The organism is Streptomyces sp. NPDC030143 (assembly GCF_055573695.1).
In genome coordinates this window covers 1-57,671 of record NZ_JBVIAY010000033.1, presented here as the reverse complement: position 1 = coordinate 57,671, position 57,671 = coordinate 1, and the positions used below count along the sequence as shown (strand labels likewise).

Genomic DNA, 57,671 nt, shown 5'->3' with positions numbered 1-57,671 from the left:
GAGGGCGGAGCCGGGGTCCTGGCCGACGTAGGCGAGGCGGTGGCGGCGCAGTGTGCGCAGGGCCGGTGCCGGAAGGGCGAGGGGGTCCTGGCCGAGGACGGTGACGCTGCCCGTGGTGCGTTCGGTGTCTGGGGGCAGGGTGCCTGTCACGGCTCGCAGCAGTGTGGTCTTGCCGCAGCCGGAGGGTCCGACGACGGCGGTGATGCGGCCGGGGGCCAGTTCGAGGTCGGCCCGGTCGAGCAGGAGCCGGCCGTTCGGGGCGGTGATCGTCAGGTCGGAGACCCGGACCGCGCTCTCCCCGTCCGTCGCCTGGCTGTCGGAGTACCAGTCGGGCATGTGGTTCACAGTGTGGGCACCGCCTTCCGGCCGGTCGCGGGGACAAGGGCGGCGGCCGCCAGGTTGACGCTCATGGCGAGCAGGCCGATGGCGATGCTGGGGGCGAGGACGCCCCAGGGGTTGAGGACGATGCCGCCGGAGTTCTCGCGGATCATCAACGCCCAGTCGGCGGCGGGCGGTTGGGGGCCGACCTGGAGGAATCCGGCAGTGGCGACGAGGTAGACGGCGGCGACGAAGCGCAGTCCGAACAGGGCGAGCAGGGTGGCGCGCAGGTTGGGCAGCACCTCCCGAACCACGAGGTAGCCCAGTCGCTCGCCGCCGACGGCCGCCGCCTCCACGTACCCGGAGGCCGCCACGGGCGCGGCGGCGCCGGCGACCAGGCGCACGGCGTACGGGACGCCGAGGACGACGGACGCGGTGACGACGGCGAGTCGTCCGCCGTCCGGCCAGGACAGGGTGACCAGGAGGATGCCGAGCACGGCGGGCAGCAGCATCAGCACGTCGGCAGTGCGCTCGACGATCCGCCCGACGACCGGGCGCAGGGCGCTGACCGCGCCGAGGACGGCGGCCACCGCGGTGACCAGGACGGCGACGAGGAGGGAGGTGACGACGAGTTCGCGTCCTCCGGCGAGGAGCCGGCTGAGCACATCGCGGCCCAGTTGGTCGCCGCCGAGCGGGGCGCCGCCGCCGGGTTCCGCGTACGGCGCCGTGACCGGGGCGTCGATGGCGTGCGGGGCGAGCCAGGGTCCGGCCAGGGCGAGGGTGGTGAGCAGTACGGCCGGGAGCACGCGCAGGGCTGTCCGACGACGGTTACGACGCGGAGGCGGGGCCGGCTTCGCGGCGGCGGTGGTCGCGGTCATGTCCGGCCTCCCGAGGCCCAGGCGCGTATGAGGTCGGCGAACAGCAGGACTCCGGTGATGACGGCTCCGGTAACGACGACGACTCCGGCGATCACGGGGCTGTCCCGGTCGGCGACCGCTCCGGCGAGGACGGAGCCGATGCCGGGGTAGTTGAAAATGGTCTCGACCACGACCGCGCCGCCCAGGAGCATGCCGGTGGAGGTGGCGATGCCGGCTGCGATGGTGGGCAGGGCGCCGGGCAGCAGGTGGTGGGTGAGGAGCCGGTGCCGGGGCAGTCCGTCGAGGACGGCGGTGTCGATGTGCGGGGCCGTGGCCTCATCGGCGAGGGCTGCCCGGACGATCCTGGTGTTCCAGCCGATCTGCGGGATGGCCAGGGCGAGGACGGGCAGGACGAGCATCCGCCAGGAGGCGGGCGAGCCATCGGCGTCGGTCAGGGTGACGGCGGGCAGCCAGTCGGTCCACAGCGCGAAGACGAGGACGAGGGCGACCGCGACGACGAACTCGGGCAGCGCGAGGATGCCAGTGGCGCTCGCCGACACCGCCCGGTCGAGCGGACCGCCCGGCTGGGCCGCCGCCCAGCAGCCGAGGGCGACCGAGGCGATGAGGGTGGCCAGCAGCGCGAGCCCGCCGAGCAGCAGGGTGTTGGGGAACGGGTGGGCGAGCAGGTCCGCGACTGGCTCGCCACGGGCGGAGGTGCCCAGGTCGCCGGCGGGCAGGCCGGTCATCCAGTCCCAGAACCGTTCCGCCACCGGCCGGTCCAGCCCCAGCAGATGGCGTCGCGCGGCGAGGTCGGCCGCGCTCTCGCCGCGTTCGGAGGTGGCGTCGGCCGCGTCACCCGGAAGCAGCTCGACGGCGGCGAAGACGGCGGCGAGCAGCACGGCCAGCAGCAGGATCCGGCGTGCGAGGACACCGGCCGCGTACAGGACCGTACGTATCACGGCAGGAACCGGCCGGGGCACGATGGTGCCCTCGGCCGGTTCGTCCCGGGTCAGCGAGCGAGCCATGCCTGCTCGAGCTGGACGCGGCCGTAGCCGGGCAGGGTCGGCAGGTTGCGCACGGCGGCACCCGCGAGGTCGATGCCGTCGGCCATGCCCCACAGCAGGTAGCCGGACTCGTCGTACTCGATCTGCTGGAACTCGTGGAGAACCTTGGTGCGGGCCGCCGCGTCCTTGGTGGCCATGGCCTTCTTGTACGCGGCGTCGAACTCGGCGTTCTTCCAACCCGCCTCGTTCTGAGCGGAGTCGGACACCATGGTCTTGCTGGCGAAGAACACCACGGAGTCGTTCGTGCCCCAGTACGTGGTGTACAGGTCGCCCTTCAGCCACGTCTTGTCCCAGAACGTGGCCGACTCCTGCTTGACCACCTCGACCTTGACCCCGGCCTCGCGGACCTGGGCGGCGAACAGGGTGGCGGACTCGGCGAGGCCCGCGATGTCCTCGGTGGTGAGCAGCTTGTACGTCTTCGACGTGTCGAAGCCGGCTTCCTTCAGCAGTTGCTTGGCCTTGGCCAGGTCGCGCTTCCGCTGCGGGATGTCCTTGGCAAAGGCGGGGTCGCCGGTGCCGAGGATGTCGTTGGCGACGGTGCCGTAGCCGGACAGCACCTGCTTGACCATGGCCTCGCGGTCCACGGCAAGCCGCAGCGCCTCGCGTACCTTCGCGTCCGCGAACGGTCCGCTGGCGGTGCGCATGACGATGGGCATCGCCATGTCGTTGGGGCGGCGCACGATCTGGATGTCGTCGCGCTTCTCGGCCGTGCGGGCCGCGACCGCGCCCACATTGGAGGCGACGTCGATCTGCCCGGCCAGCAGCGCGTTGGCCATCGCCTGCGGACTTTCGAAGATCTTCACCTCGATGGCGTCGAGGTACACATCGCCGCCGTACCAGTCCTCGTTGCGCACCAGGCGGGCGTTGCCGGAGCGGAACCAGTCCAGCTTGAACGGGCCCGTGCCCGGCGCCTTGCCGAGGTCCTTTTCCGCCGTGTCCTTCTTCAGAACGAACGTCGTCAGGCGGGTCAACAGGGGCAGTTCGGCGTTGGCGTAGTCGGAGACCAGGACGACGGTGTCGTCGCCCTCGGCCTTGATGTTCTCGGCCTTGATGCCGGGCAGCCGGGAGGCGCCGGCGGGGGTGTTGCGCAGCCGCTTCAGCGACCACACGACGTCATCAACGGTGACCGGCGTGCCGTCGTGGAACTTCGCGCCCTTGGCGAGAGTGAAGCGCCAGGTCTTCAGGTCGTCCGACGCCTGCCAACTCGCGGCGAGGCGGGGGACGGTGTTCGGCTTGGTGCCGGGAACGGTGAGGGTGTCGTAGACCAGCGAGATGATCAGGTAGTCGCTCTCGTTGGCCTGCGTGCCGTGCGGATCGCGGGTGATGGCCGAGGCGCGGCCCAGGGCTCCGACTCGGAGGGTGCCGCCGGGCCGGGGCTTCTCACTGGCCTTCGCAGGCGACTTGGACGAGGTCTCGTCACCGCCGCCGCAGGCGGCAAGCAGTACAGCCGCGCCTATTCCGCCGCCGGCCCACAGCACTTGTCGTCTGTTCAGGTTCACGTCGTACGACCTCGTTCCACTCACTTGGGCACATTGCTTAGGTGTGCCTACCCTAAGAGATCCCTGTACGCAAGGCCTGCCGAGGACTTTCCCGATCGCTGTCGGGGCGTCAGATCGGCGCACGGGAGCATGAAGTGGCGTACGTGGGGCGGGTGGCACCCAGGAGGAGCATAAGGGTCCAGTAAGGCTTGCCTTGCCTAACCGCCGCTGATACGTTTCGGCAGTGATCGCCGAGCCGGCCCACAGAAAACTCACAGGTCGGCGCTCAGAGCTCCACTGCACCCGCACCCCGCACCCACCCCCGAAAGGGATGTCTGCGCCATGCCTACGGGAGCCGCACCCGTCCGACAGCTCGACTCGCACGCCGTCGAGGAGCTGACCGAGACCGCCCACAAGATCCTTGCCGACTTCGGCAGTTCGGCCGCCCGGCCGGAGCTGCTCCGCCGGGTTGCGATGTCCGCCACCCGACTTGGGGAAACGATTCACCAGGCGTGCCGTCCGGTCGACACCGACGACGGCCTGTACGTCCTGCGCGGCCTGTCCGTCGACGACGGCGGAATCGGCCCTACGCCCGGCAGTTGGGCCACGGCCGGTGACAGCGCCGCCGCCTGGGACGTGATGCTGCTGCTGCTCGCCACGGCCATGGGCCACCCGATCGCCTGGGAGGGGCAGCAGGAGGGCCGCTTCGTGCACAACATCGTGCCCTCGCCCGGCCACGAGGACGAGCAGACCGGCGCGAGCAGCACCGTACTGCTCAGCCCGCACACCGAGGACGCCTTCCACCCCGGCCGCGCCCACCTGCTGCTGCTCGCCTGCATGCGCAACCACGACGCCGTCGCCACCACCGCCGCCAGCATCCGCAACGTCCGCCTCAGCGCGGACGACATCGCGTTGCTGTCCCGCCCGGTCCTGCCGATCCTCCCCGACGACGCCTACGCCGAGGCGCAGTCCTTCACGGGGCAGGAGCCGCCGAAGGTCCCTGCCTTGTGGCAGACCGAAGCCGGCCCGACCCTGCGGTACGACCCCGCCTACACCCCGCTCGACGAGGCACCCGCCGACTACCGGGCCGCCTACGACCGGCTGACCGCCGAACTGGAACGCGTCTCGGTCGCCGTCGCCCTGGAGCCCGGCGACGTCCTGGTCGTCGACAACGACGTGGTCGTGCACGGCCGGGTGCCGTTCAAAGCCCGCTACGACGGCACCGACCGCTGGCTCAAGCGCGCCTCGGTCCGCGTGCCCGGCCGCCGCAGCCGCCCACTCGCCGAGGCCGACGAACACGGCTACGGGCAGGCCGCGCTCGTGGCCCTGATCTGACCTCCCAGCAACAGCCGTCGGCCGAACCCCCTGGCCCCGAAATCCCCTGGTCCGAACCCCTGGTACGAAAGGGAACAGCCGTGACCGGCACCTCCGCACGCACGGGCGACACCCCGTCCGACACATCCGCGGACGACAAGACCCTGCGCATCCTCAGCACCAGCGACCTCGCGGGCATCGACATCTCCCTCGCCGACGTGGTCGACGTGGTCGAGCAGGCGTACCGCACCCTCGCCGACGGCAAGTCCGCCAACCCGCGCAAGCTCACCGTCAAGCCCGATGACGGCCACTCGGTCTCCTACGCCATGCTCGGCCGTGACGGTGTCCGCGAGGTCGTCGCGATCAAGACGTCGTACAAGCACGGTCTGGACAAGTCCCGTGACCGGCAGCACTACTACACGACCCTCACCGTCTACGACGACACCACCGGCCTGCCCGTCGCGATGATGGACTGCGGCCGCATCGGCTCCCTGCGCACTCCCGCCGTATCCGCGCTGCTCGCCCGCGAGTGCGCGCCGTCCGGCAGCCGCAGCGCCCTCGTCATCGGAACCGGAACCCAAGGCCGCCTCGCCCTGCCCTTCCTGCTCACCACGCTGCCGGACCTGGACCGCCTCATGGTCTACGGCACCCACCCCGACGGCCTCGCCGCCGTCCGCGAACGGCTTCACCACTACTTCCCGGACCGGGAGGTGGAGGTCGTCGACGACGTACGGGCCGCCGCGGCGGACGCCGACGTCGTGGTCGCCACCGCGGGCCAGCACACGCCGGCCGCCGTGGAGTCCGACGACCTCAAACCCGGCGCCCTGTCGATCCTGGTCGGCCACGGCATCGCGCCCTCCACTCTCCAGCGGGCGGACCGGGTCATCGCGACCAGCGAGGCGCAGATGAAGGTCACCGGCACCGACATGGCCGACGCGGACGGCAACTTCCCCGCCGTGGACGCCGAGTTCCCCGACGTCGTGGCGGGACGCGCGCGTGGTCGGCAGTCGCCGGACGAGCGGATCTTCGCGTACAACAGCGGGCTCGTCGTCACCGACATCGCGCTCGGCCACCGTTTCGCGCAGCTGGCCATCGAGCAGGGGCTGGGGACGCGGGTGTCGCTGTGGCAGTGACCGACCCGACGGCGGCCCCGCCGCTGCCGGCCCACCCGGATCCGCAGCTCGACGCGGTCCTTGCCGGCCGGCTGCCGCACGAGCTGTCGTACGCGATCGGTGGCCCCTTCCATCTGCTGCTGCCCGACCGCTTCGACGCCAACGCGGCCTCCTTCACGGCGGTGCTCGACGAGTTCGGCGTCGAGGGGTACGTGTACTACGCGAAGAAGGCGAACAAGGCCGCCGTATGGATCGAGCGGTGTGCCCTGTCCGGGACGGGTGTCGACATCGCCAGCGCCGGTGAGCTGCAGGACGCGCTCGGGCACGGGGTGCGCGGCGAGCACATCGTGGTCACCGGGCCCGCCAAGGCGGACGCCCTGCTGCGTGTCGCCGTGCTGCAGGGCTGTCTGATCGCCGTGGACGCCCTCGATGAACTGGACCGGGTCATCGCGCAGGCGCGGTCGGCCGGACGTCCGGCGCGGGTGCTGCTGCGGCGACTTCCGCCCGCCCAGCCGCACAGCCGATTCGGCCTGGACGACGACGAGTTGGAGACGGCGCTCGTACGGTGCCGGGAAGCCGAAGTCACGATGGAGGGCTTCTCCTTCCACCTCTCCGGCTACGACCCGCTGATGCGTGCCCAACTCGCCGCCGAACTGGTCGACCTGTGCCTCAAGGCGAGGACGCTGGGCCTGCGTGCCGACCGGATCAGCATCGGCGGCGGGTTCGCCGTCGACTACACCGGCGCCGAGCACTGGGAACGCTTCCTGCGCGACCAGCGGCCCGAGCACTATCACGCGGGCAAGTCCTTCGGCCCGGCCGACTTCTACCCGTACCATTCGCCGGTTGCGGGCCCCGACGCCCTGCGCGCCATCCTCACCACGGGCGGTCTCGCCGGGCGCCTGCGCGAGGCGGGCGTGATGCTCCTGATGGAGCCGGGGCGGGCGCTGCTGGACGGGGCCGGATGCACGGCGTTCCGCGTGCAGGGCGTCAAGGACCGGCCCGGGTACGGCATCGTCACCGTGGACGGGAGCAGCCTCAGCCTGTCCGAGCAGTGGTTCAACAGCGAGTACCTGCCGGATCCGGTGCTGCTGCCCGCCCAGGTATCCGCAGGTGAGCCGTACGCCGCCTGCGTCGGCGGGGCCACCTGCCTGGAGTCCGACATGGTCACCTGGCGCAAGGTGCGGTTCCCCACCCGCCCCGCCATCGGTGACCTGCTCGTCTACCCCAACACCGCCGGATACCAGATGGACTCCAACGAGTCCCCCTTCCACGAGCTTCCGCTCCCCCCGAAGGTCATCCTCGACACCGCCGGCGGCACGTCCCGCTGGCGGTTCGACCGCCATCCACTCGCCTGACTCTCTCCCCGAAACCTGGAGCCATCCGATGGACAAGGCGCTCTCGCGTCCCGCCGTGGTCAGCCGTGTCTCCGACCTCATAGGCCACACCCCGCTCTTCGAGCTGTGCCGCACCGACACCGGCAGCCGGCTCCTGCTCAAACTCGAACAGTTCAACCCGACCGGCACCGCGAAGATCCGCATGGCCCGGCAGATGGTCCTGGACGCCGAGGAACGCGGACTGCTGCGCCCCGGCGGCCGGATCGTCGAGTCCACCTCGGGCAACACCGGCCTCGGCCTCGCCGTGGTCGCGGCCGAGCGCGGCTACACCTTCACGGCGGTCGTCGACCATCACGCCGCCGCCGACAAACTGCGCGGCATGAAGGCACTCGGCGCCGAACTCATCTACGTCGCCGAGGGCGGAGACGAGGAACTGGCCACGGCCGCCCGCGAGGAGTTCGCCGAGAAGCTGGCGGCCGAGAGCGACAACGCCTACTTCACCGAACAGCACAACAACCCGGCCAACGGGGACGGTTACCGGCCGGTGGCCCATGAACTCGACGCCGCACTGGACGGCCGTATCGACATCCTCATAGGCGCCGTGGGAACCGGCGGAGGACTCTTCGGAACCGGCGGGGAACTACGCAAGACCGTGCCAGGGCTGCGGATCGTCGGCGTCGAGCCGAAGGGGTCGATCGCCTTCGGACCGCCCGCCCACGACTACTACCAGTCCGGCACGGGCACCCCCGAGGGCGCCACCATCGGCGCCATGGTCGACTACGACCTGCTGGACGAGGGCGCCAAAGTCGGCGACATCGAGGCGTTCGCCACCGCGCGCGTGCTGGCCCGCCGTATCGGACTCCTCATCGGCGGCTCCGCGGGCGGGGTAGTGTACGACGCGCTGACCCGGATGTCCTCGCTCGCGCCGGGCACGACTATGGTCGCGCTGGTCAACGACGGAGGCGAGAAGTACATGGACACCGTCTTCAACGACGACTGGATGGAAGCCCGCCATCTCATCGACCCGGCCGTCGAGCGCGAAATCGACGAGCTGCTGACCAAACTCCGCGAGAACTGACACCGATGCCGACACCGCTCACCACCCTGCTCCGCGACAGCCGCGCCCTGGCGACCCTGGCCGTACCGCTCGCCCTGACCCAACTCGCCCAGGTCGCCCTCACCACCACCGACACCGTGATGATGGGCCTGATGGGCGCCGAGGCGCTGGCCGGCGGCGGCCTGGCGATGGTCATCTTCAACCAGCTGCGCACCATGGGCGTCGGTCTGGTCACCGCCGTCGGCAACCAGGTGTCCGCCGCCTCCGCCCGCGCCGACGAGGACGAGGAACTCTCCGAGGCGGCGACAGAGGAAGTCAGGGACGTCGTCCGCGCCGCCCTGGCTCTGGCCATCCTGGCCGGCATCGTCGGCGCGGTTGTCATCCTGCTGATCGGCCGGGCTGTCGCCTACCTCGGCCAGGACCCCGAGGTCGTGGACACGGCCTGGCCAGTACTGCTCGCACTCGCGCCCGGTCTGATCCCCTGCCTGTGGTTCCAGGCGATCCGACAGTTCACCGTCGGCATGCGCCGCCCCCAGGCCCTGCTGCAGATCACGATCGCTTCAGTCGCGGTCAACGCGGGCCTCAACTGGGTGCTCATACACGGCACTTGGGTGTTCCCCGAGTGGGGCCTGCCGGGCATCGGCATCTCCACCTCGCTTGTCTACCTGCTGACCTGCGTCGCCCTGCACGCCTCCGCCCGCCGCGACCCCCGGCTTGCCCCGCTGCTCGACGTCCGGATCTGGAAGGCCCGCCCGGCCACCCTGCGCCGGCTGACCGGCCTGGGCGTGCCCATCGCCGCCACCTACGGCTCCGAGGCAGGCTTCTTCTCCGTCGTCGCCCTGCTGATCGGCACCTTCGGCAGCGCCGCGCTCGCCGCGCACACCGCCGTCAACCAGCTGATCTACATCGTCTTCCAGATCGCCGTCGGCCTCTCCCACGCCGCGTCCCTCAACGTCAGCCGAGAACTCGCCCTGGACCGCATTGACGCCGCCCGCCGTATCAAGAACACGGCGCTGGCGTGCGCGGCGGCCGTGATGGCCGTGGTCGGCGTCGTCTACCTCACTGTGCCGGGCCTGGTGCTGCGCCCGTTCCTCGACCCGGCGTCCGCCGACGGGCACAGCGCGACCGACATCGCCACGAACTTGTTGCTGGTTGCGGCCGTCCTGCAGTTCTTCGACTGCACCCAGAACATCGGCGTGGGCCTGCTGCGCGGCCTGGACGACACCAAGAGCGGCTTCCGCATCACCCTCGTCGGCTACTGGCTGATCGGCCTGCCCGCCGCCTGGCTCTTCGGGAACCTCGCCGGACTGGAGACCGTCGGCGTCTGGCTCGGCCTCCTCACCGGCCTCGCCGCCACCGCCCTGCTCCTGCTGCGCCGCTACCACCAGGCGCTGTCCCTACGCGCGGCCGGACAGCTGGCCGTCGCCTGAAGCACACGCACGCTCACGCAACTCCAGCGGGTACTTCCTCGGTGCAGGCTTCGTCCTGGCTCCTCTCATGACACCCATCTGACCCTCTGTCACGTCTTCCCGCATCTCGGGGGAACCTCACCGTGCAGGATGTGCTCGACGGGTGTGGGCCGGCGGTCGGTGAGGCGGGTGATCAGCCGTCGTATCCCGGCGAGGCTGAGGTGGACAGTGGAGGGGGAGTCCCGCGCCCAGTCCCGCAGCGCGGACAGCAGCACGCACCCGACCTCGGCCAGCGCGAAGGAGTCCGCACACGGGTCGGCCTCCCCGTCCACGGCCGTGACAGGCCGGACGATGTCCTCGGCCAGCCGCAGCAGGACGAACGCCGGCTCCGGGTCCGCTCCCGCCCGCCCGCCCGGTGACAGCGGCGCCGCCGCCCATCCGGAGCGCCAGGAGGTAGTCGAAGCCCCGCTCCACCTGCTCCGGCGTCAGCGGCGTGCGGGCGGGATCAGGTACGGAATGAGGTCTGGGGGCTCCCAGCCCTGCTGGGAGCCCCCGTGCTCAACGGATGGGTCAGCGCATGCCCTGGAGCCGCCAGATCTGGTTCTTCTTGGTGCTGAGGGTGCCGCCGGAGTCGCAGGTCCACTGGTGGACCACGGCGCGCGGCCGGGTGGAGACGCCGGAGACGTCGACGCACTTGCCGCTGTGGACGGCGACGAGCTGGTAGTCCTTGCTGTTGCCGAGCGCGGTGACGGGGCGGAGGGTGAACATCTGGTTGGTGGTGCCGCTGCAGGTCCACTGGATGACGGCGGCGCCGTCGGCGGTGGAGGCGCCGGAGACGTCCAGGCACTTGCCGCTGTGCTGGTTGACCACCGTGTAGGTGTCGGGGCGTCCGGCGACCGGCTTGAAGTCGAACATCTGCTGGTAGCCGCCCTCGCAGGAGTACTGCTGGTACTGCGTGCCGTCGGCCTGGCTGAGGTTGGTGTCGTCCAGGCACTGCCCGCTGTTCTGGCTGACGGCGACCGTGGAGACGGTGGTGTTGGACGGCGGGAGCAGGGTGATGGTGTAGCCGTCCTGGGCGTTTGCGTAGGGGACCGTCAGGGTGGCGGCGTTGTTGCCGACGGTCAGGGTGGTGTCGGAAACGGTCGTCGGGCCGGTCACGGCGGTGCCGTTGTCGTACGGGACACGCTGGACGACGGCGCGGACCCGGCCGTTCTCCACGACCGAGGTGGTGTCGAGGCGGTTGAGGTTGACGGTGACGTTGCCGGTGTTGCCGTTGCTGCCGATGAGGATCTTGGCGTTGCGCGCGGAGTTGTCCTTCGTCGCCAGCCCGTCGGTGTTCGTACCGGCGGTGAGGTTCACGACGTTGCCGGTCTGCGAGCCGTAGTAGCGGTACATGAACCACTCACCGAGCGGCAGGTACTGGCCGGAGCTGTTCTTGGTGAGCAGGCTGGCCGCGTAGTCGTGCAGGCTGGGGCCCCCTCCCCAGTTGGCGCGCATGCCGTCGGCGCCGGCCCGCTCCAGGCGGCCGATGAACCAGGCGCCGCCACCGGGGTGCTGCTGCTCGCGCCCGGCGTACTCGTTGATCTGGTACGGGCGGGTGTTGGCCAGGCCCGCCGCGGCGAGGGTCGAGTTGGCGTTGCTGACGGCCGTGACGGGGTCGTGGGGTATGGCATGCCAGCTGTAGATGTCGGGGGCGACGTTGTTGGTTTTGACGTGGTTCAGGAAGGTGGTCCACCAGGTGTTGGAGGAGCTGGGCGGGTTCGCCGTGCTGGGGCCGACGATGAGCTGCCCGGGCAGGTCGGCCCGCACGGCGGCGTGGAACCGCGACCACATCTGCAGGTACTGGCTCTGGGACCGGCCCCAGAAGCCTCTGAGGTCCGGCTCGTTCCACAGGTCCCACTCCACCGTCATGTTGTTGGCCTTGACGTCGGAGATGAGCTGCCTGACGAAGTTGTCGAACAGCGTCCAGTTGCCGTTGTCACCGGGAAAGCCCTGGTTGGTGGTGCCGTCGGCGCCCCACAGGTCGTGCGGCAGGATGACGAACGTGCCGCCGAGCGCCTTGGTGCGCTTGTACTGGGCAAGGGTGGAGTTCCAGCGGGTCTGGTAGTCGGCGAGGCTGGTGGCGTAGCCGCCACCGTTGAGCTGTGCGCCGCCGGCCCGCATGAAGTGCCACTTGATGTCGGTGAAGAAGTGGTCCGGCGGCTGCGACCCGTCGGCGGTCAGCCCGTAGATCATGCCCGAGGCGCGGTAGCCGGGGGCACCCTTGGTGGTCGCGAAGTCGACGGTGACGCTGGTGTCCGCGGCCTGCGACGGGCCGGCGGGCACCAGGGTCGTGGCCAGGGCGGCCAGGAGGACGGCCACGGACGAGGTCGCTCGGCGTCCGGTGCGGGATGCGGATCCGGGACGTGTCCAGCGAGATTTCATACTGCGGCTCCTTTGTGAGTGGGGGGACGGCCCGGGCTGGACCCGCCCCCCGAGTTGTGGGGAGACAGCCGGTCAGTGGTTCTCTCGGTGTGCGTGAGCCTCGGCGGTGGGGCTCCCGTCTGTGGCCGGCCGGGAGCCCCCATGGGGGACGGGGGCGCGGGTCAGCCCATGCCCTGGAGGCGCCAGATCTGGTTCTTCTTGTTGGTCAGCGCGCTCTGCGGGTCGCAGGTCCACTGGTGGATCTTGGCTCCGGCGGCGGTCGAGATCTGGCTGACGTCGACGCACTTGCCGCTGTGGACGGCGGCCAGCTGGTAGTCCTTGCTGTTGCCGAGCGCGGTGACGGGCTTCAGGGTGAACATCTGGTTCGTGGAGCCGTTGCAGGTGTTCTGGATGACGGCGGCACCGTCGGCCGTGGAGGCGCCCGAGATGTCCAGGCACTTGTCGCTGTGCTCATTGACGATGGTGTAGGTGTTCGCCCGTCCGGCGACCGGCTTGAAGTCGAGCATCTGCTGGTAGCCGCCCTCGCAGTAGTACTGCTGGTACTGCGTGCCGTTGGCGGTGGACAGGTTGGTGTCGTCCAGGCACTGGCCGCTGTGCTGAGCGACGGCGACGGTGGCGACGGTGGTGTTGGACGGCGGGAGCAGGGTGACGGTGTAGCCGTCGGTGGCGTTCGTCCACGGCACGCTCACCGAAGCCGAGTTGCCGCTGACGGTCAGGGTCTGGTCGGAGACGGTGACCGGACCTGTCACCGCGCCGCCGTTGTTGTTCGGTATGCGCTGGACGATCGCGCGGACCCGGCCGTTCTCCACCAGGGGGGTGGTGTCGAGGCGGTTGAGGGCGACGGTGACGTTGCCGGTGTTGCCGTTGCTGCCCAGCAGGATCTTGGCGTTGCGGGCCGTGTTGTCCTTGGTGGCCAGAGCGTCGGTGTTCGTACCGGCCGTCACCTTCACGATGTTGCCGGTCTGGGAGCCGTAGTAGCGGTAGAGGAACCACTCACCGAGCGGCAGGTACTGGCCGGCGCTGTTCTTGGTGAGCAGCTTCGCCTGGAAGTCGTGCAGGTTGTTCGCGGACGCCCAGTTGGCGCGCAGGCCGTCGGCGCCGGCCCGCTCCAGGCGGGAGATGTACCAGCCGCCACGGCCCGGGTTCTGCTCGGTCGTGCCGGCGTACTCGTTGACCTGGAACGGGCGGCTTGTGGTCATCGACCGGGCCGACAGCATGGACTTCACCGCGTTGCTGTCGGCGACCGGGTCTCCGGGGAGGTCGTGCCAGCTGTAGATGTTCGGCTCGACGTTGTTCGCCTTCACGTAGTCGAGGTACGTGTTCCACCAGGTGTTGGTCCCCGAGGGTCTGCTGCAGGTGCTCGGGCCGACGACGACGGCACCGGGGATGGCGGCCCGGATCTTCTGGTAGGAGCGCTTCCACATCTCCAGGTACTGCGGCTGGCCGGACCCCCAGAACGTGCGGCAGTCGGGCTCGTTCCAGATGTCCCACTCGATGTCGGTCATGCCCGCGGCCTTCACGTCACTGAGAAGGCGGTCGTAGAAGGCGTCGAAGCTGGACCAGTCGCCGTTGTCGCCGGGGAAGGTGGGGCTGGTGGTGCCGTCGGCGCCCCACAGGTCGTGCGGCAGGATGACGAAGGTGCCGCCGAGCGTCTTGGTGCGCTTGTACTGGGCGAGGGTGGAGTTCCAGCGGCGGTCGTACTTGCCGGCGACCCAGCCGCCCGGGTTGTCGAGCTGGGCGCCGCCGGCCCGCATGAACTTCCACTTGATGTCCTTGTAGAAGTGCTCCTGGGGCAGTGAGCCGTTCTCGGACATTCCGTAGATGGTGCCGGAGGCGCGGTAGGTGGGGGCACCCCCGGCGGTGGCGAAGTCCACGGCCACGGTCGTGTCGGCGGCCTGCGCCGACGTGCCGGGAAGGGTGACGGCCGCGACCGACGCCAGCAGGGCTGCGAGCGCGGTGACCGTGCGCGGGTGGGAACCCGTCCGGGCGAGTCTGCTGGTGCGTCCGGATGGGGGAAGGGGGCGAGGTACGTGGTGCATGGCGGGTCTCCTGGGGAGAGGTGGGTGCTGCCTGGGCGGAGGAGAGGAGCCCAGGGGTCCGTTCAGCCGCCGGTGTGCGCGGCCGGTGCGGGCGCGGTGTGCCGGAGTGTGTGGGCTTCGGCGAGGAGGAGGTAGGCGGCGGCGGTCCAGGTGTAGGCGCGGTCCCGCAGGCCGGTTCCGGTGAGGGCGTCGAAGTTCTCGGCGAAGCCGTGGGTTTCGCACAGGGTGCGGAAGCGGGCGCTGATCTCGTCGGCGAGGCGGTGGTGGCCGGCGCGGCGCAGGCCGTCCTCGACGAGGACGGTGGCGGGGGCCCAGATCGGTCCGCGCCAGTAGCCGTCGGCGAGGTAGTGGGGTGAGGTGGGCAGTTCGGTGGCCAGGCCGTACGGGGTCAGGTGGGTCTCGATCCGGGTGGCCAGGGTTTTGCCGATGTGCTCGGGCAGGTGCTCGCCCAGTGCGATCGGCATCAGGTCCAGCAGGCTGGAGGTGCTCCAGGTCGCGGCGGTGTCGACGCCGCGGGCCACGAACCGCTCTCCCGTCCACAGCTCGTCGAGCATCGCGGTCTGGGTCGCCTCGGCGGTACGGGTCCAGTGGCGGGCCTCGTCGGGCAGGTCCACTTCGGCGGCCAGCCGGGCGAGTTCGCGCAGCTGGAGGGTGAGGAAGGCGGCCAGGTCGGCGGTGACGACCACGCGCTCGGGGTCGAAGGTGGTGGCGTTGTCCCAGCCGCTGTCGTTGCCGTGCTGGTAGTGGGGCAGGGCGGCGCCCGGTGCGCGGCGGGCGGCGAGCCAGAAGTCCGTCCACCGGGACAACCTGCCGTAGATCTCGGTGAGTTCAGCCCGGCTGAGGGGTTCGGGAAGTCTTCGGCGCAGGTGGGACAGGGTCCAGCCGTGGATGGGCGGCTTGACGAAGTTGTAGAGGATCTCGGAGTGGGTCACCGAGTCGGGCAGGGCGCCGGTCTCGTCCTGGTGGTCGAAGGGCAGGGAGAACTGGTCCCACGCCAGGGCCGGTACTGCGGGGGCCAGGGCGAGGGCGTTGAAGCAGTGGTCCCAGCTCCAGACCTTGTCCATCCAGTGCTTGGACATCAGCACCGCGGGCCGGGTGACCAGCCCCGCCGGACGGACCGTCGCCGACCACAGGACGTAGGCGGCGAGTTCGGCGGCAGGTGTGGCGGACGAGCGCCAGGGGGCCACCGCGTCGACGAACGCGGCGAAGGCGTGCTCGGCGTTCGCCACGACGGCGTCGAACGTCTCTGCGGACGTGTAGGGCAGGCGTGCGCTGTCCAGTTCCTCGATCGCGGCTTCCCAGACTCCGTCGGCGTCCGCGGTGACGGTGACGCCTCGTGCGCCGGTAGCGAGGGCCTGGCTGCCGGACACCTCGGCGACGGAACCCGACAGCATGGTGACCCGGTAACGGCGCCCGGTCTCGTACGAGGTGAACACGTACGCCCCGTCCAGCGGGTCGCGGTAGAAGTAGGTGCCTGTGAAGGGGGTCAGGGTGTCCGCTGCCGCGTCGATGCGCAGGCCGAGTCCTTCGCCGCGCAGCCGGACGGTGTCCGGTGCGGCGTAGGCGAGGGCTATGTGCCCTTGCTCACCGGTCCAGCTGAGCAGGCCCGCGGTCGCCTCGACGCGGGTCCCCGCGCGTTCGCCCGTCGTCGCGTCGAGGGGCGTGAAGCGCAGGATCGCGTGCATGCCGTTCTGGTGCGAGACGAGGTGGAGGTCCTCGGCCCGGGTCTTCTCCGCGAGCACGGGAGAGATGCCGAACCAGGATCCGTGCGTGCTGAACGGGATGTCGTGGATGGAGAAGGCCGGGCCGGATCGGGCGGCGGTCATGTGGTGTGACTCGTTTCTTGAGCAGGGGTGACCGACGGGGGTCGTGTGGTGGTCAGTCCTTGACGGCTCCGGCCGTCACGCCGGCGGCCACGTAGCGCTGGGCGAGGACGAGGATCACCGTGGCGGGCAGCGAGGCCACGACGGCGGTGGCCATGATGGCGTTCCACTCCTGGTTGTTGTTGCCGATGTAGTGGTAGATGCCGAGGGTGATCGGCTCGTGGGCGCCTCCGTTGACCAGGGTGTTGGCGAAGACGAAGTCGGACCACGACCACAGGAACGCGAACAGCGACACGGTGACGACCGAGTTGCGGCTCATCGGCAGCACCACGGACCGGAAGGTGCGCAGTGGCCCGGCTCCGTCCATCTGCGCGGCCTGGAGCAGTTCGCCGGGGATGCCGGACATGAACGCGGTGAAGATCAGTACCGCGAAGGGGACGGCCAGGGTGGAGTCGGCGATGATCAGGCCGGAGACGGACTGGAGCAGGCCGAGCTGGAGGTAGATGGCGTAGAAGCCCATCGCCATGATGATGCCGGGGATCATCTGGGCCACCAGGAAGAGGAAACTGAGGACTCCGCCGCCGCGGGGCCGGAGTTTCGCCAGCGCGTATCCGGCGGGCGCCGCCAGCGCCACGGTCAGCGCGACCGTGCCGAGGCCGACGACGAGGCTGGTGCCCAGGTAGGGCAACTGCTGGTCGAACACGGCGCGGTAGCCGGACAGCGTGCCGTGCACGGGGAACAGGTCGGGCGGGGACTTGCGCATGTCCTGGTCGCGGGTGAAGGACACATTGAGCATCCAGTAGACCGGGAAGAGCATGACGGCGGTGAGTGCCAGGCCCAGGGCGGTCTTCCACCCCGTACCGCGGAACCGGCGCGGCAGGTCGTTCATGCCAGTGCCTGCTTTCTCTGGACCCTCAGGTACACCAGGCCGAAGACCAGGGCGGCGACCACGAGCAGGTTGCCGACGGCCGCGCCAGGGCCGAAGGCGGGCAGCAGGTTGCCGAAACCGAGCTGGTAGGACCAGGTGGCGAAGGTGGTGGACGAGTCCGCCGGGCCGCCCTTGGTCATGATCCAGATGATGTCGAAGACCTTGAGCGTGTAGACCAGCCCGAGCAGCAGGGTGATCGCGGACACGGGGCGCAGCAGCGGGAAGGTGATGCTCCAGAAGCGTCGCCAGACGCTCGCGCCGTCGAGGGCCGCCGCCTCGTACAGCGAGCCAGGGATCGACTGGAGGCCGCTGTAGAGCACGACCAGGTTGAACGGGACGCCGATCCAGATGTTCGCGATGATCACCGAGGTCAGCGACCAGTCCGGCGAGGTCAGCCAGTTCACCGGTCCGATGCCGAGGGCGTGCAAGGAGGCGTTGACGATGCCGGAGTCGCTGTTGAGCATCCACGACCAGGTCGAGGCCGACACGATCAGCGGAAGCAGCCACGGCACCAGGAACAGCGCCCGCAAGGTCGCCGACAGCCGGAAGTGCTGGTTGAAGAAGACCGCGAGGGCCAGGCCGATGGCGTACTGGAAGAACAGGCACACGGCGGTGAACACCACGGTGTGGGTCAGGGCCGGGCCGAAGGTCGGGTCGTCGAAGACCGTCCGGTAGTTCGCGAGGCCGGTGAACGGAGCGTCGCCCTGCACGAAGGAGCGGACGGTGTAGTGGCGCAGGCTCAGATCGAGGTTGCGGTAGAGCGGATAGGCGTAGAAGAGGACCAAGTAGAGGGTGACCGGGGCGAGGAAGGCCCAGGCGGCCCACTGCTGGGAGGTGGGGCGACGGCGTCGGGGCGCGGTGGGGCCCGGTGGCGGGGCGGCGACGGCCGCCGCCCCGTTCCCGTCACGCACCGGCCGGCGGTCCGGCAGTTGTGTCGTGCGCTTCATCGAAGACCCTGGGTCGGGGTTGCCTGACGGTTTACTTGGTGGCGGCGTCCTGCGCCGCGGAGAGCGCGTCCTCGGGCGACTTGGAGCCGCTGAGGGCGGACTGGACGGCCTTCCACAGCTGCTCGGAGATCTTCGGGTACTTGGTGCCGAGGTCGTCACTGGTGCGCCCCTTGGCGGCCTTGACCGCCTCCACCCAGGGCTTCAGCTCGGCGTTCGACGCCACCTGCTTGTCCTGGACCTCGCTGGTCGGGGCCACGTACGACAGGGTGGTGTCGGTGGCGTACAGGTTCTCGCTGCTGGTCAGGCAGGACACCAGCTTCTGGGAGGTGGCGTAGCGGCCCGTGTCGCCCTGGACCGGGATGGTGACGAACTCGCCGCCGGTCGGGGCCGCGGCACTGCCTCCGCCGGCGCCGGGTACGGGCAGGACGCCGTAGTCGAAGCCCGCCTTCTTCGCGTTGGCGAGCTGCCAGGTGCCGTTCTCGGCGAAGGCGTAGTCGCCGCTGGCGAACTCCTGCCAGCTGGTGGTCTGGGTGTTGTTGATGACCGAGTTGGGGGCGTACCCCTTCTTCAGCCAGTCGGTCCAGAGCTTCAGCGCGGAGACGCCCTCGGCAGAGTCGAGTTCGGTCAGCTTCGCGCCCGAACCCCAGAACCAGGGCAGGAACTGGAAGCTGCCTTCCTCCGTGCCGATGGCGGAGAAGGTGATGCCCTTCTTGCCGGCCTTCTTGACCTTGTCCAGGGCCGCCGTCAGCGACTTCCAGTCCTTGACCGAGGCGACGTCGACGCCGGCGTCCTTCAGGACCTTCTTGTTGTAGTAGAGGGCGAGGGTGTTGGCGCCGATCGGCGTGCCGTACGTCTTGCCGCCCGACTGGCCGGCCGCGAGCAGGTTCGGGTCCGCCTTCGAGGTGTCCAGCTTGTTGTCGTCGGTCGTGGTGAGCACGCCCGCCTCGGCCAGGGTCGACACCACCGGGTTGTCGACGATGAGCACGTCGGCGGAGTTGTCCTGCTGTGCCGCCAGCAGCGCCTTGTTCGCCAGGTCGCTGGTGTCGAAGGCGGTCCGCTTGATCTTCACGCCCGCCTTGGTGCCGCAGTCGTCCAGCAGCTTCGCCCAGGCCGAGGTCTTGTCGAACTGCGGGTACGGGTCCCAGATGGTGTACGTGCCGCTGTCCGCGCTCTTGGAGTCGGCGCTGCCCGAGTCGGAGCCGCAGGCGGTGGCACCGGCGGCCACGGTCAGGACGGTCAGGGCTGCGGCGGTCAGACGGCGGTGTCTGGAGAAGCGGTTCATTGAGGGTTCCCTTGTTCTGGACATGCGAGTGCCGAGGGCGCGGGGTGGAAAGGGCAGGCGGGCGCGGAGAAGGGCGTCCGCCGAGCAGTTCGGGCGTGGGGCAGGGGGTGGTGTGCGGGGAGGGGGTCAGAAGTCGGTGGCGGGCGTGTCGCCCGCGGTGGGCCTGGCGTGCGCGGGCCCTGTGCTCGCCCGCAGGGAGATCGGCGGCGCGAGGAGATGGTGCCGGGGCGGTGCGTCGGGATGGTCGAGCCGCTCCACCAGCAGTTCGACGGCGCGGCGGCCCATCTCCTCCGCCGGTACGTCGGCCGCGGTGAGCTGCGGGGTCACCGTCTCTGCCCACCGGCTGGCCACGACTCCGGTGACGGAGAAGTCGCGCGGTACGTGGCGGTCCGCCTGGGCGAGCCCCCGGTAGAGGCCACCGAGCGCGGCCTCGTTCAGTGTGACCAGGGCTGTGGTGGCCGGATCGTCGTGCAGGATCCGCTCCAGGCATGCCTGGCCGGAGGCGGCGTCGTCCCCGCAGCAGTAGGTCCGAACGGTCAGCCCGCGCTCGGCCGCGGCCTTGGTGAAGCCCTCCAGCCCCCGGTGGGCGGACTCGTAACCGGCCCGCAGAAGCTGTTCGGGCCGGTTGACGAGGGCGATCCGGCTGTGGCCGAGGTCCGCGAGGTGGTGGACGCACGCCGCCGCGAGTGCGGCGTGGTCCAGGCTGACCCACCAGCCGCCTTCCGGATGGGCGGTGCGGCCGATGGCGACGGAGGGGAAGCCCAGGGCGGCCAGGTGGTCGACCCGGTCGTCCTCCAGCCTGATCTCCATCAGGATCGCGCCGTCGACCCGCCGCTCGCCCAGCAGCCGCTGGAACGAGCGGTCGCTGTCCACGCCGCTCGGGGACAGCAGTACGTCGTAGTCCTGGGCCGCGGCGGCCTCCACCACGCTGCCGATGAAGTCCAGCTGCATCCCGGTGTAGTGGTTCCCGGCCGGCGGGAAGACCAGGCCGATCGTGCTGGTCCGGCCGTTGGCCAGGGCGCGGGCGCTGGCGTTCGGGCGGTAGCCCAGCTCGTCGATGACCTCCTGGATCTTCCGGCGCGTGTCGTCCGACACCGGGCGTTTGCCGCTCAGCGTGTACGAGACGGTGGAGCGCGAGACACCGGCCCGCTTGGCGATCTCACCAATGTTCACGGCGACTCCTTGGTCGAACCGATTCGATGTTCCGTGCAACGGAATCCTCGAATCGCGTAGGTGGTGAAGTGGGCACTCCGGCACTCGGGTGCTTCGGCACTTCGGTGGCAAGTCCACCGATCACCGGTCGTCGAACCGGTTCGGTGAAGCGAAGATAGGAACGACGCAGAGGGCTGTCAACGCCTGCGGCGGAACTTCTCGAAACTATCCCGTAACCGGGTGTTCTGCGGACTCCGCTCGCGTCAGAGGTGTTGCTGAGAGCTTTCCTCGCTGCTAAGTTCCTGCGAACCGGTTCGACGCCACCTGTGATGCGGAGCCTCTTGGCCACAAGGCCTACGGCGGCTCCTTCGAGGACACAGATCTGGCTGACCGTCGTTGCGCAGTACTCGCACGACACCGTCAGGCGCCGTCGCCGGGCAGCGGCGGCACCGTCTCCTTCCACCGCTCGGGGTGCAGCCGGTGGCAGCCGGCGGGGCACCGGTATTCCTGGACGTCCTCTCGTTGCGGGAAGGGTGACCGGGCGCTGAGGACCAGGTACACCAACTCTGTGGTGGGCGTGTGGCAGAGAGCGCAGGCGATTCCGGCTCTGGTCGGCAAGAAACGCTTCGTCGGCCGCTGCTTCGTCAAGAACACCCGCCTGATGCACGCGGGCTTCCTCTGGGCCTTCTCAGCCTCCAGGCCTCACCCGGAGCGAACGCCCACTGCCGGCGCCGACGCGAGCACGGCGACTGGCACAACGCCGCCCAGCGCCACCTGCTCAACCGCTTCCTCGGCCAACTCCACCGCTGCCTCCAGGCCCGGCAGCCCTTCGACGAAGCCCGGGCCTCGCACCACTCCTCTCGTCCGCGACCGGGTAGGCAGCCAGGAGTGACCGGAGGACCGCAGGTGGTTGATGATCTGTGGATGCGTCCCTTGAAGCACGGCTACACAAACAGCACCCTTAGCGACGGGGCCGTCGTGGAAAAGACCTATGAAGGACCCGACGCCGACCTCAGACTGCGTCGCGAGCACACTCTGCTGACCCGACTCCACGACCAGTTGCCAGTGCCGCCCGTGCGCGCAGCGACCACGGCCACCCTGACGCTCGGCTTCATGGCAGGTGTCCCGGGCCAGGAACTCCTGGAAGCTCAGCCCGCGGCGGTGCTGGCGAGCTGCGGAGAACTGCTGCGTCGTATCCACATGGTCGCGCCCGACGTGCTGACCGCAGGCAGGAACGAGGCCGGCGAGGTCTTGGTGCACGGAGACTTCGGGCCCCACAATGTGCTGCTCAACCCCGACACCTTTGAAGTGACCGCCATAGTCGATTGGGAGTTCGCCCACCTCGGAGCTCCCGTCGAAGACCTTGCATGGTGCGAGTGGATCGTGCGGATGCATCACCCCGGATGCGTCCACGCCCTCGACCACCTCTTCCGAGCCTACGGCGGGCAAGTGCCCACCTGGGCGGACCGCAGGGCCGCCATGCTGGCCAGATGCGAACAACTGCGCCAGTTCTGCGACCGCTGGGAGGCGGGCGGTGAGGGCATGAGGCAGTGGAAGGAACGCATCGCAGTGACAGCAAGCTGGAGTGAATAGTCCGGCAGCCGGGCCGCGAGCGATCGCGAAACACACACCGCCGCGGCCAGCTCTTAGCCCCCGGTGGCCGTCCCCGACCTCCTCGGCCGGGGGCATCCGCCTGCTCGGCACCAACCAGGGCGACGCCGATCCGCAGCGCTTCCTGCCCCGGCTGATCGGCCTGCACCGGGAGGGGAGGGGCGCCTCCCGTTCGACCGGCTGATCCGCCGGTCACCCTTCGAGAAGATCAACGAAGCCGCGGCGGCCGCCATGCCGTCCTGACGGCCCCGAACCTCCGGGCTCCCACAGGCGAGCACGGCGCGCTCGACCGCAGCACCTCCGTTGTCCTGCAGGACAAGAACTGACACCGGTCATGGGCGCACTGCGGCGCGACGCTGACGGGGATCTGCGGGAACCCCCGCCCACGGCTCGGCTGATCCACCAGACTTGCTCCTGTTCTTCCACGGAGAAGGGACGGAGCATGGGGAACAGTGCGCTTCTGGTGATGGACGTCCAACGGGACATCGTGGCTATCGCCGACGACGGTTCCGGATATCTGCCGCGCCTGCGCCAGGCGATCGACGGAGCCCGGGCTGCAGGCATCCCCGTGATCTACGTGGTGATCGGGTTACGGCCGGGCGATCCGGGAGTCAGCCCCCGCAACAAGGTGATGACAGACATCGTACGGGCCGGCCTTTTCACCGAGGGGCAGCCCGGCACCGAGATCCATGACGACGTCGCCCCCCAGCAGGGCGACGTCGTGGTGACCAAGAGACGGGGGAGTGCCTTCTCGGGCAGCGACCTCGACTTGGTACTCAGGGCTCGCGATATCGACAGCCTTGTCCTCACCGGCATCGCCACCAGCGCTGTAGTGCTGTCCACTCTGTGGCACGCCATCGACCTGGACTTCGGCCTCACCGTCCTGGCGGACGCCTGCCTCGACACCGACCCCGAGGTGCACACGATGCTTACCGAAAAGCTGTTCCCGCAGTGGGCAGAGGTCCTCGCCGTCGAGGACTGGCTCAAAGCCATCGCACCGCAATAGCGGAAGGCCGTCCTCGCGTGCGAGGCAAGCCGGCATCGCCTCCCGCCGGCCGGGGGAGGTCGGTCGACGGAGTTGCCGGGCCTGGGTGAGGGAAGCGGCTCGGGCCAGCGTAGAAGCGGTCCACATGCCGCGGTGCGAGCTGCCACGCGGTCAACGTTGAGCACCCGTTGCCCCCTTTGGGTTCGCCTCGGCGGTCAGCCATACAAGTCCGTCGACACTTGGGACCGCTTCCGGTGGCCTCCGCATGCGCTGGGAACCTTGGATGTGTCAGCTCAGAGCAGCCGGGGCGAGGCGGATGGTGTTCGACTGCTTCCGCAGGCGTATGGGCTGGGGATCGTACAGGGCGGCTTGAAGTTCCGGGATCGCGTAGATCGTCGAGGCCGTTCGCGGATGGCGCTGAGCTGGTGCTTTGACAGAACTCGAACCGCCGTTCCCAATGGCGTGGAGACCATTGCCCGACTGCGTGCATAGCACAATCATGAAGGGTTCCGGGCCCTCCGAAGCAGTGCCGTTCCCGCCTGACCGGCTGCAGCGTCATGGGTTTCTCGTTACTCCACAGCGCGGCCGATGAGTTTGTGGCTCCCGGCCGGTCCAAACTCGTGACACCCCAGGAAAGGACACCGCCATGTCGGAGCTTCTCGTCGACTTCATCACCTCCCTCGACGGCCACGCATCGGGAGAGGGATGGCCCGGGTTCTGGGGCCTCGAGGGCCCGGAGTACCTCGCATGGCTCGGCGAGCAGCCCGAGGCCACGTACCTGATGGGAGCGAACACCTACCGCCTGATGTCGGGCTTCGCCGCAGGCGAGGTCCCGAAGGGCCAAGACGAGCTCAGGCCCGAAGAAGAGGCGTCCGTCGACGAGCTCACGCAAGCGTCCAAGGTGGTGTTCTCCTCCTCACTCGAGGAGCCGCTGACGTGGGCCAACTCCACGCTCGTCCGCGATGACGCCGTCGAGGCGGTCCGCGCCATGAAGTCGAGTGGCCCGGGGCTCCTCAGCACGATCGGCAGCCTCAGCCTGTGCCGGTCCCTGCTACGAGCCGGACTCGTCGACCGCTTCCGGGTCGTGATGTTTCCGGTGATCACCGGGGCCACGGGCGCAGAACGCATCTACGACGGCTATCCGGACGTTGCCCTCGAGATGATCGAGCACCGCACCTTCGACAGCCGCATCCAGCTGGTCGAGTACAAGCCCCGCGTGCTCGAGCACCCGCCGCTCGGCGTTCCTGCGTGACGTCGCCTCGTCCGCCGGTCCGGACGGCCGCCAGGCCGGCGCCGGCGGGCGCGGAGCAAGACCTGACAGGGGGCGAACGGCCAACGTCAGGACGACGCCCGGTCCATCGTCGCTGTGCGGCGGGGGTTGACGCCGCAGCAGAACAGGCACGGAGCCAGTGATCATGTCGGTGTCGAAGCCAGCTGATCACGAAGAGGCCCCGTGCCTGCCCGCTCATCTTCGCCCATCCTTGCCGTCCTGACCGAACTGGGTCCGCTCGACGAGCCCTTCTCCAGGATCAGGGGTCAAGGCCCCACGGGACGCGCTCCGGGCTCCGGGCAGGGGGAGGCTCAAGGGTGCGTGCACCTGGAAGACGACGCGCTGGGGTCGCCCGCCTTCGGCACCGTCCGTGCCCGCCCCGCCGGTGCTCCACGACACGTTCACGCAGACCCGCCCGGCGTCGCTCCCGGTCGACCGGATCGTTGACCGTGACAGGCCCGAAGCCACCGTGCTCGCGGACGGCTCGATTCGGCTACGCGTCGCGCCTGTGCAGCAGCAGGCTGCCGACCAGCAGCGCGGCCGCGGCCCACGTGGCGAGCACGCCCAGACCGGCCCATGGGCCGATGGGCAGCTCGTGCAGATGGACGGTGGCTTGGACCGCGAGCCCGGCGGTCATGGGCGAGAACTGCTGGAGGCGGCGCTGCCACTCCGGGTCGTTGACCACCTGGGTGACGACCGGAAGCAGGTAGAGCAGCCCGAGCACGATCCCGATGGCGCTCGCCGCCTCCCGTACCGTCGTCGCCACGCCGAGGCCGATCAGGGCGATCAGGACGAGGTAGAGAACCGAGCCCACGGCCGCGCGCAGGGTCGGGCCGTCGGCCAGGGACAGCGGGGCATATCCGTGCGCCTCGGTGAATCCGTTGCCGGGCAGGATGGAGCGGCCGGCGAGGAGGGAGGCCAGGACGGCAGCCGTCCCGGAGGCCAGGACGACCGTGGTGAGGACCGTCGCCTTGGCGGTGAGGACGGTGAGCCGGTTCGGCACTGCCATGAGCGTGGTGCGCATCATCCCGGTGCCGTACTCGCCACTGACGGCCAGCACCGCGAAGACGGCGATGACCGCCTGCCCGACGGTGACGCCGGTCAGGGCGAGCTTGACGGCATCCTGGCCGCACCCTGCGTCCGGGCACTTCACGGCCTTGGCGGTGCCGCAGCCGACGGCCACGGTCAGCACGACGGCGAGCAGGAGCAACCTGCCCGTTCCCCCTGCCGTGCGCAGCTTCGTCCACTCCGCGTGCAGGGCGCGCCCGAAGTCCCCTCGCCACGCGCCGTCCGCCGTGCTCGTGACTCGTGCACCGCTCAGAAGACTCATACGTCCCTCCCGCGCAGCCGCACCAAGGCCAGACCGAAGGCGAGCGCGGCGTATCCGCACAGCACGGCGAGGCCGGCCCATGGCGCCAGCGGGTAGTAGCCGGTCGACGGCTCGTACACACTGAGCACCTGCGCGTACCGCGGCAGGGTCTGCTGGATGGCGAAGCCCGCAGCCGGGGTCACCCGCAGCAGCCACTCCGAGACGCCTGGGGGCAGTACGCCGGAGGTGGCTAGCAGGAAGGGCAGCACGATCGACGCGATGACCAGGGCGACCGCAGTGCCGCTGCGCCGCAGCAGGGCACCGACGCCGAGGGCGAGCACGGCGGCGGCCGCGCAGAGCAGGCCGGTGCCGGCCATGACGCGCACTTCGGTCGCCGACGTGGCGGGGAAGACATGGAAGCCCCTGCCGAGCGCGCTGCGTTCCCCGATGGGAAGGGTGATCGCGGCGGCCACCAGGCCCATGGCGAACGCGACGCCCCCGGCCACCAGCGCCTTGGCACCGAGCACCCGGCCCCGCAGGGGAGTTGCCGCCATCGTCGTACGCAGCAGACCGCGCCGGTACTCGCCCGTGATGAACACCGTGCCCACCGCGATCACCACGATCAGCCCGGCGAAGGTGCCGACGAGGAAGTTCTCGACGGAGAAGCCAACGCCCATGACGGGCCCGCCGACGACCGGTGCGATGTCACCGGCCCCGGTCACGGTGAACCCGCCGCCGTCGGTCTGGGTGAAGCCGCCCTTGGTGGTGTTCGTGTAGCTGCCGGAGGTGCCCGCGTCCCCGCCCACCTGTGTGCCGCGCCATGCCCCCCGGGACCAGTCGCCGGTGAGGGCGGGGCGGCCGAAGGTGCCGGTGGCCACGGCGGGGCTGAAGCCCGCGCCCGCCGCGGTGTCCTGCTTCGCCTGCGGTGACGTCGCGAAGAGCCCGGCCTGCACGGTGCGCGCAAGCCCCGGCAGCTTCGCATGGCCGACCTTGGTCCAGTGGGAGCCGTCGGCGGAGGTGGAACCGGTGAGACTGTCACCGGAGCGGACCAGGCGCAGCCAGCGCGGGGACTCCCGGGAGACCTTGCCGGAAGGGCCCGCCGTGTCGTGCGTGTAGTCGTACTGCATGCGTACGCCGTGGCCGCCGGTGGCCATGACCGCCGCGTACGGGGATCCCTGGGTGAGGCTTTCCTTCACGATGATCCCGGCTTTCGCCCAGGGCTGGGCGCCCTGGGCCGTCTTGCCGGCCCCGGTGGCGGCCACGCCGGTCAGCGACCGCAGGGGAACGGTGAGGGTGCCGTCGTCGGTGAGCGTCTTGTGGACGAAGTAGAAGCTGTCGTTGACGGCCTCGCCGCCGGGGCCCTTCGGGTACGAGGCGGAGTCGGCGCCGCGACCGCCGGGGGCGGGGGCGGCCGTGCCGAGCAGGCCGACCACGATCGTCACCAGGAGTGCCCCCGCCATGGCGAGGACCCAGCCGCGTACCGTACGGAACTTCGTCCACTCGGCGTGCAGCGTCCTGAGGAACCCGCCCCGCTCAGCGCGCCTCGCGGCCGGGGGGCGAGGGGTGAGGGTGGCGGTCATCGCGTCGCCTCCCCTGCCGGGATGCCCCGGTACTCCACCGCGTCCCGGGTGAGCTCCATGTACGCCTCTTCGAGCGTCGCCCGGTGCGCGGACACCTGGGAGAACGGCACCCCGTTCCGGGCGAGCAGGGCCACGATCTCCTCGTCGGGCAGGCCCGTGACGCCGAGGGTGTCGGGGCCGGTGGCCAGAACGGTGGCGCCCGCGCCGTGCAGAACCTGGGCGGCGCGTGCGGGCGCGGGGGTACGCAGGGTGACCCGGCCGCCGGACGTCTCGGCGAGCAGCTCGGACACGCCGGCGTCCGCGAGGACCCGGCCGCGACCGATCACCACGAGATGGTCCGCGGTGTCTTCGAGTTCGCTCATCAGGTGACTGGAGACCAGGACGGCGCGGCCCTGCCGGGCCAGCTCCGCCAGGAAGCTGCGCATCCACACGATGCCGTCGGGGTCGAGGCCGTTGAACGGCTCGTCCAGCATGACCACCGGCGGGTCACCGAGCAGCGCCGCCGCGATCCCCAGGCGCTGGCGCATGCCCAGCGAGAAGCCGCCGGCCTTGCGCCGGGCCGCCGAGCCCAGGCCGGCCTGTTCGATGACCTCGTCCACGCGCCGCGCCGGCACACCCTGCGAGTGGGCCAGCCACAGCAGGTGGTGACGGGCGGTGCGGCTCGGCTGCAACGCGGAGGCGTCGAGCAGTGCCCCCAGATGCCGGAGCGGGCGACGCAGGGTGCGGTACGGCACCCCTCCGACCAGGGCCTTTCCCTCCTCAGCCGCGTCAAGGCCCAGGATCACGCGCATGGTGGTGGACTTGCCCGCGCCGTTCGGGCCGACGAAGCCGGTCACCCGTCCCGGCCGCACGGTGAACGTCATTCCGTCCAGAGCCAATTGTGGCCCGAAGCGTTTACGCAGACCGATGACCTCGATCGTCGCCTTCGTACTCTCATCGCTCATGGGCCCACCCTGTGACGGAGCGAGTTACAGGGGCCGAACGGCCACTGTCATCTCGCTGTTAGGCGCCTCGGCTTAGCCTGGCCTGGTACATGTCCTGGTGCGGTGGCGAGAGGGGAGCATGCGGATGAAATGGGGTGCGCCCCGACGGTTCGCGGGCCTGACCGCCCGGCTCGGCCTGCGCCGTGGCACTGCCCGCACCCGCTTCACCGCCTGGTACGTGACTCTGTTCCTGCTGTCGGGAACGGCGCTGCTGGCCATCGCGGCCGTGGTGGCATCCGGCGGATCGCGCTCCAGCCAGACCGCCCCCGATGGCGGCCCCGATCAACCCGCCACGACGGCACACGCCCAGGGCCGCATCGACGAGCTGGAGCAACAGCTGGCCCGGGCGCACGACACCCAGTCCCGGCAGATCCTGATCGGCTCCGCCATCGCCCTCGGCGTCATGGCGGTGATCTCGGTCGGGCTCGGCTGGTTCGTCGCCGGCCGGGTGCTGCGCCCGCTGCGCATGATGACAGCGGCCACCCGCCGGATCACCGCCGACAGCCTGCACGAACGCCTGGCCATCGGCGGCCCCGGCGACGAGGTGACAGACCTCGCCGACACCATCGACGACCTCCTCGGCCGCCTGGAGGGCTCCTTCGACGCCCAGCGCCTCTTCGTCGCCAACGCCTCCCACGAGCTGCGCACCCCGCTCACCACGATGCGGGCCTCCCTGGACGTGGCCCTCGCCAAGCCGGGCCCGGTACCCGAGACCACGGCCACGCTGGCCGCCCGGATGCGCGCCGAACTCGACCAGGTGGACCGGCTGCTGGAGAGCTTCCTCGTCCTGGCTCGCACCCAGCACGGCGAGTTCACCGACTCGGCGCGCCTCACCCTCGGCCGGCTCGCGCTGACCGCCCTGGCCGGACGGGCAAAGGACATCGCGGCCAAGGGCCTGACGGTGCGTGAGAACCGGATCGACGACCGCGCGTGGGTGTGGGGCAGCCGGACGCTGCTGCGCCGCGCGGTCGACAACGTGGTCGACAACGCGATCGCGCACAACGACCCCGAGGGCTGGATCAGTGTCGCGGTACGGGCCGAAGGAGACGACGCAGGCGCAGTGTCCCTCGTCATCGAGTCCAGCGGACCGGTCCTCGACCAGCGGCGGGTGGCGGACCTCGCGCAGCCCTTCCGCCGCCTCGGCGCCGACCGGACCGGCACCGGCCGGGGCAGCGGTCTCGGCCTCTCCATCGTCGCGGCCATCACCCAGGCCCACCACGGCACCCTGGACCTGCGCGCCCGCCCCGACGGCGGCCTGCGCGTCACCATCACCCTCCCCCGTACGGACGGCAGGGCGACGGCGGAAGCCCCCGACACAGAGACGAGCGTGGCGCGTTGAGAGTCCTGGTGGTCGAGGACGCCCGCGCTCTCGCCGAAGTCATCGCCGAGGGACTGCGCGACCAGGGCATCGCTGTGGACGTGGCCCACGACGGGCTCGACGCCGCGGCCAAACTGGACGTCAACGCGTACGACGTCGTCGTGCTCGACCGCGACCTGCCAGGCATCCACGGCGACACCCTCTGCCAGATGATCACCGAACGGGACAGTCGCGTGATGGTCCTCATGCTGACCGCCGCCGACTCACCCGGGGACCGCGTCAGCGGCCTGACCCTGGGCGCCGACGACTACCTCGCCAAGCCCTTCCACTTTCCCGAACTCGTCCTGCGCATCCGCGCCCTGGCCCGCCGCCGCCCTGCCGCCCGCTCCCGCACCCTGAGTGCGGCGGGCATCGAACTCGACCCGATGCGCCGCATCGCCAGCCGCGACGGCCGTCAACTCGACCTCTCCGTCAAGGAATTCGCGGTACTCGAAGCCCTCCTGAACGCGAGCCCCGCCTTCCTCAGCACGGAGAACCTCCTCGAACAGGTCTGGGACGAACACGCCGACCCGTTCACCAACACCGTCACGGTGACCATCAGCCGCCTGCGCCGCAAACTTGGCGACCCCCCGGTCATCGCCACCACACCCGGGGTGGGGTATCGGATCATCGACCCAGCCGTCCCGCCCGACTGAGCAGCCGCCAGGGGCCGGCGGCACGCGAACGGAGGCCGGGCTGATGCGGCGGGTCTGGTGGGCAAGGGCGGCGAGGTTGTCCTCGGTGACGTGCACCCGACTCCAGTCCTCTGCGCAGCCGACTTCGGAGACTGACACACGCGGTTACGCTCACAAACGGTTCCTTTGCCCGAGCACGATCGACAACGGTCCGCCGAACCCCACTGATCCCGGACCGGTTCTCGCCCTGCCCACCGACGAGCCCTCGATCCACGTCACCCGCTCCCGCCCGGGACGACTCGTCCGCCGGCCATTCCTCGAACAACCCGAACGCGGGGCCGCTACCAGAAACGGACTTGACGCCCTCCAACGCCACCGGAACGAGGGAGTTCCCGTGCATCGCCCGACCCTGACACGCAGCCTGCACCGTCTTGGCGCCCTCACGGCAGCCGCACTCGCGGTCACTGTCGCCACCGCGGGGCCGGCCGCGGCCCACGCGGAGGTCGAGGCGGAGGGCGCCGCGGGCTCTCGATCAGAACGTCGCCCTGACCTTCTCCGCGGAGTCGCCAGTCCGCCTCCGCCGGAATCACCAAGCGAGTGCCGTATCAAGCAGACGTTCGCCCTGTTGTTGTCCTGTGCCACGAACCGCAGCGGCAACGAGTCACCGCTGTGCGGCTGTTAGAGTCCCGGACTGACGGAGGGAGCCGCTTGTGGCCAAGGTCAACATCAGCCTCGATGCCGAACTGGTGGTGGAAGTGATGGTCCTGGCGGGGGTCGGCTCTCCCCAGGACGCCGTCGAAGCGGTCGTGCGTGACTACATCGCCCGGGGACACCGCACCGAGGCACGCACCGAACTCAAAGAGCAGAGTCTGCGCGAGGTCGAGGTCAAACCGCAGGATCCGCAGGGCTGACCACTGTGAGCGTGTGACGTCGCTCCAGCTCCGTTGGCACGCGTCCAAGCTCGGGGACAGGGCAGTTGCGGAGCATGAGCTCCGCCCAGGACGCTGTCCTCGCCCGCTCGGCGGGGCAATCCGCCACGCCGACGAACGGCGCCTGCGGGCCGTGGTCGACAGGGCGAACGTTGCCTGATGCGGCACTAGAACCGATCCTGCCCAAGGACGTCACCCCCGGCGACATCACCTGCAAGGAAGGCCCGGACGGCTGGGAGCTCGCCCCCACCAGCGGGGGTTACACCGTTTCGGGACCGAAGCCCGCCGTGGGGGAGGACGCCGAATACATCGTCACCGTACGGCAGCTGCCCCCATTACGAGCGTGCCGCCGTGGTGACCGAACGCCTCGTCCGGGTTCGGCTGGGGTGGCGCGGCACCAGCGCCACCGCCAGCGCCGGAACCATGGCCAGGAGCAGCCAGGGAACGGCGGCCGGGAGACCCAGGTCGAGCAGAAGGCCGGTGGCTGCGCTGCCGATGAGGACGATCAGGCCGCTGACCGAGGACAGAGCACCGGTGTACAGGCCGAGTCGGCCGTCCTCGGCGAGGTCGGGCACCCAGGCGCGGGCGGCGGGGACGACGAGCATCTGGCCGAGGGTGAGCAAGATGACGTATCCCGCGGCGGGCAGCAGCCCGGCAACCCCTGTCCAGTGGGCAGGGCGTGCGGCGGCCACGACCGCGAAGCCGGCGGCGATGAGCAGCAGCCCGGCGGTCATGGAGCGGCGCAGGTCGAGCCGGTCGCCCGCCCAGCGGGAGACCGGAAGCTGCGCGAAAACGACCAGCAGTGAGGAGAGGGCGAACAGCCAGGACAGCGGAGCCTGGGAGCCCGCCGCGCGCTGTACCTCGTCCGGGAGGGCGAGGTAGAGCTGGTTGTAGGCGAGCAAGTAGGTCCCGTACGCGCAGCACAGGGCGAGGAAAGGGCGGTTGCGCAGCAGCACCCGCACCCCGGCCTGCCCCCGGGTGCGGACCCTGCCGGGGATGTGCTGCGGCATCAGCCACGCGTGTCCGGCCAGAACCAGGACGAAGACCCCCGCCCCGGCGAGGCAGGTGGTGCGGAAGTCCACGGCGAGCAGCAGCGCGCCGAGCAGCGGGCCGACGAAGGCACCGGCCTGGCCCGCCACGGTGAACAGGGCCAGGACCCGGGTGCGCGGCCCGTGGCCCTCCTCCTCCCAGACCACCGCCTGGCGGGCCACCTCGGACTCAACGGCGGGGGAGAACAGTGCGGCGGCGAAACCGATCACCAGCACCGCGCCGATCACGGCCCAGGTCGCCTCCGCGTACCCCAGCCAGGCGAACCCGGTGATCCGCAGCACGCAACCGGCCAGGACGACGGGGCGTACGCCGTACCGGTCGACGAGCCAGCCGCCGACCACGAACAGGCCCTGCTGGCTGAGGGTGCGCAGACCGAGGACGAAGCCGACCAGCCAGCCCGCCATGCCGATCGCGGTGCCGAGGTGCTCGGCGAGGAACGGCAGGACGGCGTAGAAACCGATGTTGAAGGCGGCCTGGGTGATGATCAGCAGCCGCAGCAGCGGTGACAGTTCCTTCCAGAGTTTCCAGGTCCGTTCGCGCGGGGCTGCGGGCGCGCGGCCTCGGGGTGTCCCGTTCTTGGGGGTGCGGGCGGCTCGGCGGGTCAGGGCGCGGGAGATGAGATCTGTCATGGGGTTTCTGAGGCTGAGGCTGAGGCGGGGACAGGGGTCAGGAGGGCGTCGGGGCGGTTCGGCTGTCGTTCCGGCTCGGGCACGGCCCTGTCGGCCTCGCCGGGTGCTCCGGAGGGGCTCCCCGGCCGCTTCCGTCGCCGGGGCAGTCGTATGCCGCCCGCGGAGGTCACCGCGAGCGCCCCCAGCAGGGCGAGGACGGCGGCCGGGAAGAGGACGGCCCACGGCGCGCGCTCGGCGTAGGGCTGGTTCTCGGCGAGCAGCAGGCCCCACTCGGGGGACGGCGGCTGGGAGCCCAGGCCGAGGAAGCCGAGGGCGGCCAGGGACAGGGCGATGCCGGGCAGCCGAAGCAGGGCGTGCCGGGTGACCGGCGGCAGCACGGCGGGCAGCAGTTCGTGCCAGAGGAGATACCAGCGTCCGGCGCCGAGGGCCCGGGTGGCGGTCAAGTGGGCGGTGGCCCGCTCCTGTTGCAGGAGGGCGGAGGTGTGGGTGGCCAGCGGTGACCAGGCGACGACGGCCACCGCGAACGCCGGGGTCCACGGGCCGCTGCCGGCAATGCCGGTGACGAGGAGGCCGGCCAGCACGGCCGGTACGGCGTTGACCGTGTCGACGAGCGGGGCGGACAGCCGGGGCAGCAGTCCCAGCAGCACACCGGCCGCAAGTGCGACGACACTCACCGCGACGGCGATGGCGAGGGTGTCCAGCGCCCCGTGCGCGATGCGGGCCAGCAGGTCCCGGCCGAGCGCGTCGGTGCCGAAGGGGTGCGCGGCGGACGGGGCCTGGAGCCGGGCGTCGGTGTGCAGGGCGAGTGGGTTGCGCGGCAGGCCGAGGCCGATGACTGCGAGGAGCAGCGCCCCGTACAGCAGGGGCAGGATCCGGGGCGCGGGCGGGGTGGGCCGGTGCAGGGAGTGCAGGGCGCCGTCGCGCAGCGCCGGCCCGATCAGCCACCGGGCCGCGAGCCGGGCGAGGAGCCCGGCGGCCGCAGCGAGGAGCACCAGGGCGAGCGTGCCGGTCTGCAGCACGGGCAGGTCCTGGGCGAGGGCGGCCTGCAGCGTGAGCCGGCCGAGCCCCGGGATGTCGAAGATCTGCTCGACGGCGACCGATCCGCCGGTCAGACCGACCACGAACAGCCCCAGATTGGGCAGCAGTCCGGGCACACACCGGCGCAGGGCCTGCCGGGCCACGGACTTGGGCGGTACGCCGCGCGCGGCGGCGGCCAGCGCCCACGGCTCGGCGAACGCGCAGGGCAGCAGGTCGTCCAGCATCCGCCCGAGCACGGCTCCGGCGGGCAGGCCCAGGGCGAGCGAGGGCAGTACCATCCACTGCGGCCCGTACCAGCCCAGCGCCGGCAGCCAGCCCAGCTGCACGCCGATCACCGAGGCCAGCACGGAGGCGAGGAGGAACTCGGGCAGTGCGGCCAGGACGGCCGTCGCGGTACCTCCGGGGGTGCGGTCGCCGAGGCGTCGCCGGGAGCCGAGCCGCAGGGTGCGCGCACACACCGCCGCTGCCGTGGCGACGGCGACCACGAGGGCCCCGGCCATCAGCATCAGGGAGACACCGAGGGCCTGCGCGGCGGCGGGCAGCACCTCGCCGCCGGAGACCCACGACGTGCCCGCATGTGCGTGCAGCAGCCCGCCCAGCCAGCGCCCGAGCAGCGGCAACGGGCCGTCGCCCAGGCCGAGCTGGTCCCGGATGGCCCGCAGCGTCTCGGGCGTCGGGTCCCGCTCGGCCGACCGGGCTCTGAGCACGGTCAGCGCGGGATCGGTGCGCGACAGCCACGGCAGCAGACCGATCCCGCACACCAGGGCGGCCGTGAGCACGGCCCGCCACAGCAGCGCCGGGCCGCCGCCGCGCGCGAGGGCGCGCAGGGCGGCACCGATACCGCCGGTCACAGTGGCGTTCGAGCTGTTCAGCGCCGGGTCCCCGTCCCGATGAGGGAGCGCTCGTACGGGTCGAGCAGCGCGCCCTGCACGGACTTGGCGATGCCCGTGACCAGCTTCAGATGCACCAGCGGGATCACCGCGTCCGTGCCGAGGATGGCGGCCTCCGCCTTCAGCGCGGCGTCCTGCCGCTTGGCGGTGTCGGACTCGGCCTGGGCGGCGGCGACGAGCTTGTCCACGCTCTTGTCGCACAGGAACGACAGGTTGTTGGAGCCGTCGCAGGTGTAGTCGCTGCCCAGGACGGTGACCGGGTCGCCGGTGTCCAGCATCATGTTGCGGCCGTAGACGACGGCGTCGAACTTCCCGGCCATCATGTCGCCTTCGAGGCGTGCGTAGGTACGCACCTCCAGCTTCACCTTGAAACCGGCCTTCTGCAGCTGCTGCTGGAGGATCTGGGCTACCTCCGGCATCTCGGGCCGGTCGGTGTAGGTGGCGATGGTGATGCTCTTGCCCCTGGGGTCGGTCGCCTTCGCCCGCCCGGTCGGCTCGGTCCGCTTGCCGGACGCCCAGGGCAGGGCCGGCCCGTAGAGGCCCTGGGCGGGCACGGCGTACCCCTCGTAGGCGCTTTGGGCGACGACCGAGGTGTCGATCGCCTCGCGTGCGGCGGCCCGCAGCCCTGCTTCCGTGAAGGCGCCGGACTTGGTGTTGAGGTACAGGCTGGTGTTGCGGGCGGTGTTGGCCTCGTGGACGGTGCCCTTGTCCAGGGAGGCGACCTGGGCGACGGGGAGCGACTCGGCGATGTCCACGTCACCGGTGCGCAGGGCGTTGGCGCGCGCGGTGCCGTCCGAGACGAACTTCGCGTCGATGCCGGACGCCTGGGAGCGTCCGCCCCAGTAGTCGTCGTACCGGTCCAGGGTGGCCGCCGTGTCGCCAGTGATCTTGGTGAGTTCGAAGGGGCCGGTGGCGGTACCGACCACGTTCACCGTGCCGTCCTTCTTGTACGCCTTGGGGGCGAATACCGCCAGGGACGGGTTGGACAGCCGCAGCGGCAGTACGGGGTCGGCCTCGGCGGTGTCGACACGGACCTGGTTCTCGCCGACGGCCTCGGCGGTGAGCTTCACGCCGGAGATCGCGGAGGGGGCCGGGTCGGCCTTGCCGACGGCGGTGAGGGCTGCCGCGACGGCTTTCGCGGTGACGGCCTCGCCGTCCTGGAACTTCGCCTCCCGCAGGGTGAACACCCAGCTCTTGCCGCCGCTCTCGCTGCTCCACGACTCGGCGAGCGCGGGGGCCGCTGTGCCGTTGGCGTCCAGCTTGGTCAGCCCCTCGGTGACGCCCAGCCGGGACAGGAGCATGGCGTCCTGCCCGAACGGCGAGTAGTTCTCGGTGGGAGCGAAGGCGAGCGCAACGCGCAGGCGTGCGCCGTCGGCGGAGCCCGGGGCCGACGAGTCGTCGCCGGAGGAGGCGAAGCAGCCCGTGAGCAGGGGGGTGAGCAGCAGGCCGGCTATCAGCCGACGGCGGGGAGTTCTCATGGCCCTCGTCGTTCTGTGGTGTGGTTCTGTGTGCGGTCTTTGCAGGTCCGGCACGGGACGCAGAGTATATGAATATCGTTTTCGTTTAAACAACGGGGATCTCGAAGTGCACGACGTCGCTCCCGCCGCCGGGCGCTTCCTCCCGCTCATCGAGGACAACCTTGCCCAGGGCCTGCCACAGGCCCATCGCGCCGGGTGAGTGCGGATACGTATGGAGATACGCCTGCCGGTAGCCGCCGTCCGCCCTCGCGAACTCCAGCAGGTGGTGCACGAGTTGCCGGGCCAGCCCGCGCCGCCGGTGCTCGGGGCGCACGTAGACCCGTCGCAATTGCGCGGTTTTGCCCGAGGGATACCGCTCGGCCAGCCACCGCGGGTTCGGCGGATGGGCCGGCCCCCGTGCGTCCAGCGCGGCCGTGGCTGCAACCGTGCCGTCCCGCTCGTCGACCGCGACCAGCAGGGTGTGCCGTGGCGGTGCGAGATAGAACGCCTCCGGGTCGATGATGTCGGCGTGCCAGCGCGGCACGTACCCGGTGCCGAAGTCGCGGTACACGGCGTCGAGCATCACGACCCGCGCCCCGTCGAGGTCCGCTGCTGTGGCTTCCCTGATGCTGTAGTCACGCATTTGCGCATCATATGCAGGAGCTGCCACCCACCTTGTGGGCGGGCGGTATTGGGCTGGAGCCCTTGGTCAGCGCGGGCGACCCGGCCAGGAACTGGTCCGCTCACCGAAGGACGTCATGGCAATTGGCCCGACGCCCGGCGCTACGCCGCCGCAGATGACGTTGCCGGCGAATGGGACACGACGGTCCGGCACCTTCGTGCCCGGCACCGCGTCGTCGCTGTCGACCAGCGCGGCCACGGCGCCGGCGAACGGCACCTCCGCCACTGCACACGCGCCGCGTACGTCGCGGACGTCGTCGCCGGAATCTGGACCGCCTCGGCCGGAGGCCAGCCGCTGAGTTTGCGGGCCCTGACAGGACTGCAGAGCGATGCCGGCGCCGCCAGCCGCGGGTGACCGCCGTTGCATCGCCGTCGTAGGCTGATGCTTGGCGGCCACCCGCTGATGGCCCGGCACGCTTCAGGCAGCACTCCCCGCGGTGGGGTGGCGAGCGTGCTCGTTCGGAGTCATCCCTGGTCCTCTGAGGAGGGGTAGATCCGCCACAGCTGGGAGAGGTTCGGTCCGCCCCACATGCGGGTCAGGCCTACCAGCCGGTCGTTGCCCTGGAGGTGGTCGGCGATGGCCAGGGCGTAGCGTGGGTGCACGACCGAGACCATGTAGAAGTCGTTGCCGCGCTCCGCGTGGGAGACCAGCCGCCAGTGCTGGTTGAGGCTGTCGGTGCGTTCACGAAGTGTCACGATGTCGGGCGGGTTGGCCCCTGCGGTGAGGCAGCGGTGGTTGGCGTACGACTCGATGCGCACGGTTCCGTCGGCGTTCTGCCGCAGGAACCACCGGTGCGAGTTGTTGTCCTTGGCGAATGGGTCTTGTGCCCAGGTCTGGGTGTGGTTGCCGACACCGTCGTGCCAGTCGTTGCACATGAAGTAGGTACCGGTGACGTGGTGGGTCATCGTCACCGATCCGCCCGCGAGCAGGAGGAGGTCGCTCAAGTCAGTGCTCCTCAGCCTCGAGTGTTTTTCACAGGAGCGGATGCCCCTGCAACTCAGCGTAGGCAGCCAGCTGTTGTTGCAGAGCGTGGCGAACCGGTCGTTTGCCGAGGCCACAGCCTGTCTGGACGGTCTCGAACGGATGGACGGCGGCACTCGGTCCACCTAACCGAGCGTCACCCACAGGTACCGCACCCAGCGCAACGGTGCGGCAGAGCACCGCTCGATTCGAACGGGAAAGGTGCACACCTTGCGGCAGGGGAGAGCAGCAAGAACGAGAAACTGACAGCCGTCCCGACGAGGCGCTGTCTCATACGGTTGGATGACGAGACCGGCTGGGCCTTCGTCGGACTCGGCCCAAGATTCACGATGCCCTTCTCGGACGTCGCCAGCGGCGACCGCGGCGCGGAGATCCGCCTCGGTCAGCAGTACCTCGGCTCGGCCTGCGCACCGACGTCGACGGCGAGGGCGACACCGAGTTGGACGTGATGGTGCCGTGCCCGCCCGAGCGGCGACCTGGACAACGACGAGGACATCGTCTGCGCCGTCCACGGCCCGAACAACGGCGACGCCCAGGGCGACGACCCCGACGGCCGCGCCGACCTCGAAACACAGGCCCAGGGAGTTGACGTCAGCCGAGAAGTCAGCGGCGAACCCCGCTCGGGGCACATCGATCCGGCGCGAAAATGAGTTGAGCCCGTCGCCACGGTCGTGGGTGCGAGGGGTTCGTCAGGATGAGGCCGGTTCGCCGGAACGCGGTTCGTACAGTGCCCCGCCCCGGTCTGTCAGGCTCGGGGTGCGCTGGGCGGCGACCGTACGGCGGCACGCCTGCTCGGTGTCGCCGTCGTGATAGGAGCACGCCCCCGCGTCGATGTCCAGCAGGGTGCGCGTCATCGTGGTGGTCGGCGCTGACAGCTCCCGGGCGCGCTGCTGGCTCTCGTTCGCGCGGCTGGTGTCTGCGTGCTTGGTGTAGGCGTGGCTGAGGTGGACGTGGTGTTGCTGCTCGCCGTACGTCAGCCAGGTGTCCGACCGCCCGCTCTCGGGGAGCCGTTCCATGAGGGTGTCGGCGGCGGCGAGCGCGGCGCGGGCCTGCTCGCTCTGGTGGTTGAGGGCGTAGGCACGAGCGGCGACCGCGGCCGCCAGCGTCGCCGCGGCGGTCGGCTGGGTGCCGGCGATGCGGCGGACCTGTTCGGCGAGGCTGGCCGCTGCCCTCGGAGCGCCGTAGTTGAGCGGCACCATCGCCTCGTGGGCGAGGACCCACGCGTGCAACTCGTCGTCGGATTCGGCGGCGGCCCGGGCGGCCGTGGAGAACAAGGCACGGGACTCCCGGCGGCTGCCCAGGTCGTGTAGGACAATCGCGTCATCCCGGCCATCTGCCCGGCCGTACGGCACAGCCGCGCCCGGACCGGTGCGGGCTGAGGGACGGAGAGCAACGGACGCAGAGTCGTAAGGTCCGTGCCCAGGTCGGCCAGACGCGGGTGGGCTGTTGGCCGTGGTAACCGTACCCGTAGCTTTCGGTAGCGGCCTCGAGGTCGGCCAGGTCCTGGGGTACGTCGGGGGAGAGGGTCTGGTCGACGTCGCTCCAGGCGGCGGTGAGGGCGGCGATTGCTGGGGCGGTGAGGCCGGCGGTGAGCGCGCCGCGCACCAGGTTGCGGCGCTTCATCGGGTCATCTCCATGGTTGGACTCCGTGCTGAGGGCGGCGGTTTCCTCCCAGGGCTGCGCAGCGAGCCCCAGGAGCGCACCGGGAATGCGCAGTCCGCCGGCGATTCGCTCGACAGTTGCCAGCGCGGTGACGGATGTGGTGCCCCGGGTGATCTGGCTGACGCGCTCGGCTTGAGCGCGCACGCCTCCGCGATGCGCGGCAGGTGGGAGAGGCGCTCGCGTTGGGCCTCTCGTCACGCCTTGTGCAGGGTGATCGCCTTTCGACGATGCGGGCGGTTGTCACCGCTGCATGTTGCGACGCGACAGCGACAACGTCGTCTGCTTCGTCAACGCCGTGCCTGTCGTTCCCTCGTGAGGGTGGCTGATCTTTCGGTCGCGTGTCGACGAGTGCGTTGGGCTTGCGCAGGAGGCGCCCCAAAGCCGTAGATCGGCAAACGCTCCGTTTCCAGACAGTGGTGTCATCCGGCGTCCAGCTTTTCGTTCTGTTTGTCCGCTCTGGGCGTCACCATCAGGTCGGCGGTCGGGTGAACAGTGAAGGGACGATGATGAGCACTGCAAGCACGGGAGCTGGAGATGGCGAGCACTCTGTTCGCCTGATCAGCACGGTTGCGGGAACCGGTACTGCGGGGGGACCCAAAGGGGACAGGGAGCTGGCCGTTTCGGCTCTGTTGAACGGTCCGTACGGGGTCGCGGTGGACCGCGACGGGACCCTCTACATCTGCGAGTACATCGGCCATCGGGTCCGGAAGGTCACGACTGACGGAAAGATCAGCACGGTCGCGGGGACGGGGAGCCCGGGACGTGGGGCAGAGGGTGTCTCTGCCGCCTCAGCCCCGCTGACCTACCCGCGCGGGATTGCCGTGGACAGCGTGGGCGATCTCTACATCGCCGACTGCGGCAACCACCGGATCCGGAAGATCACGATGGCCGACGGGAAGATCCGTACGTTCGCCGGGACGGGTACCGGGACCTATGGCGGTGACGGCGTCTTGGCCACCACCGCCCATCTGAACACGCCGCTGGATGTCGCGGTGGACGGCGCAGGCGACGTCTACGTCGCCGACCACGGCAACCACCGGATCCGGAAGATCACGGCTGCTGATGGGAAGATCAGCACGGTCGCCGGGGCGGGCACCCCGGGCTTGGCCCCTGACGGTACCCTCGCCACCGCCGCTCAGTTGAAGTACCCCAGCGCGGTGGCGGTGGACAGTGCAGGCAACATCTACATCGCCGAGTCGGGCAACCAGCGGGTCCGGAAGGTCACGAAGGCCGATGGGAAGATCAGAACGGTCGCCGGCACAGGTGCCGCGACCTTCGGCGGTGACGGCGTCCAGGCTGCCTCGGCACCGCTGTCCTCGCCCATGGCAGTGGTGGTGGACAGCACCGACACTCTCTACATCGCCGACACCAACAACCACCGGGTCCGAAAGGTTGCGGCCGACGGAACGATCACCACGGTCGCCGGCACGGGCGCCGCGACCTTCGACGGTGACGGCGAGTCGGCCGCTTCGGCCAAGCTGAGCAGCCCGCACGGGCTCGCCGTGGATTGCGTCGACACCCTCTACATCGCCGACTACACCAACCACCGGATCCGAAAGGTCACGTCGGCGAAGCTGGCCGGGCTGCCCGATTCGGGCACGGTGGTCTCCTGGGCCAACGTCCGCAGCAGGTTGCGGATGTCGGTCGTGCGTGAGTCCACCAAGGAGGGGGCCGAGGTCCACCAGATCCTCACCGCCCCGAGGGATCACCAGCGATGGCGGCTCATCGCGGCGGGCCAGGACGACGGCGAGGTCCTGTACCGGATCGAGAACGTGCGCAGCGGCAAGGTCCTGGAGGTCGTCGGAGCGCAGGAGAGCGAGGGGGCGGTGGTGGCGCAGCGCGCCTACGACGGCGCTGACGCGCACCACCAGCACTGGCGCCTGATCCCTGTGGGCTCGGTGACCGATTCTCCGCGGGTGTATGAGATCGCGAACCGCAACAGTGGTCTGCTCCTGGGAGTCGACACCAACGCCCGTACGGTGATCAAGCAGTACGAGGCGGCGGGTGCTCCCCGGGACCGTCAGTGGCAGCTGCTCCCGGTGTGACGCACGAGGAGGCAGGGGCGGTCATGCCCCTGCCTCCTCGTGGCTTGAGCGCTACTGGGAGCCGGACGGTTCCTCGGTGGTCGTTTCGGTCGTCTTGGTCTTCCCCAGCTTCTGTGGAGGCTCGGCGGCCGCTTGGGGCGCCTTGGGGGGCGGTGCGGCCGTGGGTGGCTCCGGAGCCTCGGGGGCCTTGGCGTAAGCCTCCTTGTCCGGCTTGTCCTGGAGGTCCTCGTTCTTTTGCAGGCCGCCTTCCCTCTTCACCGTCTCACTCGCCTTTGACATGCCGGCGGACGCTGTGCCGGAGACCGAGTGGGCGTGGGCGTGCTGGGACTGCGTACGGGCCGAGTCCCGGGTGGTCTGGATGAAGGAGCCGAGGATGCCCATGATGACCCGCGCTTCGGGTGACTGCTCCTGTACGACTTTCGCCCGGGAGGATGCCCCGTGGATCGAATGGACGAACAGGCTCGTGTTCTTGTCGTCGTATGTGTCCTCCTGGGCGTCCTCGAAGTCGACGTCCGCACCCGGCTGCGACTCGGCTGCGCCGGCCTCCACCGAGAAGAGCCCGGCGCTGTTCTGCGCGAAACCGAAAATATTGTCGAACACCATGGTCATCACCCCTGGTCGTCGTCGTGGCGGTGCTGCCGGCCGGTCAAGGTCCCTTGTACAGGGCTCGTGGGCTGAAGGTCAGGGGCTCGGCTTCGAACATCGTGTGGTGGACGTCCAGGGAGGACACGACCTCCATCCGCCCCTTCATGCGGTATCCGCCGCCGGCCAGGTTGATGTCGGCGATGTCGCGGGCGACCACTTGGGCGAGGCCGGGGAAGGCCCCGGGCTGCGGGGGAGACAGGACCGGAACCGGCACGGCGTATCTCACCGCGAGGAACCCGGCGAAGGTCACCGGGATCTCGTACTCGTAATGCCTGTGGGCACGCCGCTGCGTGGCGATGGTTTCCACACGGGAGTCCTTCGGGACCTTGCCGGAGATCTGGGATTTCGAGGTCCAGCTGGTCGTCAGGGAGCCGCCGACGGTGGCCGCGAGGCCCAGTGCCAGTTGCGCGTTGAGGGAAGCGCTGCCGGTGGCGCTGCCCTGGGTCGTGAACGCCACCGAGTTCGTCACGGAGTTGGACGCGGTGTTGCCCGTCGAGTTCGTCGTGGCCGTTTCGTTGGCGTTGGCGTTGTCGACCCCGACGCTGTCCTTGCTGTTCTTGTTGGTCACCGTGTTGGCGTTCTTGTTCGCCATGTCGTTCCGCAGCTGTGTCCCGAACTGGGCCTGGAGGTCCATCTTGAGCTGGTTCTGCAGCTGCAATTGCAGCTGTGCGCCGATGCTGCCGCCGAAGGTGAGTTTGGCGTCCCCGTGGAGCGACCACGTCACTCCGTTCGACACGGTGAATTCGACCGCGTCGGTGAAGGTCATCTCGTGCGTGTCGCTGCGGTTGACGTAGGCGCGTGAGGAGAACGTGTCCGGCGGGGGCGGAGTGATGTCGCCCCGCTCCTCGATCAGCGGTTCTCCAAGATTCATGTAGGCGAGCCAGCCCAGATCGAACGCGGAGCCGGTGAAAGTGCCGGAGCTCGACTTGTTGATGGAGATGCCGACGGGCTTGTGCTGCACGCCGTTGTTGTCGGTGTAGACCAGGTTGGGGTGGTTCAGGAGGGACGGCAGGTCGATGCTGAGTTCCCGCAGGTTCTTTTTCGTCAGCGGATGGCGCTTGAACCGTTCCAGGTTGTAAGCAGTGGAAGGCATTCCCCGTCCTCGGCTGATTCTCTCCGAAACGCGCTCGATGGAACCGAACAGGCATCTGCGCGCTTTCCGAAATTCGAAGCTATCAGCGGCCTCATTTCCCGGGAAGAAGCCTTCACATATCGCACTCAATCGAGTGAAAGGCATTCGCTGGCCGTCCCCAAGTCGCCGAGATTCACGGTAACTTGAAGCGCTGCCGGCCGCTCGATCGGGGGCTTCGAAAAATCTGCAAACGCTTGTTGCAGCCGTGATTCAGGTGACGGTTAGGGTGTTTGATTCGGCCGTCCATAAAGGCCGGATTATTTCGATCCAGGGCGGTTAAAGCCTTCGGTTGTGCCGCGCGGCAAAGCGCTGCACTGTGGCTGGCTTGAATGTTCTCCACTTCAAGAACAGGTGAGGTCTGGCGATGTACACCCAAGAACGCACGGCGATGTCGAATCTGGTGGTCGGCGGCCCGGTGGCGGTGAACAGCTACGACAACGCGATCGTGGCCGCGCTGGTCGAAAACCGGCCGGTCATGCTCGTCCACGCCTTCAACGGCGGCTTCCTGCGGCCCGTCGAGCTGAAGGACAGCGTCCACGACAAGGGAGTCAAGCTGTCCACCGCGCTCGACTCGGCCACCAAGGAGGCGCAGGGCCACCTGTGGCACATCACCCCCGCCGGCTTCTTCGGACAGCGACCGCTGTACTTCATCGAGAGCGCCGCGGGCCAGGTGACACCCAAGCCCACCGGCGCCGGCCAGGCCGACGCGGGGCGCGGCGACGACGGCGCGCCCAAGCCGCAGCGTCGGCGCATCACCGTCCATCAGAAAGCCCCCGAGGCAACGGCCGACACCGTCCAGGTGGGCCTGCCCGACAAGGTCGGTGACCTGTGGCGCGGGAAGAACGGCGCGCCCGAGGACACCCAGCTGTGGGTCGTCACGCTGACGCCGTGGGGCGGGATCACCTTCGTCCCCATCACCCACCCCGACGCCATCCTCGGCTTCAAGGACCACGCGGTGGCAGCCGACAGCGAGGTGCGCGTGACCTACAACTGGGGCGGGGACTTCACCGGGACGGTCATCAACACGTTCTACCCGCGGCTGCCCAACGAGTGGAACGTCCCCTACCACCACGTCTTCACATGAGCCGCGGCAGCCTCCCCGTCACACCTGTCCCGAGCCCACGCCCCTACCGCCTGGAAGAGGCACCACGATGCCCGTGCCCACGCAAGAACTGAAACTTCAGATCGTCAACGCCGCCACGGGGAAGAGCCTCGGCGCCAGGTCCACGCCGGGAACGGACGGGGCACTGGTCGTGCGTGAGTTCCCTGACGGTGGCCCCGACCCGGAGCCGTGGCAGCTCACCCCCGTACAGGCCACGCGAGGCGGGCCGGCACAAGACGAGCAGGCCTATGTGATCCGCAACGCGGTCAGCGGCAAGGTCCTCGACAACCCCGCCGCCGCGGACCGCGGCGTCCGCCAGTGGGACGCCACCGCTGGCAGGAAGGCCCAGCACTGGCACCTCGTCCCCGTCGACGGCGAAGCCGGCCTCTACTTCATCGAAGACGCCACCGACGGCGCCGTCCTCGACCTCGCCGACCCCACACCGGACGACATCCGGATCGTCCTGCGCGAGCACGACGACAGCGCGACAAGCCAGCACTGGCGGTTCATCCCGGCCACCCCCGAGCGCACCAGCGACCCCGTCCTGCACTGGGCACCACTGAGCCACTGGAACAGCCGCCAGTCCTGGCGACTGTCCCGCTCGGCCGCGCTGCGGCCGGCCCCCGCAGCGACACCCTCCTTCAGCGACATGCTGCTGGTCGTCAAGCGGTTCGGAAGCGACCAGGACGCCGGCGCATGGCAGAGCCTCGGAGCCAGTCGTTCCACTGGCGGCCAAGCAGGCCGGTGGGCCGGGCTCGGTGACCGGTTCCTCGCCGACACCACCGGAGCGGGGCAAGCGGACATCGTCGGACTCAAACCCGCGAAGGGAGCTGTGACGGCCGCCAGCCAAGGCGACGGCACCTTCAGGGACGACGAGCGCGTCCTGCACCCACCCCTACCCTCCCCGAGCCCCGAGGACCTGTGGACCCTCGCGGACACGACGGGTGACGGCAGGCCCGACGTCGTCGTCCTCGCCGCCGACGGTGTCCGCGTGTTCCTGCAGGACGAGAACAAGAAATTCGCGCCCGCGAGCGGCGAGCCGGCCATCAAGGCGTTCGGCCACGGACAGCCCGCCGGCGGGTGGGTTGCCGACAAGCATCCCCGCTTCGTCACCGACACCACCGGTGACGGCCGCGCCGACATCGTGGGCTTCCACGACGACGGCGTCTGGATCTCACTCCAGGACGAGGAAGGAAAGTTCGCACCCCTCGCCGCGGAACCGGCTCTCCGGGCATTCGGCCACGACGAGAAGGCGGGCGGGTGGGTTGCCGACAGGCACCCCCGCTTCGTCACCGACACCACCGGTGACGGCCGCACGGACATCGTGGGCTTCCACGACGACGGCGTCTGGATCTCACTCCAGGACGAGGAAGGAAAGTTCGCCGACCCTCTGTGGGTCCTCGACGACTTCGGGGTCGACCAGGGGTGGAGCTCGGTCGAGGAGCACCCCCGGTCCCTGGTCCGGACCGCCGACGGCGGAGCTGTGGACATCGTCGGGTTCGGCCCGCAGGGCGTCGTCGTCGCCCGTGGGCGCGGCGACGGCACGTTCGAGCCCTCCCAGCTCGTCCTGAACGACTTCGGACTCGCCCAGCGGTGGACGAGCAAGAAGCACCTCCGGTTCCTCGCCGACGTCACCGGCGACGGCAACCCGGACATCGTCGGCTTCGGCGACGAAGGGGTCTGGGTGTCGCACAACCGCGGCGACGGCCGGTTCGAGCAGGCGCAGCTGGTGTGCCGCGGCTTCGGCTACAACGACGACGCAGGCGCCTGGCGGGTCGGCCACCACCCCCGCTTCGTCGCCGACATCACCGGTGACGGACGCATCGACATCGTCGGCTTCGGCGGGCCGGGCGTGTACGTGGCCCGCAACCTCTTCCGCCGCTTCAGAACCCGATAATCCTCCAAGATCCTCCACCGCTGCAGCACGGCGACCGGCCATCGGCGGCGAGTGCGGCTGTCAGGCCGTCCAGCTCGACACCAATGACCGCGCACGCAACGTCACCGTCGCACCCGGCCGGCGCTGAACCAGCCTGTCGGTGGATGGCGCGCCGGCCTGCGGCTCGCAGGCCGGCGACCGCACCGCCTACCGCCTGAAGCGCCGTGGTGCGGCTGATGACCAAGCGGCCCCTCGGTGTCGTACCCGCCGAACCGCAGCGCCCGGGCGAGGCGGGAGCCGGCGAGCGCTCCGACGATTGCCTCGAATCGTCCCGCGGACCGATTCCTGCGAGCCCCTCACCAGGGGCTCGCTGAGGCGGTGACGGGGTCCTTACAGGGGTGCGTTGGCCGACGCCGGCTCCCGGCAGATGTTGACGCTCCGCCAGAGAACCGCAGGACACGCCTGCCCTGCGGTCACGAAAGGCAGTTGAACAAACCCAAGGGGTGGCTCCCCCGGTCAGAGTTCCGGGGGCGGAAGCAGGAGGGGAAGAACATGACGATTCCTTCGACGCCGGGTATGTCCTGGGGCCCGGTGACCTCGCTCGGCGGGCATCTGACGGGTAATCCGGCGGTGGCACCCTCCTCGGACGGCCGGCTAGAGGTGTTCGCCCGCGGCCGCGCGGACAACGCGCTGTCGCACTGTCATCAGCAGACCTGGGGTGGCTGGTCCGAGTGGGAGAACCTGGGCGCCGCCACCTTGGCCGGCGACCCCTGCGCCCTGCACACGGCCGCTCGGCGCATCGGGGTGTTCTTCAAAGACGGGCAGGGCAACCTCGCACATCCCTGGCAGACGGTCATCAACGGCGGCTACGGCGCAGGGAAGGTGCTGGCCAACAACATCGGCGGTAACCCGGTCCCCGGGCTGCACGCCGACGGCCGCCCGGCGGCCTTCTTCCGGGGCACCGACAACGCCCTGTGGCATGTGTGGGAGACCACCAAGTCCGGCTACGGCAACTGGACCGGCCCTGCCGTCCTGGGCGGCACCCTGTCGGGCGACCCGGCCGTGGCGACCGACGCCCGCGGCCGTCTGCAGGTGTTCTTCCGCGGCACCGACGGTCACCTGTGGGTCGTCCGACAGCGCGACGCCAACGACAACGCCTGGGAAAGCCCCCGGAACATCGTGCGGAACATCGGCGGCGACCCCGTCGTCGGCACCAACGCCGACGGACGCCTGGAAGTGTTCTTCCGGGGCACCGACAACGCCCTGTGGCACTTGCCGCAGACCGACGACTACAACGGCTGGGCCACACTGAGCAGCCTCGGCGGCACCCTGACCGGAAACCCGGCCGTCGCCCGGGCCGCCGACGCCCGGCTGGCCACCTTCCACTGGGGCAGCGGCCACCTGTGGGTCAACGAGCAGACCATCGTCAACGGCACCGGCTGGAGCGCCTGGGAGCAGATCGCGCAGAACATCGGCGGCGAGCCCGTCGTCGAGGCCGACGGACACGGACGCCTGGACGTGTTCTTCCACGGGACGGACCACGCCGTTTGGCACATCGCCCAGATGTTCGGCCAGCCGGCAGCGGGATACGCGATCTCCCCCTGACGCCCGCCCCCCAGCCCGAGGGACCAGCGGGTCAACGCCTCCAGCGGGTGCTCGCCGTCGGTGGTGTCAGCGGATCCCGCCGGGCGTGCACCGCGCGAGGCCGGTCGGTAGTGGCGGGGCTCGTGAGTAGGCGTTTTTGAACCTGCCGAGTCGTTGGCGGGAAGCAATGATGAGGAGCCCCTGGGCATCGCCCCGGGGCTCCTCATCGCACTTGGAGACACTGTCCGGACAGGTGGCCGTGCCACCCGGGCTCCCGGGCTCCCGGGCAGGAAAGATAACGAGGACATCGGGAAGGGCCGGCCTGCCGGCCCTTCCCCAGCCGACGGACAGCGCGGGCCGAAACGACCTTCACGTCCTCACGGAGCGGGGGTGTAGGTGACGGTGGCGCCGGCGCAGCCGACGGCGATGTCCTGCAGCCTGTCACGTACCCGGCGCGCTCGACGTCGCCGGGCGGCGCAACGTGCCCCTGTTCGCCGCCATTGACGTCCAGGCCGACGACGGGATGCGCACCACGCTCACCGAACTGCTGGACGACGCGAGCTGATCGCCCGCTACCGGGACGCGATGGACGGACAGGTCGTCGGCCAGATGATGCCGCGTCTGCCGCACAGGGCCAGTTGTGCGTGCACCGACAAGGTTGGGCAGCAGGCCACAGGGGAAGTCTCCGTTTCTGCGGACCGTCGACTGAAGCAGAGCCCTGTGACGTGAGCGTCCGCTGTCCGGGAGCAGGGGAAGCTTCAGGGGGGTGGAGTTGATCCATGGTGGAACGACGCATGCCGGTTGCGACCCACTGGGGAAGTTTTATCGCGGTGGTCGATTCCGGTCGGTTGGTGCGCATTGAGCCGAGGGGCGATGACCCCGCGCCGTCGCCCATCGGCCCCGGAATGGTGACAGCCGCCGACGACAGCGCTCGCGTGTTGCGCCCCGCGGTGCGCAAGGGCTGGCTGAACGGCCTGCCGCGCGCCCACGACACGGCCCGAGGCGCGGACGCTTTCGTGGAGGTGAGCTGGGACGACGCGATCACGCTGGTGAGCGATGAACTCCGCCGAGTGCGTTCACAGCACGGAGACAGCGCGGTATTCGGCGGATCCTACGGCTGGGCGAGTGCAGGCGCGTTCCACAACGCGCAGGGGCAACTCCACCGGTTCCTGGCGTTGGGCGGGGGATACACCGACTCCCGCAACACGTACAGCACCGCGGCTTTAGAGGTCATCCTCCCCCATGTGATCGGCGGGCATCCGTGGAGCTACCAGTCCCGGATGCCGATGTGGGACGAGATCGCCGAGAACTGTGAGCTTGTGGTGGCGTTTGGAGGGCTGGCCCTCAAGAACAGCCAGATCAACCCCGGCGGGCTGGCCAGGCACCAGACGCAGAACCTGCAGCGCCAGTGCCGTGAGGCCGGCGTGCGGTTCGTGAACGTCAGCCCCATCCGCAGCGACACCGCGGGCTTCCTCGAGGCCGAGTGGCTGCCCATCACCCCCAACACCGACACCGCCGCGATGCTCGGCATCGCCCATACGATGCTGGTCAACGGCTGGCACGATGAGGACTTCCTCCGCCGGTGCTGCATCGGCTTCGACCGCTTCGCCTGCTACCTGACCGGCGAACTCGACGGCGTCCCCAAGGACGCTGCCTGGGCAGCGAACATCACGGGCATCAACCGCGACGCGATCACCGACCTCGCTCGCCGCCTCAGCGCGCAACGTTCCCTCATCATGGTCAACTACGCGGTGCAACGGGCAGACCACGGTGAACAGCCGATCTGGATGTCTGTCGTGCTGGCCGCCATGACGGGCTCGATGGGCCGGCCCGGCTGCGGTTGGGGCGCAGGCTACGCGACGATGGACGCGACCGGTGTTGCCAGGGGCCGCCCCTCCGTGGCGTCGATCCCCGGCGTGCCCAACCCTGTCCCGGACTTCATCCCTGTCGCACGGATCGCCGACACCCTGCTGCACCCGGGCAAGACCATCGACTACGACGGCCGGCGCCTCACCTTGCCCGAGCTCCGTCTGGTCTACTGGTGCGGAGGGAACCCGTTCCACCACCACCAGGATCTCCATCGGCTGACCCGAGCCTGGCAGACCCCTGACACGGTGGTGGTTCACGAAGCCTGGTGGAACACCACGGCCAAGTTCGCCGACATCGTCCTTCCCGTCGCCACCAGCTTGGAGCGCGACGACTTCGCCGCCGGATTCTGCGACCCCCACCTCGTTGCGATGCCGAAAGTGCGCGAGCCGGAGGGCGAGTCGCGCACCGACCACCACATCTTCGCCGCCTTGGCCTCCCGGCTCGGATACGAGCAGGAGTTCACGCAGTCGCGCTCCGAGATCGAATGGGTCCGGCACCTGTACGAGCAGACGAGGGCCGAACTCGGCGAGGATGCCGCCTTGCCGGGCTTCGACGACTTCTGGCGAAGCTCCACCGCTGAGCTGCCGGCGTTGAGCGGACCGTTTCCCGGCAGTTTCGAGGCACTCCGTGCAGATCCGCAGCGTTTCCCCCTGGCGACGCCGTCGGGCCGGATCGAGATCTTCTCCGAGGAGATCGACTCGTTCGGCTACGACGACTGCGCCGGGCATCCGACGTGGTTCGAACCGGTTGAGTGGCTCGGTGCCGATCTGTCGGACCGGTTCCCGCTGCATCTGATCTCGAATCAGCCCGCCTCACGACTGCACAGCCAGTACGACAACGGCGGCCACAGCCTCGACTCAAAGATCCGTGGACGTGAACCCGTGACGATCAATCCGCTGGACGCAGCCTCGCGCGGCATAGAGAACGGCATGATCGTACGCGTCTACAACAACCGGGGCAGTTGTCTGGCGGGAGCCGTCCTGTCGGACGACGTCATGCCGGGCGTCGTGCAACTGTCCACCGGAGCGTGGTGGGACCCGGTCCAGCCAGGCCTGAGCGGAACAATGGACCGCCACAGCAATCCGAACGTCCTCACCGCGGACCGGCCGTGCTCGCGCCTGTCCCAAGGACCGAGTGCTCTCAGTGCGCTCGTCGACGTCGAGCTCTACGACCATCCCCTTCCCGAGGTACTCGCCTTTACGCCACCACACCTCGAACACTGACACGAAAGCTTCCGGCCGCTTTCGGGCCTATCCCGGTGTTCGCCATCGTCAAGCGCTTACCAGGCCGGCCTGACCACCAAGACGCACGCCGCGTGCCCGTTTGCGAGTACGTGACCACGTGACTACGGTGCGCAGTCGTGACTGCACTTCAAGACCTCAAGTACGGCCAGTGGTTCAGGGGCGCCGACGTCGACGGAGACGGGTTCATCACCCAGCAGGACGTCCGGATGATGAGCGAGCGTTACATCGCCGCCCGCGGCACCCCGCCGGACTCTGCGACCGCCCGCCTGCTCACCGAGGGCATGGACGGGTTCTGGACGAACGTGATCGCCCCGATGGATCAAGACGGTGACGGAAAGGTCGATCTGCGGGAGATGACCGAAGGATTCAGGCGAGTCCTGACCGACCCCGCCCTGTACCCGGACCAGATCGAGCCGGTGACCAACTGCTTCTTCGACCTGGTCGATCTCAACGGAGACGGCAAGATCGACCAGGCGGAGTTCCAGCAGATGTTCGACTCGGTCGCCGGCGTTCCTGGCGAGGACTGCGCCGCGGTCTTCGCCGCTTTGGACCGGGACGGTTCCGGTGCGCTGGATCGCGCCGAATTCCACCAGGCAGTCGCGGAGTTCTTCTACGGCAACGACCCGGACGCCCCTGCCAACCACCTGTTCGGCAGGGTCGCCGGCTGAGCTCCAGACGTCGGCGAACGCGAGGCCGCCCCGCCGCATCCCATACGACCAGCTCGCCGCCCAACGCGGCCGCATCCGGCAGACGCTTCGGCTCCCGTTTGGGTGGAACCACCTGCCGGGTACTGCCAGGTGGGGCATCAGGGACGGTTGTGGTCCTGGGCGTGCATGTGAGTGTGCATGTGCTCGAACGGGTGGTTGCGGTGGGGAGCACGGAGAACGAGCCGGCCTCGTGCGCGGAGGCGGTGAATCTCTGGTACGAGGCCCGTTGGACGGGCGGCTACGTGGGAGAACACCGACACGCTCGGTTGCGGCCGTGCCTCGGGATACCGGGAAGGCGAGGAATCGCACCAGACGTTCATCGTGTGCAGCTATGCCCCGGCAGGGAACATCATCGGCCAGTTCCGGGCGAACGTGGGAGCACCGACCGGCGGCTGAACGCTCCGAGATGCCTGCGAGGGCCCGCCCTGTCCGCCGTCCTCTCCACGCGCACAGGCGCAGCGGAGCGGCCGGCGGGCGAAGGACGCATCATCAGGCAGGCACGGCCGCAGCCCCGGGCAGAGCGCAGCAACGCCCCACGCCCAAAAGGGCGAAGGGCGAGTCACGGCAGCAAGGCGACCAGCCAGCGCAGCTCACCCGGACCGAGTGCGGCACAGAACTCGAGGCACGAGTCACCCGCCCGGATGCCACGGCGAACTCCGTGGTTGCGCTCAGCGCCGGTGCCCCGTCAGCTCGCCGGCGGCCAGCCGGGGCGCCGGCCGGGAGAGGTCGAGGCGCGCCCGGTGCCAGCGTGCCGCGTGCCGCCAGCTACCGGAGGCGTCGCGGGCGACGTCGACGCCGACTTCCACCACCAGCTCATGCCGAACACGAGCGGCCAGGAACCATCCCCGCACTGGGAGCACGGCAACTGCGGCAGAGGCGGCTGTCCCTGGTAGGGACCATCCCCGCTCGCGCGGAGCACCTCGGCGCGGACACCCACACCCACGCACTCGCGGGACTATCCCCGCTCGCGCGGGGGGCACCCGGGCAGGTACATCGAGATGGAGTGCCGGCAGGGACCATCCCCGCTCGCGCGCGGAGCACCGGTCTCGGAGACGGGGTGCGGCGACGTGATTCTTCGTGTGGCGAGCTGACTCGACCGGGGTGCCGGCGGCTCCAGGAGAGCGCCGGCACCCCCTCTTTTTCTGCCTTCCAAGGCGGGGCGGTCGACAGTGTCGGGTGACAGCGGTCAGGTGGTGGGGACCAGCCGCCACTGCTGGCAGTTGTTGTTCAGCCAGGTCCACTGGCGGACGTCGGTGCCGTTGGCGGTGCCGCAGTTGGCGACGTCGGCGACCTTGCCGCTGTTTTCGTTGACGATCCGCACGTAGTCGCCTGTGGCCGTGTATACCAGGCGGAACTTCTGACAGTTGTTGTTCAGCCAGGACCACTGCCGGATGTCCGTGCCGTCGGCCGTGCCGCAGCTCGCGGTGTCCATGACCTTGCCGGTCGCGACGTTCACCAGCCGGTTGGTGTCGTTGCCCAGGTCCTCGATCCGCCACTTCTGGTTGGCGCTGCCGTTGCAGGTCCACTGGAGGATGTTCGTGCCGTCGGCGATGCCGGCGCCGGACACGTCCAGGCACTTGCCGCTGTTGCGGTTGATCAGGGTGTACGCGGTCGGGGTGGCCGCCGTCTCCCCGGAGGGACCCGGCAGGGTGGTGCCGAGGGCGACGGGGGTGCCGAAGTTGGGTGTGCCGTCGGGGTTCCAGGTGAACTTCTGGGCCCTGGTGGTGCGTTCGTTGCCGCAGCGGTCGGTGGTGGAGTCGTTGGCGTGGTAGACGATCCAGTTCTCGGTGCCGTCGGGCGAGGTGAAGAAGCCGTTGTGGCCGGCGCCGTAGACGCCCGCAGCGTCGTTGCGCTTGAAGACCGGTGACGGATTCTTCGTCCACGCGGCAGAGTCCATCGGGTCGGCACCGGTCAGTTCCAGCTGGCCGAGCTGGTAGTCGGGGGTGTCGCAGGCGCTCGCGGAGTAGATGAGGAAGGTGCGGCCGTCACGCTGCAGCACCTCCGGGCCTTCGTTGATGGCCGCCTTCACGGTTTCCCAGCTGAGGGTCGGCGTGGAGATGACCGTCCAGTTCCCGCTGACCGTGTACGGGTTGGTCATCGGGGCGATGACCAGGCTGGGCGGCGTGCTGCTGTTCGTTCTTCCGCTGCCGACCATGTACGTCCGGCCGTTCACCTCCAGGACGCTCGCGTCGATCAGCCAGTTGGTCGGGTAGAGGTTGGGGCCGGTGATCATCGACTTGTACGTGTAGGGGCCCATCGGGTCCGTGCCGACGCTCTCCAGGACGTGCGTGCGCTGGGTGCCGTTCGCTCCGCAGCACGGTGTGCCGCTCTGCCCGGCGCTGTAGTACAGGTACCAGTGGCCGTCGGAGAAGTGGATCTCCGGGGCCCAGATGTTGGAGTTGCGCGTGGGGGTGGTGTCGGACCAGATCTGCACGTTGGGGGCGGTGGCGAGGCCGGCGAGGGTGGGAGACTTGCGCATGCCCAGGACGCCGGTGAACGTCGTCGTGACGAGGTAGTAGTTGCCGTCGTAGTACTCCAGCCAGGGATCGGCTCCCTTGAAGGACTTCAGCGGGTTCGTGTAGGGGCGGCCGTCCGCTGCGGACGCGGGTCCCTGGGCACAGACCAGCGCCATGAGCAGGGTCACGGCCCCGGCCAACCACAACCTGAGATGACGGAGGATCACGGTACTTCCTTTCCAGATGTCGCTATGCCGAACGTCGTTCGAACGGGATGGGCACGGGCCCGTGCGCGAACGCCGACCACCACCCCCGAGTGCGACGCGGTGGTGGTGTCTCTTGCCTGCATGGGCATGCGCGGAGCGCATGAGGGCGAAAGGAAGGGGATGCCGGCGCTCTCCCGTGGAGCGCCGGCGTCCTTGTCACTGTCGGGTCAGTCCGTCACGCGGAAGGTGGCGTCACCGCGTCCTGTCGCGGTGGTGATCGGGTCGAGCTTCAGGTAGTAGGCGTAGTGGCGGATGTAGCGGTCGGGGTGGTTGTAGGACTGGAAGGAGGACCAGGTGGGGTCGGCGAGGCCGGCGACCTGGCGGAAGGTGGCGTCGGCGGCGAACTGGGCGGTGCCGTCGTTGCGGACCAGCTGGAAGTCGTTGTTGGCGTGGCGCAGGAAGTAGCCGCGGTAGTTCACCGACTCGAAGGAGACGGTGCCCGTGCCCGCGAGACCGGGCCTGATCCGGAACTGGGCGTCCAGGCTGGTGATGTTCTGGTCGATGCGCACGTCGAAGTTGGCGTGCCGTACGTACCGGTCCTGGAAGTTGTACGACTGGAGCCGCTTGGCGGGGATGTCGCTCCAGCGGGCGAGGACACGGGCTTCCTCGGCGGCGGTGAGGTTCAGGATTGAGCCGTGGCGCTTCTTGTTGACGCCCAGGCTGTAGCTGCCCGATGTGGGGAGCTGGTAGGTGCCGACGGCGGAGGGGTTGGTCGTCGTGACCGGCATGTAACCGCGTCCGGAGGAGTACTGGTCGAGGTACAGGGTCCACTCGTTGCGGTCGCGGAACTTCATCCACATGGGGCCCTCGACCTGGGCGCCGGTCAGGCCGATGCCGGAGAGGTTGCCGAGGGGGGTCCAGGTGCCGAGGATCGAGTTGCTGCCTTCGAGGGTGATCTGGCCGTCACCGGAGGCCCGCACGTAGCGGTGGCTGCCGACACCGGCCGGCACCTCGACGATCTGGGTGTCGATGATCTCCTGCATGCCGGGGCGCTCGATGTAGGTCTGCGGGGTGGTGATGGAGCGGAAGTCGCTGGTGCGGGCGTAGAAGATGCGGTGCTTCTTCACGCCGTTGACGGGCACGTTCGTCGCCCAGTACAGGACGTAGTCGTTGGTCTCGGGGTTCCAGATCGCTTCCGGCGCCCAGGCGTTGCGTGCGTCGGGGATCGCGCCGGCGACGTTGAGCAGCCACGGCTCCGACCAGTTGATCAGGTCCGTCGACTCCCACACCACCAGACTGCGGCTGCCGTTGTACACGGCGGCCTCCCAGTTCTGCCCGCAGCTGATGCACAGGTCGGTGGCGATGATCCAGTACTTGCTGCCGTCGGGGGACCTCACCAGTGCGGGGTCGCGCACGCCCTTGGTGCCGATCGTGGAGCGCAGGATCGGCGCCCCGCCGTTGAGGTCGTTCCAGTGCAGGCCGTCCGCGCTGTGCGCGAGGTACATCTGCTGGCCGTTCGACCCCTCCCCGGTGAAGTGCAGCATCAGGTAGCCCGGGTCGGCCGCGGCCGCCCGGTCCGGTGTGATCAAGGCTTGGGATGTGAAGAGCAGGCAGGCGGCGACCAGTATCGCCGCCAGCCGGGAGAGAAGCATGCGCATGTACGTTTCCTACTTTCTACGGGTGCCGCGACGGTGTGGAAGCAGGGTGCGGGACGTGTGACCCCTGGAAGCCGGTGGCTGTGCCGCAGGTGTGTTGCCCGAGCAGGGCCGGGTACGCGGTCGAGGCGCCGACGACGTTGACGCGCTTGCCGCCGTGGCGGGCTCTGAGCCGGTGACGGCCGTCGGCCGCGACCCGCGCGAACTGCTGGTCGTACCGAAGGGGCAGGGCTGCTGGAGTGATGCCTGTGCCATCGGCGGAACTGCCGAGCGAGTTCGGGAGCGTCGTGGTGGCCGCCTGCGCGACGGGGGCGACTGGCCCCGCCCTGGCCGTCGCGCCGCCGGCGAGGACCGGGAGCGCCGTCGCCGTGGCGAACGGCCGGCGGGCGCTTTGTTCCACACCGGTAGATGCGGAAGCAACGCTCATGACAGAGACATCCTTGTTTCACGTCGCGGAGCCGAGGCGGAGACGAGACAGAAGTCCGACCCAACAGGTGTGTCTGATATTTCGAACATTGTTCGGCAATTCGGCGAAAAGTTAGAGGGGAGTGAAAGCAGGTGTCAAGAGGTGTGCATGCAGCAGAAAAGCGTGGCCTCCATCTGCCGGAGTCGGGATCCGTGCCGCCCCGGTCGACCCCGCGTTGCGCGTGAGTGAGTGCTCCTCAAGGTCCCGTGCCATGGCTACGGGCAGCCGGTCGCGCCCGTGGGGCAGGGCAGGTGATTTCCGTTCTTGTTCCCTGTTGTGAGCGACGTGCCCGCCGCGTCTCCCGTGCGTACGACCCAATCAAGGACGCGATGACAGCACTCCTCTTGACATCCCCTCACATCGCCCTCTAACTTTTGGCCGTATTTACGAACACTGTCCCATATTTCGAACGAGTCGGCCTTGGTGCTCTCTTGCTCCGCGTTTCGAGGTAGGGGTGCGACGCGATGTGAGCAGCGCAACCCGCATCCGCCACATCTGTTCCAGGTCTTGGACCGGCCGGCTGCCACCGACACCTCCGGGACCGCGGGACGCGACGCTGCCCAGAGCACGCCGTCCAGCACGCATGGCCGTCGGATCCGTCGTCCCTCCTCCCTTCCCGCTCTCCACGACACGAAACAAGGATGTCTCTGTCATGAGCAGTACTCCCGTCATGGCCGGTGTGGAACAACTACGGCCGCGCGCTTGGCAATGCGTGCAGAGGGGTCCCTCTCTCATCCGCCGACTCCTCGCCACGGCGACGGCGCTCATCGCACTCGTCGCGGTCGGTAGCGCGGTGGCCGCGCCCGAGGCGCAGGCGGCCACGTCGACGTTCACGAACCCGCTGAACAGTTCCGGCGCCGACCCGTACATGACCTACTACAACGGCAACTACTACCTGATGACGACGCCGTACAGCGGGCCGCTGACGATGCGGAAGGCGCCCACGGTCGCGGCGCTGAAGTCGGCTGCGCCGGTGCCGGTGTTCAGTGCCCACGCCGCCGGCCGTGACCGCATGGTCTGGGCTCCGGAGATGCACCTGCTCGACGGTCCCAACGGCAAGCGCTGGTACATCTACTACTCCGCCGGCGGGGGCGACAT

At 69.6% G+C, this 57,671-nt stretch carries 48 protein-coding genes and 1 pseudogene (1 of these 49 running past the window's edge); 19 read left to right on the top strand and 30 right to left on the bottom strand.

Annotated elements, in window-relative coordinates:
• The 4 genes in view from ACZ4YY_RS34280 to ACZ4YY_RS34265 are tightly spaced (each overlapping or abutting the next) and all read right to left on the bottom strand, a layout consistent with a single transcriptional unit that may run on beyond the window.
• Nucleotides 1-345, bottom strand: partial view of an ABC transporter ATP-binding protein gene (locus tag ACZ4YY_RS34280; RefSeq protein WP_468298874.1) — the beginning only. The gene continues 1,194 nt to the left of window position 1, outside the view; 345 of the gene's 1,539 nt are visible here — the first part of the coding sequence; its start codon is at nucleotides 343-345; its stop codon lies beyond the left edge, outside the window.
• Complete coding sequence (locus ACZ4YY_RS34275; protein ID WP_468298873.1) at nucleotides 342-1,196, bottom strand: ABC transporter permease; 855 nt, start codon at nucleotides 1,194-1,196, stop codon at nucleotides 342-344. The genes ACZ4YY_RS34280 and ACZ4YY_RS34275 overlap by 4 nt, the downstream gene beginning before the upstream one ends.
• On the bottom strand, nucleotides 1,193-2,200 hold the full coding sequence (locus tag ACZ4YY_RS34270; protein ID WP_468298872.1) for an ABC transporter permease: 1,008 nt from the start codon (nucleotides 2,198-2,200) through the stop codon (nucleotides 1,193-1,195). Before ACZ4YY_RS34270 ends, ACZ4YY_RS34275 begins: the two co-directional genes overlap by 4 nt.
• Nucleotides 2,185-3,738 carry an ABC transporter substrate-binding protein gene (locus ACZ4YY_RS34265; RefSeq protein WP_468298871.1) on the bottom strand — a complete coding sequence of 518 codons (1,554 nt, stop codon included), beginning with the start codon at nucleotides 3,736-3,738 and terminating at the stop codon, nucleotides 2,185-2,187. The genes ACZ4YY_RS34270 and ACZ4YY_RS34265 overlap by 16 nt, the downstream gene beginning before the upstream one ends.
• Nucleotides 3,739-4,059: 321 nt before the next feature.
• Between ACZ4YY_RS34265 and ACZ4YY_RS34260 the strand changes: the two genes are divergently transcribed.
• From ACZ4YY_RS34260 to ACZ4YY_RS34240, 5 genes are all read left to right on the top strand, one after another.
• The gene (locus tag ACZ4YY_RS34260) at nucleotides 4,060-5,052 is read left to right on the top strand and encodes a TauD/TfdA family dioxygenase (protein WP_468298870.1); all 993 of its coding nucleotides are present in this window, start codon (nucleotides 4,060-4,062) and stop codon (nucleotides 5,050-5,052) included.
• Between the two features lie 80 nt (nucleotides 5,053-5,132).
• The gene (locus ACZ4YY_RS34255) at nucleotides 5,133-6,164 is read left to right on the top strand and encodes an ornithine cyclodeaminase family protein (RefSeq protein ID WP_468298869.1); all 1,032 of its coding nucleotides are present in this window, start codon (nucleotides 5,133-5,135) and stop codon (nucleotides 6,162-6,164) included.
• The gene (locus tag ACZ4YY_RS34250) at nucleotides 6,155-7,498 is read left to right on the top strand and encodes a Y4yA family PLP-dependent enzyme (RefSeq protein WP_468298868.1); all 1,344 of its coding nucleotides are present in this window, start codon (nucleotides 6,155-6,157) and stop codon (nucleotides 7,496-7,498) included. The genes ACZ4YY_RS34255 and ACZ4YY_RS34250 overlap by 10 nt, the downstream gene beginning before the upstream one ends.
• A gap of 28 nt (nucleotides 7,499-7,526) precedes the next feature.
• Nucleotides 7,527-8,555 (top strand): cysteine synthase family protein, encoded by a 1,029-nt coding sequence (locus tag ACZ4YY_RS34245; protein ID WP_468298867.1) that lies wholly within the window; start codon nucleotides 7,527-7,529, stop codon nucleotides 8,553-8,555.
• A 5-nt stretch (nucleotides 8,556-8,560) separates the two neighbouring features.
• On the top strand, nucleotides 8,561-9,964 hold the full coding sequence (locus ACZ4YY_RS34240; protein ID WP_468298866.1) for an MATE family efflux transporter: 1,404 nt from the start codon (nucleotides 8,561-8,563) through the stop codon (nucleotides 9,962-9,964).
• 89 nt (nucleotides 9,965-10,053) lie between these two features.
• Here the strand turns inward: ACZ4YY_RS34240 and ACZ4YY_RS34235 are convergent, their stop codons facing one another.
• From ACZ4YY_RS34235 to ACZ4YY_RS34195, 9 genes are all read right to left on the bottom strand, one after another.
• Nucleotides 10,054-10,275, bottom strand: coding sequence for a hypothetical protein (locus ACZ4YY_RS34235; RefSeq protein WP_468298865.1), 222 nt, complete (start codon nucleotides 10,273-10,275; stop codon nucleotides 10,054-10,056).
• Nucleotides 10,276-10,513: 238 nt separating this feature from the next.
• Nucleotides 10,514-12,304 carry an RICIN domain-containing protein gene (locus tag ACZ4YY_RS34230; protein ID WP_468298864.1) on the bottom strand — a complete coding sequence of 597 codons (1,791 nt, stop codon included), beginning with the start codon at nucleotides 12,302-12,304 and terminating at the stop codon, nucleotides 10,514-10,516.
• Nucleotides 12,305-12,528: 224 nt separating this feature from the next.
• Nucleotides 12,529-14,406, bottom strand: coding sequence for an RICIN domain-containing protein (locus tag ACZ4YY_RS34225; protein ID WP_468298863.1), 1,878 nt, complete (start codon nucleotides 14,404-14,406; stop codon nucleotides 12,529-12,531).
• Nucleotides 14,407-14,468: 62 nt separating this feature from the next.
• Entirely contained in the window at nucleotides 14,469-16,232 is a 1,764-nt protein-coding gene (locus ACZ4YY_RS34220) for an amylo-alpha-1,6-glucosidase (RefSeq protein WP_468298862.1), read from the bottom strand.
• Nucleotides 16,233-16,284: 52 nt separating this feature from the next.
• Complete coding sequence (locus ACZ4YY_RS34215) at nucleotides 16,285-17,118, bottom strand: carbohydrate ABC transporter permease (protein WP_468298861.1); 834 nt, start codon at nucleotides 17,116-17,118, stop codon at nucleotides 16,285-16,287.
• Entirely contained in the window at nucleotides 17,115-18,104 is a 990-nt protein-coding gene (locus tag ACZ4YY_RS34210; protein ID WP_468298860.1) for a carbohydrate ABC transporter permease, read from the bottom strand. The genes ACZ4YY_RS34215 and ACZ4YY_RS34210 overlap by 4 nt, the downstream gene beginning before the upstream one ends.
• Nucleotides 18,105-18,135: 31 nt before the next feature.
• On the bottom strand, nucleotides 18,136-19,386 hold the full coding sequence (locus tag ACZ4YY_RS34205; protein ID WP_468298859.1) for a sugar ABC transporter substrate-binding protein: 1,251 nt from the start codon (nucleotides 19,384-19,386) through the stop codon (nucleotides 18,136-18,138).
• A 126-nt stretch (nucleotides 19,387-19,512) separates the two neighbouring features.
• Nucleotides 19,513-20,559: a LacI family DNA-binding transcriptional regulator gene (locus tag ACZ4YY_RS34200; RefSeq protein WP_468298858.1), complete on the bottom strand. Its 1,047-nt coding sequence runs from the start codon at nucleotides 20,557-20,559 to the stop codon at nucleotides 19,513-19,515.
• A gap of 399 nt (nucleotides 20,560-20,958) precedes the next feature.
• A complete protein-coding gene (locus ACZ4YY_RS34195) occupies nucleotides 20,959-21,156 on the bottom strand; it encodes a hypothetical protein (RefSeq protein ID WP_468298889.1) in 198 nt (65 codons plus the stop codon).
• On the opposite strand from ACZ4YY_RS34195, the pseudogene ACZ4YY_RS34190 reads away from it, so the two are divergent.
• The 4 genes and pseudogenes from ACZ4YY_RS34190 to ACZ4YY_RS34175 form a co-directional block, all read left to right on the top strand.
• Nucleotides 21,152-21,416: pseudogene (locus ACZ4YY_RS34190) on the top strand (IS110 family transposase); the annotation flags it as partial. The gene ACZ4YY_RS34195 and the pseudogene ACZ4YY_RS34190 overlap by 5 nt on opposite strands.
• A 28-nt stretch (nucleotides 21,417-21,444) precedes the next feature.
• Nucleotides 21,445-22,131, top strand: coding sequence for a phosphotransferase family protein (locus ACZ4YY_RS34185; RefSeq protein ID WP_468298857.1), 687 nt, complete (start codon nucleotides 21,445-21,447; stop codon nucleotides 22,129-22,131).
• A 460-nt stretch (nucleotides 22,132-22,591) separates the two neighbouring features.
• Nucleotides 22,592-23,155, top strand: coding sequence for a cysteine hydrolase family protein (locus tag ACZ4YY_RS34180; RefSeq protein WP_468298856.1), 564 nt, complete (start codon nucleotides 22,592-22,594; stop codon nucleotides 23,153-23,155).
• A 625-nt stretch (nucleotides 23,156-23,780) separates the two neighbouring features.
• Entirely contained in the window at nucleotides 23,781-24,386 is a 606-nt protein-coding gene (locus ACZ4YY_RS34175; protein WP_468298855.1) for a dihydrofolate reductase family protein, read from the top strand.
• A 511-nt stretch (nucleotides 24,387-24,897) separates the two neighbouring features.
• Here the strand turns inward: ACZ4YY_RS34175 and ACZ4YY_RS34170 are convergent.
• From ACZ4YY_RS34170 to ACZ4YY_RS34160, 3 genes are read right to left on the bottom strand one after another with little or no spacing between them, the layout of a single operon-like run.
• Entirely contained in the window at nucleotides 24,898-25,734 is an 837-nt protein-coding gene (locus ACZ4YY_RS34170; protein ID WP_468298854.1) for an ABC-2 transporter permease, read from the bottom strand.
• Nucleotides 25,731-27,293 carry a DUF1349 domain-containing protein gene (locus ACZ4YY_RS34165; protein ID WP_468298853.1) on the bottom strand — a complete coding sequence of 521 codons (1,563 nt, stop codon included), beginning with the start codon at nucleotides 27,291-27,293 and terminating at the stop codon, nucleotides 25,731-25,733. Before ACZ4YY_RS34165 ends, ACZ4YY_RS34170 begins: the two co-directional genes overlap by 4 nt.
• Nucleotides 27,290-28,237 (bottom strand): ABC transporter ATP-binding protein, encoded by a 948-nt coding sequence (locus ACZ4YY_RS34160; protein WP_468298852.1) that lies wholly within the window; start codon nucleotides 28,235-28,237, stop codon nucleotides 27,290-27,292. The genes ACZ4YY_RS34165 and ACZ4YY_RS34160 overlap by 4 nt, the downstream gene beginning before the upstream one ends.
• Before the next feature lie 124 nt (nucleotides 28,238-28,361).
• Here ACZ4YY_RS34160 and ACZ4YY_RS34155 point away from each other — a divergent pair, with 124 nt between their 5' ends.
• The 3 genes from ACZ4YY_RS34155 to ACZ4YY_RS34145 all read left to right on the top strand — a co-directional run bounded on the left by ACZ4YY_RS34155 (nucleotide 28,362) and on the right by ACZ4YY_RS34145 (nucleotide 31,179).
• The gene (locus ACZ4YY_RS34155; protein ID WP_468298851.1) at nucleotides 28,362-29,615 is read left to right on the top strand and encodes a HAMP domain-containing sensor histidine kinase; all 1,254 of its coding nucleotides are present in this window, start codon (nucleotides 28,362-28,364) and stop codon (nucleotides 29,613-29,615) included.
• Nucleotides 29,612-30,289, top strand: a complete 678-nt coding sequence (locus ACZ4YY_RS34150) for a response regulator transcription factor (protein WP_468298850.1) — start codon at nucleotides 29,612-29,614, stop codon at nucleotides 30,287-30,289. The genes ACZ4YY_RS34155 and ACZ4YY_RS34150 overlap by 4 nt, the downstream gene beginning before the upstream one ends.
• A gap of 689 nt (nucleotides 30,290-30,978) precedes the next feature.
• Nucleotides 30,979-31,179, top strand: coding sequence for a type II toxin-antitoxin system VapB family antitoxin (locus ACZ4YY_RS34145; RefSeq protein ID WP_328556973.1), 201 nt, complete (start codon nucleotides 30,979-30,981; stop codon nucleotides 31,177-31,179).
• A gap of 353 nt (nucleotides 31,180-31,532) precedes the next feature.
• Here ACZ4YY_RS34145 and ACZ4YY_RS34140 read toward each other — a convergent pair whose 3' ends face one another.
• The 8 genes from ACZ4YY_RS34140 to ACZ4YY_RS34105 form a co-directional block, all read right to left on the bottom strand.
• The gene (locus ACZ4YY_RS34140) at nucleotides 31,533-32,876 is read right to left on the bottom strand and encodes an MDR family MFS transporter (RefSeq protein ID WP_468298849.1); all 1,344 of its coding nucleotides are present in this window, start codon (nucleotides 32,874-32,876) and stop codon (nucleotides 31,533-31,535) included.
• Nucleotides 32,873-34,693: an ABC transporter permease subunit gene (locus ACZ4YY_RS34135; protein WP_468298887.1), complete on the bottom strand. Its 1,821-nt coding sequence runs from the start codon at nucleotides 34,691-34,693 to the stop codon at nucleotides 32,873-32,875. The genes ACZ4YY_RS34140 and ACZ4YY_RS34135 overlap by 4 nt, the downstream gene beginning before the upstream one ends.
• An 89-nt stretch (nucleotides 34,694-34,782) precedes the next feature.
• Nucleotides 34,783-36,282, bottom strand: a complete 1,500-nt coding sequence (locus ACZ4YY_RS34130; protein ID WP_468298848.1) for an ABC transporter substrate-binding protein — start codon at nucleotides 36,280-36,282, stop codon at nucleotides 34,783-34,785.
• Nucleotides 36,283-36,367: 85 nt separating this feature from the next.
• Nucleotides 36,368-36,904 carry a GNAT family N-acetyltransferase gene (locus ACZ4YY_RS34125; protein ID WP_468298847.1) on the bottom strand — a complete coding sequence of 179 codons (537 nt, stop codon included), beginning with the start codon at nucleotides 36,902-36,904 and terminating at the stop codon, nucleotides 36,368-36,370.
• Nucleotides 36,905-36,970: 66 nt separating this feature from the next.
• Nucleotides 36,971-37,159 (bottom strand): hypothetical protein, encoded by a 189-nt coding sequence (locus ACZ4YY_RS34120; protein ID WP_468298846.1) that lies wholly within the window; start codon nucleotides 37,157-37,159, stop codon nucleotides 36,971-36,973.
• Between the two features lie 248 nt (nucleotides 37,160-37,407).
• The gene (locus ACZ4YY_RS34115; RefSeq protein WP_104782293.1) at nucleotides 37,408-37,887 is read right to left on the bottom strand and encodes an RICIN domain-containing protein; all 480 of its coding nucleotides are present in this window, start codon (nucleotides 37,885-37,887) and stop codon (nucleotides 37,408-37,410) included.
• A 726-nt stretch (nucleotides 37,888-38,613) separates the two neighbouring features.
• Nucleotides 38,614-39,198 (bottom strand): hypothetical protein, encoded by a 585-nt coding sequence (locus tag ACZ4YY_RS34110; RefSeq protein WP_468298845.1) that lies wholly within the window; start codon nucleotides 39,196-39,198, stop codon nucleotides 38,614-38,616.
• A 46-nt stretch (nucleotides 39,199-39,244) separates the two neighbouring features.
• Nucleotides 39,245-39,730 carry a hypothetical protein gene (locus ACZ4YY_RS34105; protein ID WP_468298844.1) on the bottom strand — a complete coding sequence of 162 codons (486 nt, stop codon included), beginning with the start codon at nucleotides 39,728-39,730 and terminating at the stop codon, nucleotides 39,245-39,247.
• Between the two features lie 686 nt (nucleotides 39,731-40,416).
• Between ACZ4YY_RS34105 and ACZ4YY_RS34100 the strand changes: the two genes are divergently transcribed.
• Entirely contained in the window at nucleotides 40,417-41,631 is a 1,215-nt protein-coding gene (locus tag ACZ4YY_RS34100; RefSeq protein ID WP_468298843.1) for an RICIN domain-containing protein, read from the top strand.
• A 51-nt stretch (nucleotides 41,632-41,682) separates the two neighbouring features.
• Here the strand turns inward: ACZ4YY_RS34100 and ACZ4YY_RS34095 are convergent, their stop codons facing one another.
• On the bottom strand, nucleotides 41,683-42,234 hold the full coding sequence (locus tag ACZ4YY_RS34095; RefSeq protein ID WP_468298885.1) for a hypothetical protein: 552 nt from the start codon (nucleotides 42,232-42,234) through the stop codon (nucleotides 41,683-41,685).
• A gap of 43 nt (nucleotides 42,235-42,277) precedes the next feature.
• On the bottom strand, nucleotides 42,278-43,369 hold the full coding sequence (locus ACZ4YY_RS34090; RefSeq protein ID WP_468298842.1) for a hypothetical protein: 1,092 nt from the start codon (nucleotides 43,367-43,369) through the stop codon (nucleotides 42,278-42,280).
• Nucleotides 43,370-43,772: 403 nt separating this feature from the next.
• Between ACZ4YY_RS34090 and ACZ4YY_RS34085 the strand changes: the two genes are divergently transcribed.
• From ACZ4YY_RS34085 to ACZ4YY_RS34065, 5 genes are all read left to right on the top strand, one after another.
• Entirely contained in the window at nucleotides 43,773-44,492 is a 720-nt protein-coding gene (locus ACZ4YY_RS34085) for a hypothetical protein (protein ID WP_468298841.1), read from the top strand.
• Nucleotides 44,493-44,559: 67 nt separating this feature from the next.
• Nucleotides 44,560-46,407, top strand: coding sequence for an FG-GAP-like repeat-containing protein (locus ACZ4YY_RS34080; RefSeq protein ID WP_468298840.1), 1,848 nt, complete (start codon nucleotides 44,560-44,562; stop codon nucleotides 46,405-46,407).
• Between the two features lie 531 nt (nucleotides 46,408-46,938).
• A complete protein-coding gene (locus tag ACZ4YY_RS34075; RefSeq protein ID WP_468298839.1) occupies nucleotides 46,939-47,991 on the top strand; it encodes a PLL family lectin in 1,053 nt (350 codons plus the stop codon).
• 758 nt (nucleotides 47,992-48,749) lie between these two features.
• A complete protein-coding gene (locus ACZ4YY_RS34070) occupies nucleotides 48,750-51,062 on the top strand; it encodes a molybdopterin-dependent oxidoreductase (RefSeq protein WP_468298838.1) in 2,313 nt (770 codons plus the stop codon).
• A gap of 137 nt (nucleotides 51,063-51,199) precedes the next feature.
• Nucleotides 51,200-51,751 (top strand): EF-hand domain-containing protein, encoded by a 552-nt coding sequence (locus ACZ4YY_RS34065; protein ID WP_468298837.1) that lies wholly within the window; start codon nucleotides 51,200-51,202, stop codon nucleotides 51,749-51,751.
• A 707-nt stretch (nucleotides 51,752-52,458) separates the two neighbouring features.
• On the opposite strand, the gene ACZ4YY_RS34060 is transcribed toward ACZ4YY_RS34065, so the two are convergent.
• From ACZ4YY_RS34060 to ACZ4YY_RS34045, 4 genes are all read right to left on the bottom strand, one after another.
• On the bottom strand, nucleotides 52,459-52,596 hold the full coding sequence (locus ACZ4YY_RS34060; protein WP_468298836.1) for an ATP-dependent DNA ligase: 138 nt from the start codon (nucleotides 52,594-52,596) through the stop codon (nucleotides 52,459-52,461).
• A 380-nt stretch (nucleotides 52,597-52,976) separates the two neighbouring features.
• On the bottom strand, nucleotides 52,977-54,422 hold the full coding sequence (locus ACZ4YY_RS34055) for a family 43 glycosylhydrolase (protein ID WP_468298883.1): 1,446 nt from the start codon (nucleotides 54,420-54,422) through the stop codon (nucleotides 52,977-52,979).
• Between the two features lie 257 nt (nucleotides 54,423-54,679).
• The gene (locus ACZ4YY_RS34050; protein WP_468298835.1) at nucleotides 54,680-56,110 is read right to left on the bottom strand and encodes a glycoside hydrolase family 43 protein; all 1,431 of its coding nucleotides are present in this window, start codon (nucleotides 56,108-56,110) and stop codon (nucleotides 54,680-54,682) included.
• 16 nt (nucleotides 56,111-56,126) lie between these two features.
• Nucleotides 56,127-56,534 carry a hypothetical protein gene (locus tag ACZ4YY_RS34045; RefSeq protein WP_468298834.1) on the bottom strand — a complete coding sequence of 136 codons (408 nt, stop codon included), beginning with the start codon at nucleotides 56,532-56,534 and terminating at the stop codon, nucleotides 56,127-56,129.
• 691 nt (nucleotides 56,535-57,225) lie between these two features.
• Here ACZ4YY_RS34045 and ACZ4YY_RS34040 point away from each other — a divergent pair.
• Nucleotides 57,226-57,671 (top strand): family 43 glycosylhydrolase (locus tag ACZ4YY_RS34040; RefSeq protein ID WP_468298833.1); only part of this gene is annotated, 446 nt, incomplete at its 3' end.

Coding starts and splice junctions, on each gene's coding strand:
- ACZ4YY_RS34275 (WP_468298873.1), bottom strand. CDS start 1,196: ATGACCGCGACCACCGCCGCCGCGAAGCCGGCCCCGCCTCCGCGTCGT.
- ACZ4YY_RS34270 (WP_468298872.1), bottom strand. CDS start 2,200: ATGGCTCGCTCGCTGACCCGGGACGAACCGGCCGAGGGCACCATCGTG.
- ACZ4YY_RS34260 (WP_468298870.1), top strand. CDS start 4,060: ATGCCTACGGGAGCCGCACCCGTCCGACAGCTCGACTCGCACGCCGTC.
- ACZ4YY_RS34245 (WP_468298867.1), top strand. CDS start 7,527: ATGGACAAGGCGCTCTCGCGTCCCGCCGTGGTCAGCCGTGTCTCCGAC.
- ACZ4YY_RS34240 (WP_468298866.1), top strand. CDS start 8,561: ATGCCGACACCGCTCACCACCCTGCTCCGCGACAGCCGCGCCCTGGCG.
- ACZ4YY_RS34225 (WP_468298863.1), bottom strand. CDS start 14,406: ATGCACCACGTACCTCGCCCCCTTCCCCCATCCGGACGCACCAGCAGA.
- ACZ4YY_RS34220 (WP_468298862.1), bottom strand. CDS start 16,232: ATGACCGCCGCCCGATCCGGCCCGGCCTTCTCCATCCACGACATCCCG.
- ACZ4YY_RS34215 (WP_468298861.1), bottom strand. CDS start 17,118: ATGAACGACCTGCCGCGCCGGTTCCGCGGTACGGGGTGGAAGACCGCC.
- ACZ4YY_RS34210 (WP_468298860.1), bottom strand. CDS start 18,104: ATGAAGCGCACGACACAACTGCCGGACCGCCGGCCGGTGCGTGACGGG.
- ACZ4YY_RS34205 (WP_468298859.1), bottom strand. CDS start 19,386: ATGAACCGCTTCTCCAGACACCGCCGTCTGACCGCCGCAGCCCTGACC.
- ACZ4YY_RS34180 (WP_468298856.1), top strand. CDS start 22,592: ATGGGGAACAGTGCGCTTCTGGTGATGGACGTCCAACGGGACATCGTG.
- ACZ4YY_RS34175 (WP_468298855.1), top strand. CDS start 23,781: ATGTCGGAGCTTCTCGTCGACTTCATCACCTCCCTCGACGGCCACGCA.
- ACZ4YY_RS34170 (WP_468298854.1), bottom strand. CDS start 25,734: ATGAGTCTTCTGAGCGGTGCACGAGTCACGAGCACGGCGGACGGCGCG.
- ACZ4YY_RS34165 (WP_468298853.1), bottom strand. CDS start 27,293: ATGACCGCCACCCTCACCCCTCGCCCCCCGGCCGCGAGGCGCGCTGAG.
- ACZ4YY_RS34160 (WP_468298852.1), bottom strand. CDS start 28,237: ATGAGCGATGAGAGTACGAAGGCGACGATCGAGGTCATCGGTCTGCGT.
- ACZ4YY_RS34155 (WP_468298851.1), top strand. CDS start 28,362: ATGAAATGGGGTGCGCCCCGACGGTTCGCGGGCCTGACCGCCCGGCTC.
- ACZ4YY_RS34140 (WP_468298849.1), bottom strand. CDS start 32,876: ATGACAGATCTCATCTCCCGCGCCCTGACCCGCCGAGCCGCCCGCACC.
- ACZ4YY_RS34130 (WP_468298848.1), bottom strand. CDS start 36,282: ATGAGAACTCCCCGCCGTCGGCTGATAGCCGGCCTGCTGCTCACCCCC.
- ACZ4YY_RS34125 (WP_468298847.1), bottom strand. CDS start 36,904: ATGCGTGACTACAGCATCAGGGAAGCCACAGCAGCGGACCTCGACGGG.
- ACZ4YY_RS34095 (WP_468298885.1), bottom strand. CDS start 42,234: ATGGTGTTCGACAATATTTTCGGTTTCGCGCAGAACAGCGCCGGGCTC.
- ACZ4YY_RS34090 (WP_468298842.1), bottom strand. CDS start 43,369: ATGCCTTCCACTGCTTACAACCTGGAACGGTTCAAGCGCCATCCGCTG.
- ACZ4YY_RS34085 (WP_468298841.1), top strand. CDS start 43,773: ATGTACACCCAAGAACGCACGGCGATGTCGAATCTGGTGGTCGGCGGC.
- ACZ4YY_RS34080 (WP_468298840.1), top strand. CDS start 44,560: ATGCCCGTGCCCACGCAAGAACTGAAACTTCAGATCGTCAACGCCGCC.
- ACZ4YY_RS34075 (WP_468298839.1), top strand. CDS start 46,939: ATGACGATTCCTTCGACGCCGGGTATGTCCTGGGGCCCGGTGACCTCG.
- ACZ4YY_RS34070 (WP_468298838.1), top strand. CDS start 48,750: ATGGTGGAACGACGCATGCCGGTTGCGACCCACTGGGGAAGTTTTATC.
- ACZ4YY_RS34055 (WP_468298883.1), bottom strand. CDS start 54,422: ATGGCGCTGGTCTGTGCCCAGGGACCCGCGTCCGCAGCGGACGGCCGC.
- ACZ4YY_RS34050 (WP_468298835.1), bottom strand. CDS start 56,110: ATGCGCATGCTTCTCTCCCGGCTGGCGGCGATACTGGTCGCCGCCTGC.
- ACZ4YY_RS34045 (WP_468298834.1), bottom strand. CDS start 56,534: ATGAGCGTTGCTTCCGCATCTACCGGTGTGGAACAAAGCGCCCGCCGG.